The sequence below is a fragment of the Bacillus sp. 196mf genome (assembly GCF_003217275.1).
GTDB classification, from domain to species: Bacteria; Bacillota; Bacilli; order Bacillales; family Bacillaceae_G; genus Bacillus_A; species Bacillus_A thuringiensis_S.
Genome location: NZ_QJTG01000008.1, coordinates 126,804 through 184,474, shown reverse-complemented (window position 1 = coordinate 184,474; position 57,671 = coordinate 126,804). Strand labels below are relative to the sequence as shown.

Below are 57,671 nucleotides of genomic sequence, written 5' to 3'. Positions count from 1 at the left end.
GTTCAACACTATTTGTATGAGCTAAATAAAGAACTGCGCATGATAGAATATCCTGTGACGTTTGATCAGTACTTAAGAGGAGAGCGAATGATGCAGCTCTCTTACAAACGACCGTGTGATAGCAAAGCAGATACGACGCCGATAGAGTTTTATAATGGAAGTGAGCAAGTAGGCGTAGTACGGGGTTATTATAAAAATACGTTGATGAGGGTGCTGGACTTCATTCCGAAAATTGGTAGTAATATCATTTATGAAATAAAGGATAGTAAGGGCAATATTCGCGTCATTGCAAAGGATGTAAGTAGGCAGCGCCAAAGAAAGATTTTAGTAACGTACATCGATAATAATGATGCAGAGCATGAAATACTTGTATGTGACGGAAAGTTATTGGATGCAAATTTTATATTTACCTTTACATATAAGGCAGAAGAATATGTTGTTCATAAAACTTCATTTGGAATGGGAAAATTATTACGAAAAGGCTATTTAATCGCAGATTGGAACATTCGTCTTGAGGAAGATATGTATTACATCGAGATGAATGCATATGATGGAGATTACATGGAGGATCAATACTTACTATTAGGCGTATTTCATGCGGTTTTATATGGATAATCTATGAGAAATACCGTCATTCTTCTTGGAAAGAATGACGGTATTTTTTATTTATCCTCAAAAATAAAAATCTCATCAATCGTACTATGAAGTGCCTTCGCTATATCGTGAGCGAGTTGCAATGAAGGATTATACTTACCTTTTTCAAGGTGGCTAATTGTTTCACGCCGTACACCAACTTGCTTCGCTAAATCTTCTTGTGTCATGTTCAATTTTGCGCGGTATTCTTTTATCTTCGTTACGAACGCCATGGTGCATCTTCCATTTCATCAACAGGTTTATCATAAAAGAACATAGAAAAACCGAACGTAAGAATGAGTGTGCCGAAAATAAGAGCGATATCAATTTCTTGTAGCGCCGGGTTTGGAAATAACATTTCAATAAATATAATGATAGCGGTAGTTAGTAATGTAACGATAAATGCATTGCGACACGATTTATTGACAATTTGTTCAAACAGTTCATCGTGTTGAACTGTTCTATACGATGTGAAAAAGGAGAAGAAACAGAACATAGTAAACAATCCTTTTTCATAAAAAAATCCGAGGAAACCGAAGAAACCGAGAAATCCTAAATATTTTATCCAAGTTGTTTTCATGATAGGTCCTCCTTACGTTGTTAGAAATAAGTCACGTTATGTTACAAATATATCACAATTGGATAGGAATGGTAATAATAGTTTTCCAGTTTGCTTCATAATAATAGTAAAAAGAGGAAATATGCTGCGAAATAAAGAGGATAATATTGTAAAATGGTTGTAAGGAGGGGGAGGAAGAAATGCTAACTTGGATCATGATCGTTGTATTACTTGTAGTGATTACTGTCATTGCGACGGTGTTAATTGGGCGGAATGGTGATGCAAATTATAGCAAAGCGACAAAGGGGAATATTAAACGATTAACAATGATTTATATTATACTAGCTGTCGTTTTAGTTGTTGGATTAGGGGTATATATTTATTTTAAAGGTTAAATAAACTGAAAAATGTAAAAATCTTAAAATAGAAGTATGCTATAATATCAATATAGTTATTTGGTAATTAAGGAAAGGATTGGATGGAATGATTGAAATTACGAATGTGTCAAAAAGTTATAATGGGTCTACCTATGCAGTAAAAGATTTAAGTTTATCTGTACCTAGCGGCGAAATCTTTGGATTTTTAGGACCGAATGGTGCGGGTAAATCCACGACAATTAAGATGATTACTGGCATTCACGGGGTGGACAAAGGGACTATTACGATTAACGGAAAAAATATTATGGAAGAGCCGATGGAAGCAAAGAAGACGTTTGGTTATGTGCCGGATAGCCCAGATATGTTTTTACGTTTAAAAGGAATTGAATATTTAAACTTTATGGCTGATATGTATGAAGTGCCGAAAGAAGTAAGACAAGAACGAATAGAGTCTTTAGCGAAGAAGTTTGATCTTTATAATGCATTATCTGATCAAATTCAAAGTTATTCGCACGGTATGAGACAAAAAATCGTTATTATTGGTGTGCTCGTGCATGAACCAGATGTATGGATTTTAGATGAACCGTTAACAGGGCTTGATCCGAAATCTGCATATATTTTAAAAGAAATGATGAGAGAACATGCGGATAAAGGAAAGATTGTATTTTTCTCTACACACGTATTAGAAGTAGCGGAAAAAATATGTGACCGGGTTGCTATTATTAATAAGGGGAATTTGCAGTTTAAAGGAAATTTAGATGAAATGAGAGATCATTTTAAATCCAATGAATCACTTGAAAAAATGTTCTTGGAGATGACGGGCAATGAGTAAAATTTGGACGTTAACGAAGGTACTATTAAAGTTAAATTACGCAGATTTTATAGCAGATAAGAAGAAGCGATGGGCGTATTTATTTTCATTTGCAGCTATTTTATTTGTTGGATTTTTAATATTTGGTTCGATGACGCACGGAATGTATGAAGGTCTGAAACAATTAGGGCAAGGGCCGGGAATGATTATTGCAATGGGACTTGCGATTGCGAGTATATGGGTATTTTTAATGAGTATAACGAACATTTTAACTGTATTTTACTACAGCAATGATATTGAAATGTTACTGCCGTTACCATTAAAACCAGCGCAAATTATTTCGGCAAAATTTTTAACGGTATTAATTACACAATACGTAATGAGTTCATTTATTTTATTACCAATCTTCATTACGTACGGTTTAAAAAGTGGCGCATTTATTACATATTACATATATATGATTTTTATTTACTTACTCTTCCCAATCGTGCCGTTAGTATTAGCTTCGTTACTGATGACAATTATTATGAGGTATACAAATATAGCGAAAAATAAAGATCGAGGAAATATATTTATTGGAATCGTAAGTATATTATTTATTGTAGGAATTAACGTATTTATGCAGTGGAGAAATAAAAGTGCGTTTTCTGGAGATGGGGCTGCGGAATACCTTGTAAATAATCAATCTTCTCTTTTAGTACAAATGACAAATTATTTTCCAACTACATATTTTGGAGCAGTGGCATTAGTAGAAAATGCAAATTGGAAGGGACCTTTATATGTAATAATCTTTGCAGTTATTTCATTTGTCTTCTTTGTGTTGTTTTATTACATAGCAGAGCGTACATATTTAAAAGGGGTTATTGGACTTTCAACGAGTACAGCAAAGAAACAAGTTATTTCGGCGGAAGGTTTACAGAAATCAACAGTACAAAGTTCGCATTTAAAAGCGTATGTGAAAAAAGAATTTAAAACGTTATTCCGTACACCACAATTTTTCTTAAATTGCATTGTACAAACTTTCGTTATGCCAATTATGTTGTTCTTTATTTTATTTGTGCAAGATGGAAATTTAAAGTTTATTACAGAGTATATTAACAATCCAAAGACAACAGGATTTGCAATTGGTGTTGGCCTTTGTGCATCGTTATTTTTAATGGGTAGTAACGTCATTGCAACAACGTCATTTTCGCGAGATGGAAGCTCTTGGTTTGTGAATCGTTATTTACCAGTAAAGGCTTCGGATATCTTTTTTGCGAAAGCAATCACTGCTTGGTTAATTAATGTGATCATTTTAGCAGTATTCGGTATTACGATGGCAGTTGTAGCTGGGATTTCTCCAGTCTTTATGATACTGTGGTTTTTACTAAGTGCGAACGGGTTGTTATTAATTAATTTAATCGGAACACGCTGGGACGCGCAAACTGCAGATATTCATTGGGATACAGAGCAGAAATTATTTAAAAGTCGATATACAACTTTGTGGAATTTTTTAGCTAATATTTTAATAGCTTTAATTATTGTGGGGGGAGTAAGTGTATTATACTTCTTCCTTCATGTCGGACTGTGGGTTATGTTTATCGTTTTATTTGTAATGTTTACGATTGTAAATTATATCTTTATTAAAATGTTAAAATTAGGTGCTGAACGTATACTGTCAAATATTCAATAAGAAGATAGATCCTCTGTATTCATGCAGGGGATCTGTGTATAGATGGAGGAGAAAAAGGTGAAGAAAATAGCAATTGTAACAGGGGCAACTCGTCTGAATGGAATTGGTGCAGCTGTATGCAAGGTGCTTGCTCAAAAGGGGATAGACATTTTTTTCACGTACTGGCCAAAGTATGATAAAGCGATGCCATGGGGAATGAGTGATCAAGAACCTTTTTTGCTGAAAAAGGAAATTGAAAGTTACGATGTTCGATGTGAAATGGCAGAAATCAATTTATCGCAGTCTTATTCGCCAAATCGTTTGTTTTATATGGTATCAGAACGGTTAGGTGATCCATCTATTCTAGTTAATAATGCAGTATATTCTACTCATACGAGAATTGAGGAATTAGATGTAGAGCAGTTGGATAAACATTATACAGTTAATATTCGGGCTACTATGCTATTAAGTTCATTGTTTATAAAACATTATTCACTTAAAACGGGCGGGAGTATTATTAATCTTACTTCAGGACAGTCAGTAGGTCCAATGCCAGATGAACTAGCATATGCAGCAACGAAAGGGGCAATTGAAGCATTTACAAAGTCAGTAGCACCAGTTGCGATGGAGAAGGGGATTACAGTGAATGCTGTAGATCCAGGACCGACGAATACAGGATGGATTACAGAGGAGCTGAAGCATCATTTAGTATGGAAGTTCCCGCAAGGTAAAGTAGGAGAACCGGTGGATGCTGCGCGCTTAATTTCTTTCTTAGTAAGTGAAGAAGCGAAATGGGTTACTGGGCAAGTCATTCACTCGAATGGTGGTTATTCATAAAAATATTATGTTAACAAATGTTGAGAAACAAAAAACGAAAGAAAATTTTATTTTTTTGTATAAATAAAATGTCAAGAAAGATAAAAATTTGATAGAAGAGTATATCGTCATATGAAGATAGTAATTCTTAATGTGACAATATACTCTTTTTCTTTTACTTGCAAGTAGAAAAATGAAGTAGAAGAAACTCGAATATTAAAATGAGTTTATCAGTTTTTGTACGTATTATTATGAAGATTACTGTCGGAAAGATGATAATTCGTATGAAAAGGGATTTTTTAAGGGGGAATCGAATCGTAAAGGGGAGGATAAATTATGTAAAACATAGGGGGATTTATATGAAAATGAAAAAGGTCGCTATCGCATCGATAACAATTGGTACAATGCTTACTATGGCAGCTTGTAGTCCTTCAGCAGATAAAGAAACGGAAAAGAAAGAGCAAGTAACTGCGCAAAATGATGGAGAAGCAAAAACGACAAGTGCAGATGAAGCGTCAAAAACAACGAAAGATACTGAAAAAGAAACAAATACTTCTTCAAATGAAAAAACAGATAAGGATGCAAAAAATACGAAAGAATCATCAGGGACAGAAAGTAACGGCAAAACGTCAACTCAAAACGAAAATGTAAAAACAAAAGAAAAAGAGACGACAGGAAAAACGAATGATCAAACGACTAGCGGGAAAACAACAGATCAAAGCACAAGTACAAGTACAAGTACAAGCACAAACAATAACGGAAAGACAACGAAAGATCCGAAGAAAAGTGTTGCTGTGAAAACGAATGTTAAAGAAGTTGTAGCATTAATTGATAGCTTGGACAAGCAGTTAGCTGCTAATCCGAAATTGGAAACAGTGAATAAGCTTGGCAAACAAATTAATGAAAAGTGGGATGTGATTGAAAAAGAGCTAGAGGCATCACATCCGACGGATTCTAAAACAATCGGTCAAAGTATGTATCCGTTAATTGTAGGAGCGGAGAAAGAAAAAATCGATATTAATAAAATGAAATCTTTAACGACGAAAACGAAAAAAGATTTAAATCAGTTATTGACGAAACTTTCGTAGTTTCAAAAGCCTACTCGTGTCAGTAGGCTTTTTTGGTTGTTATACTGTGCATAGTATAACTTATTTATTTTCATTTTCAATTACGATGCGAAAAGAACTGAATGCTTGTTGACTGACATAATCTTCTTCGCTAACTTTAAAAGGAAATGGAAAAGCGACGAGTTGAAAATTACTTTCCTGATCCACTGAAGGCAATATGAAATTAAAGATTTGCCTCGTTTCAGGTGCAACTTTAGTATAAACGACTTTTCTATTGTTAAATATTTCAACTTGTTTCCAATCTTTAAAAGCCACGATTGCGTAAGTCATTTCATCATTCGTTTCATTACCGTTTGATAGGGTTAATTGCTTGCCTTCCTTTTCAAAGAAGACAGTTTGTAAGTTCTCTTCACGGTTCGTAACAAATAATGGTTCGTAAAGACCATCTTTTAAAATAGCATCTGGATCTATAAGGGAGAGTTTTATTTTTTCGCTTTCTTTCTGAGGAGGATGCATTGAGTATCGCATACTTAGAATGTCTTCTAAAATAGCTGCTTTATTTAAGTTATTATCTTTTAATTTGTATTCAGGTTTTTTAATTATTAAAAAGGTTAATTCACTTGCATTAGGAGAAGTGTGTAAAGAGATTTTCGTAGTCATTGAACTGTTTGGCTTCATATCAAAAAAATAGTGTGATATTTCATTAGTAGTATCTTCTATTTTAAAAGGTTTTTGTTCGTAATCTTCTAGAACAATTAATCCATATTTTCGGTTTTCGTTAATAGTATGTACGAATGATAATGATACATTAATTTTATTATCCTCACTAGTAATTGTACTACCGTTGTTAATATGTTGGCCTTGATTATCCTTCAATCCGTAAGAAATAGTATTGGTTTGTTGCTCTCTCTTATTTTCTTTAGAAGGTGGATGAGGTTGTATGATTGAAGTATTGAACAAAATATAAATTGTAAGTAATGAAATGAGTAAAACACCGATAATAATATATATTTGTTTCATAAATAGCACCTCAATATATGTAAAGTATTAGAGAAAAAAGATATGCAAGATGCATATCTTTTTTCTCTTTCTTACCAGAAGGCTTTTGTTTCGTGATTCACATCATTATAACCACTTAATTTATAGGTATGATTACCGATAGCGTAATCATCTCCATAATAAATGCTTGTGTTGGTCGCTGTAGCACTTACAAAGGATGATTTTTTTGCACTATTACTTTTCGTATTTACTAATGAGCCATCGCCATTGAAAGTTCTTGCTTTTGCATAAACATAGTCTTCGGTCGTAGTTGATTTCGATTTCGCAACTGCATATGGGTTACCAAAAAAGGGAGTATATACGCTAATGTTAGAGTCATTCTTAGGTGCAGCTGCAACAGTCAAACTAGGAACACTAGATGTTTTTGTTGATTGAATTGTATCAAAGTCAACTAAAACGGGCTGCCTGTCTACAGTATCGACCTCTGAAGCACTTGCGTTATTAGTAAAACCAAAACCTAAAACCGCTAACCCTAAAGTTGTCACCGATAAAGATTTTTTCATATTCACTAATTTTCCCACCTTTTTAAATTTTTGAGTTCGAACTCAATTCATACAATATATGAAAATTTCGAAACTCTCAATGGTTTATCCCATACTTAACTTTTCTTTTACTTTCGATTCAACATGTCTTCATTTGCAAAAAAGCGAATATATCTTCTAATGCTTAGCCAGCAAGGGATACAGGTTTAATTTTATGAAATTCATGTAAATTTAAATCTATTCATGTCAGAATCTCTGTTATTTTTAAGTTCATATGGGAAACTTATTAAAAAAAGGATGGTGACAAAAATGACAATCGATCGAATTTGTACAATTGGACCCGCAAGTAATAATAAAGAAACATTAGCGCAGTTAATAAAGAATGGTATGAAAATTGTTCGACTGAATTTATCGCATGGCACGCATGAAAGTCATAAAGACATCATTCGTTTAGTGAAATCATTAGATGACTCTATTAAATTTTTGGGTGATGTACAAGGACCTAAAATAAGATTAGGTGAAGTGAAAGGAGGGCAAATTAAACTTCAGGCAGGAGATTCTTTTATTTTACATACACAACCAGTTACAGGGAGTAATACAGAAGCGAGTGTTGATTATGAAGGAATTGCGAATGATGTGAAAGTAGGCAGTAGAATTTTAATTAATGATGGAGAAGTTGAATTAATTGTTGAAAAGATAAGTACGGACAAAATAGAAACGAAGGTAAAAACAGGTGGCAATATCTCATCTCATAAAGGAGTTAATTTACCAGATGCGGCTGTTCGTTTACCAGCTATTACAGAGAAAGATAAAAAAGATATTCAGTTTCTTTTAGAGGAGAATGTTGATTTTATCGCATGTTCTTTCGTAAGAAAACCTAGTCATATAAAAGAAATACGAGATTTTATACAACAGTATAAAGAAACGTCACCTAATTTAATTGCAAAAATAGAAACGATGGAAGCAATCGAGAATTTTCAAGATATATGTAAAGAAGCAGATGGAATTATGATTGCAAGGGGCGATTTAGGAGTAGAGTTACCGTATCAATGCATTCCGCTTTTACAGAAAATGATGATTCAGGAATGTAATCGAACGAATACATATGTCATTACAGCAACACAAATGCTTCAATCTATGGTAGATCATTCTATTCCAACAAGAGCAGAGGTGACTGATGTGTTTCAAGCTGTACTGGACGGGACGAATGCAGTTATGCTTTCAGCTGAAAGTGCATCAGGAGAACATCCAATCGAAAGTGTGAGAACATTACGTCTCGTTTCAGAATTTGCGGAGCATGTTAAAAAAGATGGACCTTTTGCGATGAAAGATGTACTGCAATTACTGCGTGAGTCTCTGGATGAGTAATAAAAAGAGGGCGGATATGCATCCGCCCTCGTGTTTTTCATTCATACTATTCTTGCTCTTGCTCATCCAAAATCTTTTCAAACGCAGCAGATACTTTATCAAACTCTTCATCATTTTCAATGTATGAAAACTCATTATCTTCTTCTACTTTTAAAAAGAAAATATCAATGTCTTCCTCAGTTTCTGTTTGGATATCTTCAACAAAGGCAACTGCAATATATTCTGCACCTTCGACATCCATCGCTCCAAGTACTTCTACTTCTTGCTCTTCGTTATTCTCATCACTAAGAGCAAACACTTCGCCAACTTCAATATCAGACATATTCATTCTCCTCCTGTTCGACTCTAAAAATAGAGCACTCAAACTGTATACATACTAACATATCTTTCCATGAAAAACCAAATTCATACGTAAGAAAACAATTCATTCTTCTTTAGTATGAGTATACAGCTATTAGGAGCATTATTTGTCTGTGCTATATTACTTAATCCATTCAACAATTGTATCCATAGTCTGTCTTGTTTTATCACGTTTTGGATCTTCTTTACGGTAACCAAAGGCAACCATAACTGATACTTCAAGATTATCGCCTTGTATAATGCCTTCTTGACGAAGTAAGGAGTCTACTTTCTCTTTATCGAATCCTTCTATCGGACAAGAATCAATGCCGATTTGAGCTGCGCTCGTCATCATATTACCTAAAGCAATATAAGTTTGTTTAGATGCCCAATCAAATACAGTACGATCGGATTGTAATAAGTTAAAATCTGTTTCCTGGAACTTTTTGAAGAATTCATATCTAATTTTTTGAGTGTCTTCAGGCAATCCAATAATATCGTTCATCATATATTTAATATACTCTGCATCATAATGCATATCTTTAATGTTTCTTGAAAGAACAATGACGAAATGGCTTGCTGTTGCAAGTTGCCCACCAGCGCCCCATGAATACGGTTGTAGTTTTTCTCTTAATTCTTTATTTTGTACGACAATAAATTTCCAAGGTTCATATCCAAAAGAAGAAGGAGATAATCTGCCTGTTTCTAAAATGAATTTAAAATCCTCTTCTGAAATTTTGTGCATAGGATCGAACTCTTTACATGCATGTCTGAAATGAAAAGCCTCCATAATTTTCTCTTTTGTAATTTCGTTTGTATTTGTCATAAAAGTTCCTCTTTTCGTTAATTTATTTTGTAAGTAAATTATATTTTTAAAGTAACATAGATACAAGTACGCACATTTATGTGTTATAGTATCAAAAAAGATACTATTGTTAAGGGAAGGGATTTATTATGGATTGTTCAAATGAAAAAAATATAAATTACCCATTTTTAAATAAATATTCTTGTCCAGTTGAAGCGATGGTAGAGGTGATTGGTGGAAAATGGAAAGGTGTTATTTTGTATCATTTATTAGATGGGAAAAAGAGGTTTAATGAATTAAAAAGATTAAAACCTAATATCACACAAAGAATGTTAACACTTCAGCTTAGAGAACTTGAAGCAGATGGCATCATACATCGTGAAGTATACCGTGAAGTGCCACCTAAAGTAGAATATTCGTTAACCGACCTTGGTGAATCACTACGTCCAGTGATTCTATTAATGATGGAATGGGCAACTCATAATATGGAGAAAGTTTTGGAGAGTAGGGATACGAAAAATAATAATTAAGAGTTGAAATTGTTTATAGAAGAAATAATTGTAGAAAAAAAAGGTGTTTTCATACGTGAAAACACCTTTTATTTTTAAATTTTTTTACTTTTTAACTTCAACTGCTGAAGTTGGAAAATTATTTAAGTTTGCAATTTGACCATACCAATCAGCGTGTTTAAAAACAACACCTTTTCCATATCCGTCCGTTGAAGTACGTTCCCATAGCGTTGTTGAATAGCTAGCAGTGGGGGATGCTGTACGTACAGAAACAATTTGATTTTGCCAACTAGCAGACAAGTTTTTATAACCGCTACTTAAAGAAAAATACTCGCTACCTTGATTTGTGTGTTTATAGAAGTCTGTACTACCAGGTCCGCTTCCACCAACACCAAGGGGAGTGATTGAATTATTCAACCTTTGTTTATCTTTTTCAATAAAAGACTCTAAACTTTCTTTGCTCGAAAATCCATAAGATAACCAGTCTCCATTTTGATTTTGTTTCGGTAGAACTAATGTTATTTTTACGTCTTCCTTTGATGGAGCACTCAATTTGTTAAACGAATCAACAGTCTTTTCATCTACAGTTACATATTCGAAAGAGGAAATCGAATAATCCTTTTCGGTACTAGCTGATACTAATCCCACTCCTCCAGTTAACGACGAAACAGTTAATAATGCACCTGCTATCAACTTTTTAAGCATGGATTCATCTCCTTAAAACTTAGATTTTTTACATAACTAAAATGTATGTTAATTTGAATGTTTTATAAATATTTAGAAATTTATAAAAATTAAACAGAATATTCTTTTATTATCCTGGAGTAAGGAAAGTAATTAAAAATGAAAAAAGGTTTACTTAAAAAGTAAATCCTTTTTGCTGACCTATTTCAAAACTCAATGGATTAAAGTTTCATTTTATCCATCTATGAATCATAAACTTCTTTTGCATTCGTAGAAGCAGCATCTAATATAAGGAAAATGGCTGCTATCATATGTAGAACGATTACTATATAAGGAAAGAAGGCAACTAGAGTAACGATAATGCCGATATAATGAGGGGACGTATTCATGTCTACTTTTTTAGCTAATAAAATAGTAGTGATATGTAACACAATCAATAGAAGTAAAGGTATCCCATATAGGTTAACAAGACTTGGAAATACATAATAACAAGGAAGTAATAAAAGATGATAGATCCCTGTAGTCCACTTTAGTGCTTGTATGTAGGTTTTCAAAGTGAATCCTCCTAAAACAATATATATCTATATATTACTAAAAATAACAGGTAATTGGATATTATATATTTTTAGTTTTAGGTAGCTTGTAATTATTTTATGTAAACTAATTGTTGATTATCTATAAAATAGAAAAGCCACCCAAACGAGGGTGGTTCGTATTATAAATAACTACTTAAAGAAGAAAGGGAGACCTTTACTTCACTACCTTCTTTCATATTTCTTAGCATAACGGTTTCTGTACTAAGTTCTTCTTCACCAATAATAAGCACATAAGGGATATTCTCTTTATTGGCATAATTAAGGGCACGTTTTAATTTGCGTCCTGCTAGTTCTAGTTCGACTTTTAAGGAAGTGGTAGAACGTAATTGCTGGGCAAGTTGTAAGCAGTGTAATTCTGTCCCGAGTGGGATGATAAATAGATCCGCGGTAGATGATATCGTTTCTTTCTGCGAAAGTGCTGTATAAATAACGTCTAAACCGAATGAAATGCCGACTGTTGGATAGTTCATATTATCACCACGGAATGCTCCGATAATGTTATCGTAACGGCCGCCACTACCTATGCTAGATGTAATTGAGCCATCTTTTAGGAAGATTTCATATACAGTCCCTGTATACATTGTGAGTCCTCTTGCTAAAAACGGATTGAATATCGTATTTTCATTTATTCCGAGAGCGATTAAATATTGCTGTAATTGTTGCAATTCGTTTACTCCATCGGCAACGAGTTGGTTATTGAAAGCTTCTTTAAAGTCAGCAATTGTAAGCTTTAGACAAGATAATACAGTATTACATATTGTATCAGCCATTTCTTCAGAAATGCCGCGCTCTAATACATCTTTTCGTACACCATCAATCCCAATCTTTTCGATTTTGTCTAATGATAAAATGACGTCACTTGTTAATTCAGTAGGGATGTTAATGGCCTGAAGAATACCATTTAACAATTTTCGGTTATTATATTGGATCGTTATCTCTAAGTTTAATGTTTGGAACAGCTCAAACGCCATGCTCATGAGTTCTGCTTCTGCCATGACTGATTCTACACCGACTATATCAACGTCGCATTGTATAAATTCACGAAATCTTCCTTGTTTAATTGGCCCATCTCGAAATACTTTCCCAATTTCATAACGTTTAAAAGGGAGGCGAATATTCGGATTCATTGCCACAACTTTTGCGAATGGAATAGTTAAATCGTATCGTAAGGCAAGCTCACGTTTTCCCTGATCCTCAAGTGTATATATTTCTTTTAAAATTTCATCGCCACCGCCGTACTTGTAAGACATAAGCTCATACATATTTAACGTCGGTGTCTCTAACGGTTTGCATCCGTATCGTTCAAACGTATCTTCACAAGCCCTTTTAATTTTATTTCGCAGCACTTGCTCCTCTGGTAAATAGTCTTTCGTTCCTTTTACATTTCTCATTTCCATCATAATCACTCCTTTTTCAAATTAAAAAAAGCTATGCAGGTATAAAAATACCCACATAGCTTTATGAACGCTTCGTGGGTCAACAGGAAAAGCCCTGTACCCACGAAGAAAAATTTTTCTTCGGATACACGGCGTTACGTTTGATGATGAAGTTGGAAAGAAGTATTAACATTTCGCATTGCAAATCTCTCCTTAACGTAAGTTTTTCCAAATTATATCAGATGATTTTTGAATTATCAATATTTTTAGTTTTGAAAAATACGTGAAGTTATGTAGGAGAAATGGAAAAGGGTGTATAATAAAGGAAAACTTAATGATATGAAATAAAGTTTTAAGGAGAACGTTATGAAAAAAGATAAAACAAATGCGATGCGAATATTAGATAAAGAAAAAATTGAATATTCGATGATGTCATATGATCCAGACGATGGGAAAATTGATGGCGTATCAGTAGCCGAGAAAATTGGACGAGAAGTGAGAGAAGTATATAAAACGTTAATCGCTCAAGGGAATAGTAAAAATTATCATGTGTTTATTATTCCGGTAGATGAGGAACTAAATTTAAAAGCTGCCGCAAAAGCAGTAAGTGAAAAGAAAATTGAAATGATTCCTGTTAAAGATATTACGAAAGTGTCAGGATACATTCGCGGCGGTTGTTCACCAGTTGGAATGAAAAAGCTATTTTCTACATGTATTGATGAAAGTGCCCAATCACTTGAAACGATGATTGTAAGTGGAGGGAAAATCGGTATACAAATTGAGCTTAAAGTAGATGACTTGGCGAAAGTGACGAGAGCGCAGTTTGGTGAGGTAACGAAGTAATGATACATAGGAAAAGAAGTTCTTGTTTTATTAAATTTAGATAAAGATTTATAGGATAATTAGTCCATTATGAGGACGGATTATCCTTTTTTCTTGCTACTGATCATGAGACGTTATGTTAACCGAGTGTTTATACAATATTCAACCGAAAACAAACAACATATCAACTCTATAAAATGGTAAAATAGGGAAAAGGGCATTCTGAATAATACCTTTAGAAACCACTATTTATCACATAGGGGTTTTCAAAAAAGTAAAGGGGGGGGATAAATGAAATATATTAATGGATTGTACATAGCACTTATATTGATGATGTTCATTAATTTACTTAATTTCACAATTTTTGATAATAAATACTCAGGGATAACAATGTATCTTTCTTCCGTTATATTCATAATTGGGAGCGCATTTTTTGGAAGTGCAAAACGGCTTAAAATGAGTGAGAAAAAATAAACCTTTTAGGAGGTTATAATCATTAATGAAACAACAAGAACAAGTTATCTTTCGTGAGGTTCAGCGATCCCCAATTTGGGTATGGATACTCATATTAGGGATCTCCATGCTGATGTGGTATGGATTTATTCAACAAATTATTCTTGATATCCCGTTTGGAGATAAACCAGCTTCTAATGGTGTCTTAATTGTTATGTGGTTGTTCGGGATTGCCTTTCCTGTATTAATGCTTGGAGTATTGAAACTGATCATTGAGGTCCGTGAAAAAGGTCTTTATGTCCGCTTTGTTCCTTTTCATTTTCAATATAAGCAGTACCTTTTCAAAGATATACATCATTATGAATGCATTACTTACAGTCCAATAAAACGATTTGGAGGATGGGGAATTCGTTTTAACCTTAAGAATGAAAAAGCCTATAACATGAATGGAAATAAAGGTATAGAGTTAAAGTTGCAATATAACACAGTAGTAATCGGCACTCAAAAATCAGATGAATTAAAAAAAGCACTGGACTCAGTACAAAAAGTATAATGAAAATTAAACTTTAACAAACGGGCACAATTCAACAATTTTTACTAGGTATACCTACTTTAAAAACAACTTAAATTTACTTCCAATATCGAAAATTATGTAAATAAGCTGTTCACTGGATTCCCATAGAAAACTGTGATGAGATGAAATGTTTGATTTTGAAGCACTTCAAAATCTTAGCTAGATGGCTATGTAGCGGTACCGACATTAAAAAGGCAGGAACATATCAAATATGTTCCTGCCTTTGATTTTAGACAGATGTTTCCTAACAGTTGATTTTGTAAATGAAAGTCGAATTTAAATCCATATTTTGTGTGAAATATAAAACATATAATAAAAGTATGAGGTGATACAGTGAGAGAGATTCATATTCATAAAATCATTGCGAATAAGAGAAAAGAAAAGGGAATTACGCAGGAAGAGTTAGCGGCGTATATCGGTATTACGAAGGCATCTGTTTCCAAATGGGAGACGGGGCAGAGTTATCCGGATATTACATTTTTACCACTATTAGCATCGTACTTTAACATAAGTATTGATGAACTAATTAGTTATACACCACAAATGGAGCAGGAAGATATTAAAAATTTATATCATCGACTAGCCGAAGCTTTTAGTGAAGAACCGTTTGATGAAGTAATAATGGAGTGCAGGGGAATAATCAAAAAATATTATTCTTGTTTTCCATTATTAATTCAAATAGGAATACTTTTTATTAATCATCACATGTTAACAGAGGACACGGATAGAGGAATTGAAATTTTAGAAGAGGCAATGAATCTCTTTAGCAGAGTGCAGGAAGAAAGTGACGATGTTTCTCTTGTGAAAGAGGCGGCATCGTTTCAAGCAACTTGCTATCTTATACTTAATAGACCAAATGAGGTGCTTCAATTACTTGGCGAAACGATACGTCCTAACTTTCCAGAGGGAGATCTAATCGCACAGGCGTATCAAATGCTTGGAAATGCTGAGAAGGCAAATGAAGTGATGCAAATTAGTATGTATCAACATTTAATACAACTCGTTGGGACAATACCGAATTATGTAGTAGTAAATGCTTCAAGCGCTGAAAAAGTAGAGGTAATTTTAAATAGAGCTTTTATATTAATAGATATATATGAATTAGAAACGTTACATCCCAATATGACTTTAAAAGTATACTATGCTGCTGCACAAGTATATTGCATGCAAGGGAATTTTGAAGGTTCATTAGAAATGCTACGGAAATATGCAGCGGTTTGTACGAATAGCTTCACAGTAAATAGCCTGCATTTACACGGCGATTCCTATTTTGATGCGATTGATGGATGGTTTGCAGAATTTCCACTTGGTGCTAAAACAGTTAGAAATGAAGAGATTATAAAGCGAAGCATGCTACAAAGCATTGCAGAGAACCCGGTTTTCGTTCCGATGAAAGATGTAAGAGAGTACAAAAATATAATAGCGAGTTTGAAATTCAAATTAGATATAACGGAATAGAAGGAGGATTAATATAATGATCTTTGATGAATATGAAGTAGCGGTAAAAAGTGAATTAACTTTGCAAGGTACGATTACAAAGCCAAAAGCTGGTGGGAAGTATGCTGCTGTTGTAATTATCGCTGGATCTGGAGAAGTTGATCGTGATGGAACGATAGTACCGCTAAAGCTTGAGTCGAACATATATAAAGATTTAGCACATGTAATGGCGCAACTTGGAGTAGTGACGCTCCGTTTCGATAAGCGCGGAGTAGGAAAGAGTAACGGAGAAATTCTGAAGACTGGAATGTGGGATTTAGTTAGTGATATAGAGGCCATGATAACGTATTTAAAAGAACAACCATTTGTTGATCCAGAAAATATCATTTTAGCTGGTCATAGTGAAGGGTGTATGTTAGCCACTGTAGTAAACGCAAGAACACCAGTTAATGGACTCATACTTATTACAGGAGCTGCAGAATCATTAGAAGAAGCTACAAAAAGACAAAGAGAAATTGCTTATAAAGAACTAAAAGAGCAGAAAGGAATAAAAGGAAAACTAATGCGTCTTCTTAATGTAGAGAAACGCGGAGAAAAACAGATGGAAAAAATAAAAGAGAAAATGATGAACACAGAAAAAGATACGATTAAAGTTGGTTTTAAACCGATGAATGCAAAGTGGTTTAGAGAGCATTTTCAGCATGACATCTATAAAGACTTACAACAAGTAACATGTCCAGTACTAGCTATTGCTGGTGATAAAGATATTCAGGCTGACCCTGAAAGAGCGAAGCGGATCGGTGAGTATGTGAAGGGTGATTCTGAAGTACGTGTAGTAAAAAATATGGATCATAGTTTAAAAAGTTTTGAAGGTGAACTTAAAGCATTAGAGTTTAAAAAGAATTATGAAGAAGGGGCAGGAAAGCCACTTCATCCAGAGTTGGAAGAAATAATTGTGAATTGGATGGAAGCACATTTTATCCCGGGCAGTAAAGCTTTTACATCAAAATTAGGTGAGGAAGTTGGGAAAGAAAGAAACTGCTTGTAAAAGATTGGTTGTTGAGTGGGAATCTAGTTTAGTATATAAAAGTTTTTAATAAAAAAATCTGTTAAGAGATAGGTTTTTTTATCTAATTTTCATTTAAAAACGAACATTTTAAGTTGTTTAATCGAAAATGTTCACTTTTTCTTGCGCATATACTAGTAGTTTGTTATATTATCCATATAATAATTTTGAATAACATCACTCGTATATACTCGGTAATATGGTCCGAGCGTTTCTACCTAGTTCCCAATGAAAGAACTGGACTACGGGTTAAAGTATTCGGGCGCTCTATGTAATGTGCGCTACCGATTTATAATTTTGCATGTGCTTAATTAACTTTGACTACCGTAGTTCTAGAAAGTAGAGAATCTTCTACAATTTCTAGAACTTTTTTGTTTGGACCAAAAGCATCGAGTATAGAAAACAACAAGAGAAAGAGGAGATTATTTATGAAGAAGAATACGTTGAAAAAATGTGCTACCCTAGTAACTACTGTTGCATTGTCATTCTCGATACTTGCGGGATGTGATGCGAGTCCGAAACAAGTTGAGGCAAAAAGCAATCAAAAACCAATCTTAATTCAAGGGCCAATGCCGATAGAAGCAGAAAAGTTTGCCAAAAGGCTAAAAAATGTGAAAGAAGAAAAGTCTGGAACTTTTGTATTTTATAAAGGAACTGTCGACAATTATCCTGTAATCGTTGCGAAAACAGGTAAAGGAATGGAGAATACAGCAGCTGCTACAGCGGTGGCTATTGAAAAATATAAACCTACAGCAATTATTAACCAAGGAACATCAGGTGGACATGATCCAAATTTAAATGTATTTGATATTGTGTTAGGAAAACAAGTTGCAAATATAGGTTCATTAAAAACAACAAATATGGATGAGAACCAAGGAATTGAGCCGACAAAATGGATATCTATGGACTTAATGGCTTCTGAAGGAAGTGCAGGAGAAGATCCAAATGCTGAGAAAATCCGATACTACGAAGGAGATAAGGAATTACTTGCAGCGGCTCATGCAGTGAAAGATAAATATACAAAAGGTAAAGTAGTTGAAGGTACGATTGGTTCAGCAGACGTTTGGAATAACGAAGTTGATAGAATTAAGTGGTTCCATACAAAATACGGTACATCTGTAGAAGAAATGGAAGGAGCTGCTGCAGCTCAAATCGCAAAAGCTTATGACGTCCCGTTTTTAGGGATTCGAGTATTATCTAATAATAAAACAAACGGTGGGAAATATAACCCAAATACAGCAGCGGCAAATCAAGAATATGTATATGAAGTAGTTAAAAAATATATAGATTCAATGCAAAGTAAATAGTAGTAGTTCTGTTCCAGCATAAACGTCAAGTAACTGTAACTGTAAATGTTTTCGAGACGGATAAACTTGTCTTAGGAATGGTAGTTGAAAAAGAAAAGCTTGTTTCTTATAGAAAATATAAGAAACAAGCTTTTTTATTTAAAATAAATTGGGTAATTAAACTATAACATCAATATATAACGTTTAATATCATAATAATATAATGGAGGTGATGTTATATGGCTCTTACTACAGGACCAATTGAAAACGTAGGAAATCAACCTGCTAATGCAAATAGAGTTAGGGTGAAGATCCTTAACCGTACTGCGGGCCCGCTTACTGGAGTAGCTAGAGTTTTTAGACTTGACGGTTCATTAGTATTAATTGAACAGGTAAACTTCAATGTGAATTCTAATGCTTCTACTTTTGCAACTCTAAGTTTAGTTCATCCTGCTCTTGGACAAGCATTTGAATATGAAGTTCAAATTGTTCCTAATCAACCTGGTGGACTATATAGTGTTTATGGACTAACAGCTGACAGTGTTATCATTACTGCACAACGTATTGTGAACTCAGAATTGACACAGTTTCTTTAATTAAAATAGATTGGTGCCTACATGGTATCCAATCTATTTTTGTACGTATTATTCAGAGAAAGAAAGGTTTTACACAAAAATAAAGACAGTTATGGAAAAAGGAAAAGTCGAGCTATCATCTTGATTTTTATCCCGCTATTTGCCGGGCAGTAAGACCACCACCTCAAAATTCAGCGGAAGCAAAGAAGTTAGGTGAGGGAGGAACGAAATCCCACTGATTAAAGTTTCACTTTATCTGTTTTGTGGCACGGTTTTCTTTGAATGCTTTTTATTCAAACTGTTTTTTAAAGTATTTATCAAATATGCATTATTGCATAAATAAATTTAAATTTATAAGTTAATATTAAACTACTTTTTAGTTGTAAAGAATATGTTAATAATCTTTATAAGAGAAGGATATTCCTTGTAAAAAGTGAAATTGTTTGGAATGTGAATAAACAAAAAGTTTAGAAGTGATACAGACTGGATAGAGTCTTGTATTAAATAAACAGAAAAGGGGTATGGGTTTCTAAAAGGTTTCGGGGGTTAGAAAGCATTTTTTAGTGAATAGCTTCAAATTATATTTTAAAGGGGAATGGGTATATGAAGTTTCGAAATACAAAGATTGCTATGGTTACACTATCTTCATTTTTTATTTTAGGTTCTGCATCTCTATCATTCACAGATACTATACACGGTGAAGTAGCTCCTGCATCAGCACAAGAGATTATTGTAAAAAGTTATGACGATACATATTATAATAATGCAATAGGAAAAACGGGGTTAGAATTAAAGAAGGAACTGCATAATATTATTGATAATCATACAAAGTTATCATACAGTGCGGTTTGGGAAGCACTAAGAGATACTGATGAAGATCCAAATAATAAAAATAATGTGATACTCTTATATACTGGTCGTTCGCAAGGGAAGCTTACGAATGGATCAGGAGTAAATAACTGGAACCGAGAGCATGTTTGGGCAAAATCTCACGGTGACTTTGGAACGACTGCAGGACCTGGAACAGATCTACATCATTTAAGAGCGACGGATGTATCTGTAAATAGTTCACGTGGAAATCTAGATTTTGATAATGGTGGTGTGAATCATTCTGAAGCGACAGAATGTAAATATGATAGTGATTCTTGGGAACCTCGTGATAGTGTAAAAGGAGATATCGCTAGAATGCTGTTTTATATGGCTGTTCGTTACGAGGGAGACAACGGCGAAATAGATTTAGAACTAAATGAAAAAGTGAATAACAATAAAGATCCATACATGGGGAAACTATCTGTCTTATTAAAATGGAATGAACAAGACCCGGTCGATGATTTAGAGCGAAAGCGTAATGAAGTGATTTTTACAAAATATCAACATAACCGCAATCCTTTTATTGATCATCCTGAATGGGTAAATAAAATCTGGAACTAAGATTTTTAAAAGGTATTATAGTTTGATAAAAGGGATTGATCATTATGATCAATCCCTTCTTATATTTTTACTAGAATAAATGATTTTAATAGGACTAGTGAGGGAAATAGAATAGATATTTATATGGAACGATAGTACTTATTTATCTAGTTAAGTATTTAGTAAGGTCCCCACTCAATATTCACCCCAACAATAAGAAAAACAAGTCCAATGATAAACCAAATGAGTGCAAGTGGAGCCATGAAACGAATCCATTTTCCATAAGAAATCCCGCTCGCTGCGAGAACGCCCATTAAAACACCAGAAGTTGGATTTAAGCAGTTTACTACACCTTCTCCAAGCATAACAGCTTGTACTGTAACTTGGCGTGTAATGTGCATGAAATCAGCTAATGGAGCTAATATCGGAATGAAAATAACCGATTCTCCTGTCCCGGATGAAATGAGGAAATGTAATGCGGCACTACTCACATACATGCCGATAACACCAAATACAGGGCTTTGTCCTTCGAGAGCTTGTGCGAGTTGGTTAACGATTGTATCAAGTAATTTGCCTTGTTCTAAAATGACTGAAATACAGCGAGCCATTCCGACGATTAAAGCACCGTAGATAAGATTTTGGCAGCCAGTTAGAAAAGTGGATGCGATATCGTTTGCTTTCATGCCACCTATTATTCCTGCTGTAATTGCAATGAAAATAAAAGTAGCGGTCATTTCTGCGTCCGTCCAATGTAGACGAAAAGCGCCTATTAAAAATGCAATTAATGATAAAGCTGAAACGAGTAAAATTAATTTATGACGTATCGTCCAAGGGACTTCTTTTTTCTCTGTTTCTTTTTCGCTTGAAAGAGCGTTACTGGGAAACCAGTTGTCGCCAAGGATGCTTCCTTTATTTGATTTTTTCAAGCGTTTTACATACCAATTTATATAAAGGATAGTGGCAAGTAAAAAAGATATATAGATTGCGGTGCGTAAACCAATCCCGGAAAACATCGGAAGTTCTGCGATCTTTTGTGAAATGCCTAAAGGTGAGGGAGATAAAATAGTAGCATTAAAACCAGCATAAGTACCTAAATAAATAATTGCTACACCGACGATAGCGTCCCATTTTAACGTGCGTGCAACGATGATGCCGATGGGGATAAAGCCGATAACTGAGTTAACGATAATACCAGTCGTTCCAAGAATAGAAAAAAGCGCAGCAACTATACAAATGAAAAGTAATTGCTGATTACGAAATTTGTTAATAACATGATAGATTAAACCGTCAAGAGCACCTGTTTTTTCAAGAATTGCAATGGCTCCACCTGTAAATAAAATTAGAAAGATAATAGGAGCAGCAAGTGTCATTCCTTTTTCAATAGCGGTAAAAAAAGAAACAAATCCTACGGGTGATTGCGGAACAGAATGGTAGCTACCTGGTATTGTCGTTGTAACGGTCCCGTTTGTAACCCTTTTAAATTCTCCAGCAGGAACGAAGTACGTAGCAATGGCGCAAAGTAAGGCAATGAAAAATAGTAGTACGTACGCATCAGGCATTTTAAACGTTGGTTTACTAGGTTGTTTTTTTGCCTCAGTTTGTATTTGCATAAAATCCCTCCTTCTTCACTTTGTTAATTTTTAATATTCTGAATTTAATCCGTGAAATAGATTATAATAAAGGTAGCTTCTTAAGGCAATAGTTTTTGTATCCTTTCCCGTACATACAAATTATTGCAATATTAGACAGGGAAACGATAATAAGCCAAGAATATGTTATGTAGAAAGAAAAAGGAAAAGAGGGAACAAGATGTGGAAAACTACTGATCTATGTGATGAATTTGAAAAGGAATTACAAATATGTCGCCAGTCTTTTCGGTCTTTTGGGAAGAAAGAACAATTCCACGGGAAAATCGCAACTGTAAAAGTGAAAGATGATAATGTACTAGTGAAGGAAGGATTGCAAACATTACCAGAAGGAACAGTATTAGTTGTTGATGGCGGAGCGTCTACGAATTGTGCTTTACTTGGTGATAATTTGGCAGCTATTGCGGAAGAAAGAAAGCTAGCAGGAATTATTGTGAATGGGTATGTTCGTGATTCTAGTGAACTAAAGAATATTAATATTGGTATTTTAGCGTTAGGAACGATGCCAAATAGAAGTGTGAAAGAAGGAAAAGGAGAACGAAATATTTCATTGCACTTTGGACAAGTAGAATGGAATCCAAATGAATATGTCTATGCGGATGAAGATGGCGTCATTATTAGTGAAAAGAGTTTACATAGTTAAGAGTTAATAAGTTATTATTCTTAGAAAATAAATCCGATAAAGCATGGACAAAATTCTTTGTCAATAGTAAAATAATACAGAAATTTAAAATTTACAGAATGTATAGGTTTATCGTTTTACGATAACTTAAATGGGAGTAAGTTGTGCCAAGAAAAGTGAATGTTATCACAATGATACGTTCATAAACAAAATTATTTTTCCTATACAAATATAGCCGCGAATGATGCGGGTAGGAGGTGTTGTACATTTTTGTTCGACACTTACAAAAAGAGAGTGTCAATCGCACGCCCTTGAAGGGCCTTTTTTTGTGTAAATGGTAGTAAGGGAGGAAATTTTGGGATGGCAATGTTGAAAAAGTGGCTGCTTACGTCGTTAATGGCAGTGACACTTGTATTTGTTTCTTTTGCGAATACAGTACATATTACGTTTGCTGAAGAAAATACAGCAAAACTTGCAATTATTGGGGAATCACAAAAAGGCATTATGTTATGTCCGAAAGAAGAGCAAATTAAAGATGGGGAAACAGCTTTAAGTTTGCTGCAAAAGGTCATGGGTGACAAGGTAGAATCTGAAACTATGTCGTTTGGAACATATGTAAAAGGCATCGATGGTTTAATGGCCGGGGCTACAAGTGCTTGGCTGTATGATGTAAATGATCAGTCTGCAGAAGTCGGAGCAGATAGTTATAAATTAAAATCTGGAGACGTTGTTGTCTTTCGTTTTGTTTCAAACTGGAGCAATATAAGCCAGGAAACATTGAAAGAAACGTTAGATAAGTTCGGAACGTGTAAAACAGAAGAACCAAAACCAGAAGGCGAAAATGGCAAACCGACAGTCGAGCCAAAACCAGAAGGTGAAAATGGTAAGCCGACAGTCGAGCCAAAACCGGAAGGTGAAAATGGCAAACCGACAGTCGAGCCAAAACCGGAAGGTGAAAATGGTAAACCGACAGTCGAGCCAAAACCAGAAAGTGAAAATGGTAAACCGACAGTCGAGCCAAAACCAGAAGGTGAAAATGGTAAAAAACCAGAACAACCAAAGCAAGAGAATGTTCAAATTCCAGCGAAGCAATTAGAGGAAGCAATCTCAAAAACATCTGACAAGATGTTACAAGATGGAATCGAAAGTGATTGGGTAGCTGTAGCGCTTTCTCGTTCTGGAAAGAATGTGCCAATTGAGGCAAAATTAAATTATGTTAAGTCAGTAACTGAAAAAGTAGAAAAGCGCATTAATCGTTTTTCAGCGACAGATTTAGCTAGAACAATTATTATGATGAATGCAATTAGTGCAGACCCTAAAAATGTAGGTGGACATAATTTAGTTCAAAAATTGTATGAGTCAGATAAAGTGAATTCTGTTACAGGTTATGCATTTGCTTTACTTGCATTTGATACGAAGAAGTATGAGATTCCAGTTGAATCAAAATGGAACAGAGTTGCTCTAGTGGAAGCACTGTTAAATAATCAGCATACAGACGGTGGATGGACTTATAATAGTTCAGGTAGTAAAGATAGTGCTAGTAGCGTTGATGTAACAGGTATGGTTTTATCAGCATTAGCTCCTTATCAGGAGCGATCAGATGTGAAACCAGCTATACAAAAAGCTGTTGCGTATTTATATAACGAACAGCTGCAAAATGGCGGTTTTTCAGCTGATGGACAAGAAAATTCAAATAGTACTGCGCAAGCAATTATTGGATTATCACTTGTTAAAGATGTAGATCAAAATCGTCTTCATAAGGCAATGCAAAACCTATTATCATATCAACTTTCAAATGGTGAATTTAAATGGTTACCAAGTGATCAAAATGGTAACGGAATGGCTACAGAACAGGCTCTTTTAGCATTACTTCAATTTAAGGAAATGGGAAAATCTATTTATGATTGGTCTAATGTAGACGCTGGTGATGTAATTAAGCCAAAACCGATTGAAGAGCCAGAAAAGGTCGTTGAACCAGAAAATAATGTAGTAGAAAAAGAAGTTATTGAAGAACCGAAAGAACAAAACCAAGTACAACAAGAAACAAAAGATGAAAATCTAAAAGTAGTTGTAGATAACGAACCGGTTAAGAATAAAAAAATCGGAAACGGTAACAGTCTACCAAAAACAGGAGCATCTTCTCATAGTGCAGCAACAGAAGTAGGTATGGGTGTATTATGTATTGCTTCTGCATATGTATTATGGAGACGTAAAGCAGCTTAACAAAAAATTAGGAGCAATTATTTGCTCCTAATTTTCGTATGAAAGGTGAGAGATAGGATGAGTAAGGTGAAATGGTTCATTTCTTTACTGCTTTCGCTTGGGCTACTTGCCGGATGTGAAGAGGCAGCTGTAAAGCCTGAGAAGAAGGTAGAACCGAAGCAAGAAGAGGTAGCGAAACAAGAAGAACAAAAAGATGAAGCGAAGCCGGAAGAAAAAACAGAAGAAAAGCAAGCTGAATCAGAGCAAAAGCAGCAAGAAGAGCAGAAAGAGAAACAAGAACAAAAAGTAGAAGAGAAGCCGAAAGAGGAAAAGCCGCAGGCACAACCAGAGGTAAAGAAAGAAGAGAAACAACAGGAACAACCGAAAGAACAGCCGGCTGTAAATAAGCAACCAGAGCAGCAGCAAGCACAAGAAGAGAAACAACAACCGAAAGCACCAGAAGTAAAAGAAGAAGCAAAGGTTGTGAATCAGCCGAAAGAAACACCGAAGCAGGAGCAAAAAGTTGATCCGAATAAAGCGGAGAAAACGATACCGACTCCGGCAGTACCAAAACCTGAACCACCAAAACCAGATCCAGTACCAGTACCGAAACCGCAAGCAAAACAAGTAACAATCTCGGTAAAAGGAAATAACGGATATATAATGGGTGCGAAAAAGATGGATGTACAAGATGGCGATACTGTGTATAAAGTATTACAACGTACAGGATTAGATGTTGATGCAAGCGGATCTAGAGATAGTATTTATGTAAAAGGTATTAATGATTTATATGAAAAAGATATTGCGGATACTAGTGGATGGAAATATCGTGTGAACGGTGCTTTTCCAAACCATAGTGCTGGTGTAGCTACGGTAAAACCAGGAGATACAATTGAGTGGGTATACGTATTACAATAAGAAAGGCATTCGGTAAAGGGCTATGAAAATAAGTTTTTCTTCTTTACATCCTTTTGTGAATTTTTTCTATTATATCGGGGTGATGATACTATGTATGATGTGTCTTCATCCTCTTTTTTTAATTGGAGCAATACTATTAATTGTTATTTTAAATGTGATGCAAGGAAATAGCGAAAAGATAAGAAAGATGCTACCGAGCACAATTGTTTTCTTTTTTATGGTAATTTTATTTAATTCGTTATTAACGCATAGAGGTCGAACTACGTTGTTTTGGTTAGGTGATAGCCGTATTAAGCTTGAGGCGATTATGTTTGGAATAGTAATGGGGTTATTACTAGTTGCAGTTATGTTTACGTTTGCGTCATACAATGATATTATTTCCAGTCATAAATTTTTATATTTGTTTTCAAGAATTTCACCGAAAGTTGCATTGTTAACGATGATTACAGTGAGATTTGTTCCTTTGTTTATAAGGCGATTAAAGAAAATCACACTCGTTCAAAAGACGAAAGGTGTGCAGGTAGATTCAGGTTCGATAATTGAACGCGTCAAAAATGGTATGCAATTGCTGCAAGTATTATTAATTTGTTCATTGGAAGATGCACTGCAAACGGCAGATTCTATGCAAGCTCGTGGATTTGGTGTAACGAAACGTACGACATATATTCGCTATAGAATGGAAAAACGAGATTGGTATACGCTCAGTTATTTAAGTATTCTATTTATAATTGCTATCATATGTAGTACGTATGGCGGAGGAAAGTTAATCATTTATCCGAAAGTCGAATCTATTTTATTTCAGCAATACGATGGGATGATGTTTATCGTATTTACGATGTTTATTAGTTTACCAATTATAATGGAAGGAAGGGAATGGTTATGGTGGCGCATGCAGAAATAAACAATTTATCATTTGTATATGCTGATGAAAACGAAAAAGCGTTACAGCATATTTCTCTTTCTGTTCAAAAAGGAGAGTTTATTGCACTTGCCGGCGGATCAGGATCCGGGAAGACGACTTTATTAAAACATTTTAAAAAAGAATTACTTCCAATTGGTAAGCGTACTGGGGATACATATTATGATGGTACTTTATTAGAAAATGTACCTGATTTGTTATCTGCTCAAGAAATTGGTATGGTATTTCAAAATCCAGAAAATCAACTCGTAATGGATACAGTTATTCAAGAATTAGCATTTTCTTTAGAAAATATTGGGTTACCATCACATATTATTCAAAAACGAATAGCAGAGCTTATTAGCTTTTTAGGATTTCAAGATTTATTGCATCAATCTGTTCACACGTTATCTGGTGGGCAAAAGCAACTTGTTAATTTAGCTGCGGTATTAGTTATGCAGCCGAAATTGCTATTATTAGATGAACCGACAGCGCAGTTAGATCCAATTGCTGCAAAAGAGTTTTTAGGATTATTAAAACGGATTAATGAAGAACTTGGAATTACGATTATTTTAAGTGAACATCGTTTAGATGAAGTTATCCCGCTTGCAACACGCGTTGTTTGTATGGATAATGGCTGTATTATGTATGATGGTAGTCCTAAAACTGTTATTACGAATATGTGGGGAGTAGAAACATTCCGTCCATTTATTCCGCAAATTCCAAGGCTATTTTTAGAGTGGAATGTGAGAGATATTCCGTTTACGGTGCGAGAGGCGCAAATGAAAATGAATAATTTTTCAGCGATATCATATGTAAATGAGCTAATAGCACAAAGTGAAAAGCAAGAGGTAATTTTAAGCGCAGAGCATATTTCGTTCCAGTACGAAAAAAATAGTCCGCTTATTTTACGTGATTTATCAGTTTCGATTGAAAAAGGAAAATGGGTAGCGCTCGTTGGAAAGAATGGGACAGGGAAGTCTACACTGTTAACGCTTTTAGCTGGTTTGCAAAAAGTGAGAAGAGGGAAAGTAAAGTGGAATGGGAAAGTGATACATAAAATTGATTCGAAAGAACGGTTTAAAAGTATTGGGTATGTATCGCAGCATCCATATTATCATTTTACATTTGATACAGTGTGGGATGAGGTGTATGAACGTGCACGTGAATTATACGGAGAACAAGGGAAAGAAATAGCAGAAGATACGCTAAAACAGTTTTGGTTGTACTCGCTTAAAGAACGCCATCCGCACGATTGTAGCGGAGGAGAGCAACAATTACTTGCGTTATGTACGACATTATTATCAAAGCCAACTTTATTATTACTTGATGAACCGACAAAGGGGTTAGATCCATGGAAGAAAGAAAGAGTAGGAGAACTATTTAGGGAGCTGCAAAAAGAAGGTACAACAATTGTAATGGCAACGCATGACATTGAGTTTGCAGCGAAATACGTGGATCAATGTATGATGTTATTTGATGGAGCAGTTATTATGAATGATGCACCGAAAGAATTTTTTAGTGGTAACTTCTTTTATACAACATCTATTAATCGATTCATTCGAAAAGAATTGCCATATGCATTAACGTGGGAGGATGTGTACGAAGCGTGTCCAAACGATATGTTGCATTCATAATAGGTATTTTTGCAGTAATAATAGGCACATTACTCTTTACTACACTTATTATGGACGGTTATTACATGTTAAGTAGTTTGTTTTTATTAGTTGTTATTATGTTACCTTTCTATATTCGTTTTGAAAGGAAGGCGTTTGTTTCACGTGAAATTGTTCTCGTCGCTGTATTAGCGGCAATTGCAGCAGTTAGCCGCGTACCATTTTCTATTTTACCGAGTGTACAACCAACTTCTTTTGTTATTATCGTTTCTGCAATTGTGTTTGGAAGTGAAGCGGGTTTTATGATCGGTGCAACAGCAGCGATTGTGTCTAACATCTTTTTAGGGCAAGGTCCGTGGACGCCGTGGCAAATGTTTTCATGGGGTATGATTGGTTTTATAGCTGGATTATTGCGTAATACATTTTTAATGAAAAAGCTATGGGGGAGACTTCTTTACGGAGTAATTGTTGGTTTTTTATTTGGTTGGATTATGAATTTCTGGGGCCTTCTCGGTTTTATACGAGAAGCAACGTGGGAAACTGTCATTTCGTATTACATCGCAAGTTTTTACTTTGATTTAAGTCATGCGATTTCGAATGTTATTTTCTTACTACTATTTAGTACGTCTTGGATTACGATTCTCACAAGATTTAAAAAGAAATACGGTATATTAGATAAGCATAACATAGCATAGAAAAGCATACTCATATAAGGTAGGGTCGCGACTTACATATTCGTTTGCCTCTTTCATGCTTCTTACATATTGTAAGGAGCATTTTTTTGTCAAAAAATAGATTCAATATGCATCCGCTATTATATAAAATTATTTGTATAATAGTACGTGAGAACTCTTTTCAAAAGGGAGGTGTATAGTTAATGAAGTTAGTTATTCCGAAGCAACATGGTGCATGGGCTATGCTTGTTATACCTTTTCTATTAAGTATCATACTTGGGAAACCTACTATTTATCATATTCCATTGTTTATAGCATGGTTCTTTATCTATTTAGCCACGTATCCATTTCTTACGTACATAAAGCAAAGAAGAAAAAAAGAATTTTTACATGCTGCTATTGTTTACTTTACTATCGCGTTCCTATTTGGGATGATTTCTTTATTATATGAGTGGCGAATTCTTTTATTCGTAATAGTAATGATTCCATTATTTATAGTGAATATGTATTACGCTCGTCAAAAAAATGAAAGAGCACTATTAAATGATATTTGTGCGATCATTGTGTTTTGTGTTGGTGGGTTAATTAGTTATTATTTTTCAATGAAACAAATCGATCATACAGCATTATTCATTGCACTTATTTCATTCTTATACTTTTTAGGTAGTACGTTTTATGTGAAAACGATGATACGTGAGAAAAATAATCCGAAGTATCGTTTTATATCTTGGGGTTATCATATTCTATTAACAATCATTGTATTTGCAATTAATCCGTGGTGCTCCCTTATTTTTATACCAAGTGTCATTCGAGCCATTATATTGTATGGCAAAAAAATTTCTATTATAAAAGTAGGGATTTTAGAAATTGTGAATTCTGTATATTTTTTAATCATAACGGCAATAATTATGAAGTATGCCATTTGAAAAAACTTCCCACCTTATGATGGGAAGTTTTTTCAATCTTGTTCTAAAATGTGAACGGTGTAATCGCAGCGTTGAATAGCTTGTTCGATCGCATAAAGGGATTGCTCAATACGAGCGCGATTAAAATCTTTTTCAACAGTCTGTAGTGCTTCTTCTAAACAATGTTTTGCTTCTTGTAATGATTGAAAAGAATCTTGTACATATCCGCGAGCATTTTGATGCATTTCATAATCCTCCTTGCATATTCATATATGTATAGTATGAACAGTAAAGAAGAAAATATTATTTGTTATATTTGTTTGACAATTAAAATGAAATTACGTATAGTAAGAATTAAGTGAATATTTTCTTATCCAGAGAGGTGGAGGGACTGGCCCGATGAAACCCAGCAACCGCGATGCAGGTGCTAATTCCAGCAGAACATATTTGTTCTGGGAGATAAGACGAAGATATATACGTAACTTCTTCTTATCGGAGAGGTTTTTTTGTTGCAAAAAAACCGATTACGAAAATTTATATTAAGAAGAAAGGGGTTGCGCATTGCTGTGACACTCGAAAAATACGTAAAACTGCGTAGTACAGTTTATGAATATATGATAGAGCAAGATAAGCCAATATCATTGTTAGATATTCAAGAACATATCGTTTCGCATCATGAAGGAAAATTCACGAAAAAGATGTTACATCAATTTTATTTATCAAGACTATTAGATGAACTGAAACTGGATGGGAAAATTACATTAGCTGATGAATATCTCTATACTGAAAAAGGGGTATTTTATAAGGCGAGAAAAGGGAGCTAAGCTCTCTTTTTTTTTTAATAACGGAGTATGTAGAGTAAAAGACTGCTTAAGCAGCCTGATACAGGGAATGGTGTTGAGTGTGTAGTGTCAAAAATTGAATGTGCCTGAAAGAGGCAATTCGTATCGGCTGCAAATGAAAAGAGACACCTTCGCCGAATAGGTGTCAGTCGTTTTGTCACGTAGACTTGCTACTTAACAGTAATTAGAATAACATGCAGGATTTTTGAAGTCAAAAGGGAATTAAAGGAAGGGGTACAATTATGTACGCTTACTTATTAAAAGATATAACGAAATGGATCCCAAAGTACATTGTAGATAAGGGATATGAATATTATGAAGATGGACATGTAGAAGATGTTGAAATACAAGATAAAAAAGTGTTTGCTTTCGTTACTGGAAATGCAGGGAATTATGAAGTAGTTATCGATCTCGAAGATTTTTCAAAAAGTAGTTGCGAATGTCCGTATGAAAATTATTGTAAACATATGGCGGCAGTTGTTTATGATATTCAAGGTGCTGGTGAGAGTGCAGTTAAAGAGAAACTGAAAGATTTAGAAAAAGAAGAGTTACTTACTGTATTAAATCGACTGTTGCAAAGTTCGAAAAACGTACAAATTGTAGAGAAGTTATTAAAGAAGGGGTAACTTTAACGATAGAGGGAGTTGTTTTGTAGTGAACGTACTGATTATATACGCTCATCCTAATCCTTCAAGTTTTAACGGGGCAATTTTAGAGCATGTGCAAAAAGGGCTACAGGAAACAAATCATTCGGTTACGTTGCTTGATTTATACAAGGAACAATTTGATCCGGTACTTGTATTCAATGAAGAGAAGAAAAGACGTGATTTAATAAATGAAGAAGAGACAGCGCGGTATAGAAAATTAGTGGAAGAAGCAGATACACTTCTCTTTATATATCCGATATGGTGGTGGGGGATGCCAGCTATTTTAAAAGGTTTTATTGACCGTATTTTCGTAGCTGGATTTGCTTATAAATATGAAGGGGCTCTGCCGAAAGGATTATTGCAAAGGAAAAAAACGTGGGTTATTAATACGTTAGACTCGCCTCTATGGTACGTCGCATTGTTATATCGATCAGCAGATTGGATTATGATGAAGAGAGGTGTTTTACGTTTTTGTGGCATTCGTGATATAAAACGGTCAGTTTTTCAATCTGTGAAAACGAGTAAAGTATCAAAGCGCGAAAAATGGTTATTACAAATAGAAGAAAAGGCTCGTACATTATGAATGAAGTCGATCGTATTATAAACTGTTGTCAGTATGATAACGAACTTTTTCGGAAGTATATTACGTGTTTACTTCAATTGAAAAAATGCAGCGATACATTTCAACAAATTCAAATAGAGTTAAGAAATGATTATTTAATAAGGGGAATTTGTGAAAGAGAAGTTGATGAGGTAGTACGGGGAAGTAAAGAATATGAAATGCATTTTCTTCCTAAAGTATTACAGTGGAATTTTTTGAGGGAACATCCACACCTGATTGGAAAAATTTGCGAAGATTTTTTTGCATTTGAGTCATTACATCTTAAGGACATAGAGTGGAATACAGTTATAAATTGCATGGGAAATAAATGATTTATTATGTAAAAAAGCTAGTATAAAACTAGCTTTTCGTTTAAATAAATAAGAAGCATAGACTAATGATAAAACCTGCATATAGTAAGTTCACAACGCAAAATCCCATAATATCACGAGCACCTAAACCAGCTATCGCTAATGCTGGTAATGCCCAGAAAGGTTGAATTAAATTCGTCCAAGCATCGCCCCACGCAATGGCCATTGCAGTTTTTGCAGCAGGTACACCAAGTTCAGCGCCAGCTGGAATCATAATTGGTGCTTGCACGGCCCATTGACCGCCACCAGATGGAACGAAAATATTAACGATGCCAGCACTTAAAAATGTAAAGAGCGGAAAAGTCGTTTCATTTGAAATGCTAATAAAGAAATTAGAAATAGCTCCTCCAAGTGAAAGTCCTTCACTATTTACTCCAATCATCATGCCCATAATTCCTGCGTAAAACGGAAATTGAAGTAAAATGCCAGAAGCACTTTTCGTAGAGTCTGAAAAAGCGCGAATATACTGAATCGGAGTACGGTGGAAAATAAGACCTGCAATTAATAACATAAAAATCACGATATCGAGAGTAAGGTTAAAACCTTTCGTATAAAAGTAATTGAAAATATAAATGAGACCTAACAATCCAACGCAAAGTGTAATAATAATGCTATTTTCCATCTTTTCAGCGAACGTATTATTTTCTACTTCTTGAGCAGCAGCTTCTTCATGGAACACGCTAGGATCTACAGTTATCGTATGTTTTTCATCTGGATGCATCGCTTTATTAATGAGAGGCATCGTAACGAGAAAAATAATAACTGGAACGAGAGCGTATGGTGAGAATAACGTTTCTGTTATCGGAATCGCCTCTTTAATACTTCCAGCAGTCGTTTTAATTAACGTTTCACCGCCTGTTGCTAACGTAAGAGGGATAGAGGCAGAAAGACCGGCATGCCAAATGAGAAATCCAGAGTAAGAAGAGGCAATTGCTAGTCTATAATCTAATCCGTCCAGTTGCCTTGCCACTTCTTTTGCGTATAAAACAGATACAATAATTCCAAAGCCCCAGTTTATGTATGCACCAAGTAAACTTACAATTGAAATGGCAATAATGCCTTGGCCATTCGTTTTTGGTAGTCTGGCAGCTTTCGTTAATCCTTTTTTAATAAGAGGAGCATTTGCTAAAGCAGATCCAGTCACGAGTACAAGTGCCATTTGCATAGAAAAGGCAAGGAGTCCCCAAATTCCATTACCCCAGTGATTAATCATTTCTACAGGTGTTTGGTGAGTCGCAAACATACCAAAGAAGATAACGAAAACAGTTAGTAAACATGATAAAATAAACGGTTCTGGCAAGAAGCGTTGCACTAAGGCGACGCAACCATTTGTAAAGGAACGAAACAAAATAGATCAACCTCCTTATGTATATGTATTAAAATTATTCGAGGTTGTTTGGGAGATAACCTTTAATGCAAAGAAAATTCAGATATTTATAGAGTGGTAATTTATTGATAGGTTGATATAGAGCCTTGTATCAGATTCTGCTTTTAATATACTAGAAGAAAACGGTTGGAAATGGGGTAGCACTTATAGGGATAGTATAGAGAAAGGTTACTAGCTTGCTTCAAAGCAACTGTTGCAAAATGGTCAAAAAATAAAGTTCATCATCCCGGAAGAAACTTTATTTTCATCTATAGAAGAAATTTTCGACCAATATGAACAGACAATCTTTGTAAGGGAAGTGTTTTAAAGGAAACGATTAATTTATTATCTTTTTAATAAAGTGATAGAAAGCTTCATTAAAAAGATGAAGCTTTCTACTTATAAAAGATAACAAAAATAATACATTCATTACTACATTTGTGTGCGAATTCAAGAAAAATTAAACCACCTAGCTCCTAAAGAGAATATAGGAAGCAGATGGTTTAGATGTTTTGAGAAGTATCCTGTTTTCAGGATTTAGTTAAGATTATTGATTTGCATTTTTATATCGATTAAATTTAAGTTTCTGGAATAATTGTAATAGCAACGGTCCGAATCGGAGCCTCTATTTCGTCATCTTTACTTTGGTTATTGTAGTATTTAATCATTAATTCGTTAAGTTCGTTTTGAAATTTTTCAAAGTGTTCCTCATCTAGCTTTAATTCTACTACAGAAAAAGTAGCCTTATCTTCTTGACTGTTTTGTTCCTCTAATTTCTTAAGGTAACTTTGATATTGTGTCATAAGTGATAACTGATAATAGGAAATGTAGTTTAACTTTTCATCATCAGATAATCCTTTCCATTCACTTCCTTCAATTTTTGCATCTTCTTCATTGATTGCGTAATATTTTTCAGAAACAGATTTTACCTTTTTTTCTTTAATTACATGAACGATACCTGAATCAACCATAGTTTGTAGCTGTCTATATAGTGTTGCTTGTGGTACATTTTTAATGATTTTTACCATTTCTAATGGTGTTAACCCATCTTCTTTATTTCTCATTAACACTTGGCAAATTTTCATTCTTACCGGATGCATTAAAATTTCAACTTTATTACTCATTATATCACCTTATGTATTGTTTTTTATTCTCATTATAAATAATGAGAATAATGATTGCAATCCATCCGTTTTTATTTTATCATTATCAATAATGATAATGAGATTTAAAAGGAGTGATGACAATGAAAATACATTATGGATTGAATGATCTTAAAGACATTGATATTATGGCTTTTCTACCCATTATATTACCAGTTATTGCAGTGGGAGCACTTTTAGTTTTAATTGCATTCATTGATTTATATCGACATAGGAAAACAAGAAAAAATGTACTTGTATGGACGTTAATTATTCTTTTCGTTAATATATTGGGACCTATCTTGTACTTTGTTATAGGGAGAAAGGACAGTGAGAAATTATGAAATTAGAGATTAAAAATGTAATAAAATCATTTAAAGGAAAAATTGCTGTGAATAATTTCTCGATGGAACTGCAAGCGGGGGAATGCGTCGGATTAATTGGACCGAACGGAGCAGGGAAATCCACATTAATAAAAGTAATTTCGGATATTATTCATCCAACTGCTGGTGAAGTTTTATTGAATGGGATAAAAATATCAAAAATGAAAAGTGAAATTGGTTATTTACCGCAATATCCTAATTTTTTTCATTGGATGACAGCGAGAGAAACACTTACCTTTATGGGCCAACTTTCGGGGTTGAAAAAAGAAGAATTGTCAAAGTCGATTCCAAAAATGTTGGAGAAAGTTGGACTAAAGGAAGAAGAAAATGCAAAGGTTAGTACATTTTCTGGTGGAATGAAACAACGACTTGGTATTGCACAAGCATTATTGCATAAACCTTCGCTTATTGTCATGGATGAACCAGTATCCGCATTAGATCCGATCGGCCGGCGGGAAGTATTGAATCTGATTAAAGAAATAAAAAAAGATACAACCATTTTATTATCAACCCACATCTTAAGCGATGCAGAAGAAATCTGTGAACGATTTGTCATTATAAAAGATGGAACAAAAATAGAAGATACAACGATTACGGAACTTTTACATCGTAATAGTGAAAATAAATTAATGATTGAAATAACAGCAAAAGATCAAAAGTGGATTGAAATTGTAAAAAAATTACCGTATGTGAAGGACGTTGAAGTGGTTGGGCTTAAAATCAAAGTGAAGGTTGAAAGTATTGAAATAAATAAAAATATGTTATTGCAAAATGCACTCGAACAGAAAGTGAACATCGTTAAATTTGAAATGAGCAACGATACTTTAGAAGAAATCTTCTTGAATTTGGTGGTGCAAAAATGAATAACTCAATTGTATTGATAAAAAAAGAATGTGTTCAAATGTTACGTGATTTCAAGATTATTTGGCTACCAATTGTTTTTATATTTTTAGGCGCAACACAACCGATAGTAATTCATTATTTGCCATCAATTTTAGAAGCGTTAGGTGGAGGACAGGGAATTACCATTGATCCGAGTATGGCAACGCAAAAAGGGGGCGAAGTATTAGCGAGTACTTTGGGATCCCAGTTTGATCAGCTTGGACTTATGATTCTAGTGATTTCTATGATGGGTGCAATTCAAACAGATAAAGCTAATGGTATGTTGGCCTTTATTTTAACAAGGCCCGTTACTGTTACTTCATATGTAGGTGGGAAAATAGTGTCAAACTATTTAATGGTAGCGTTTAGTGTAACAATTGGATACGTAGCTTCTTATCTATATGTAAATTTTCTTTTTACTGCCGTTCCATTTGCACACCTAATTACTGGATTACTATTTTATCTAATTTGGGTTCTTTTTATCGTATCTTTCACAACAATGATAAGTGCTATTTTTCACAGTCAAGGTATTATTGCATTAATTTCAATTGTATTCCTTTTAGCCTGCAGAGTAATCGTCGGTTTGAATCCAATAATGGATCAGCTTAATCCAGCCGGTATGAGTAAGTATGCAATGGAAACGTTAGTCACGGGGGTAGTAAATTCAAACGCAATAATTACTGGATTACTAACTATAGTGTGGATTTTATTGACACTCTTCGTAACGTATTATTGGATTGCTAATAAAAAGTTTCATTATGAATAACCGTGATGAGGGTAGTGGTTTCAAATAAAACAACGCAATAAGAAGAAGCTTCCACTACCGTGGAAGCTTCTCCAAATGATGTGCAATATCAATATACATATTTGAGTAAACTGAATGTATTTCATTACTTGGCGTAGCGTTAGAAGAGAAGTGGACAATTACCATATTTGCTTTCGGATCAATGTAAAGTGTTTGTCCGTAACTACCTAACACTTCAAAAGCACCCTGTTCATTGTGGGGAATCCACCATTGATTATGATAAGAAATGGAAGCTCCAGGGCCAATTGCAAGTTCACCTTCTTGGACATTTTTTATATCTTCAGTAATAGAAGAAGGGAGAATTTGTTTTCCGTTATATTCCCCGTTGTTTAATAGTAATTGCCCGAATCTCGCCATATCTCTAGCAGTTGCATTTAAGCCAGCGCTTGCTTGTTCTATTTTTGTTTCATCTGTAACGTAATACGCGTTTTCTTCCATACCAATTTGAGACCAAATTCGTTCGCTTACATTTTCAGCTAGTGATTTACCAGTAATAGTTCTAGTAATCCAAGCGAGCGTTTCTGTTGATCCGTTATTGTAAGAAAAGGAAGAACCAGGCGGTGCAGTTTCTTCGGCTTCTCGTAACATATCATAAATTTTCATCGGACCGTCGTAATTTTTGCCGCGGGGTAAAATATTGCTAGCTAAATATAATTGTGCATCTTGATTTTCTAGCCCAGGCTGCTCATATCCGTGGGTCGGGTATTCTGCTGAAACTTGCATGTCCATTAATTGCTGAAGTGTCGCTTTTCCGAACGGTGTATTTTTTAATTCTTTTATGTAAGTGTCAGCTGTTTTCTCTAAATCAATACGATTTTCTTCAGCGAGAGATTGTATAATTGCCCCGGTAAAGACTTTTGCTAATGATGCCATACCATGAGGTTCATTCTGTTTATACCCATTGAAATATCGTTCATAAACAAGTTGTCCATTATGTACAACGACAAAAGCATCTGTTTTGTTATCGTCTAAAAGTTTTTTTAGAGGAGTTGTATTTCCGAATCTACGCTCCACAGCAAAATCGTCTAAGTTTTGCAATGCGGAAGGGAAGTGAGCAGTTTGGTCAGGATTGATTTTTACGTCATTAACTAAAGTGAATTCTTTCATATGTGTATACGACCAACGTAAGTAAGGGTCATTTAACCAGTTTTCTTTTGTCACATTATGTTTTGATGGGGTCGTTTTATTTTGTTTGAAGTAAGTAAACCCAAGTCCTGTAATTACAAATATGAATGTTAGTATAAGTAAGAGTAGGGGAGATTTTTTTAGTTTCATATATGGCCCTCCTTTTTATTTCTACTATAAGTATACGCTCGTCTTGAAAGAAATACAAAATAAGGAAAGTAAACGGGGAAGTTTACTTTCCTTATTAACGTTAAGCGGAAATTTTTCCGTCTGTAGATTGTTTCTTGAATTTTTGTTTTCGTCCGTGTAATCCATAATATAAAAGTAAAGTGAAAGCAACGATAATAGCTGCGATAAAATACATATTATGATAACTAGATTTCGCTGCGACAATACCTAAAATGAAAGAACCAAAGCCAATACCACTATCAAAGAATGAGAAATACGTAGCTGTCGCAGAACCACGTCTATGGTTTGGAGCAGCAGAAATCGCAATCGTTTGGAAACTCGGAATTAATGTTCCGTAACCTAAACCGATTAGCATACCTGCGCCAAGGAACCAAAATGAAGTTTGTGCTTGGCTTAATATGAACATTCCGATTGTGAAAATAATGATAGCGGGGTAAACGAGTACATTTTCACCGAAGCGATCAAAAATCTTTCCTGTAAATGGACGAGAAATGACAACAACAAGTGCGTATACAATAAAGAAATAACTTGCAATTTCACTTAAACCGAGTTCTTTCGCATAAATAGGAATAAAGGATAAAATACCACTATAAGAAAAGGCTAAAACAAATCCTGTAAGTGCAATCGGAATAGAAGATGGTTCGATTAAGTCTTTCCATTTCATTTTTTCACGTTTTTGTTTGCTCACAGGTGCTTCATGCGGAATATCTACAAGTAGTCCTAATAAAAATGCAAGTAATGAAAATACGGAACAAACGATAAATAAAACAGTAAACGAAAAATGAGAAATAATTGTTAAACCTAAAAAAGGACCAATTACCATCGGCAGACTCATAAATACGCCGAAATATGCAAGTGCTTCGCCTCGTCGATGAGCTGGCGCAACATCAGTTACAATCGTACCGGTAGCTGTCGTTGCCATCCCGAACCCAATACCGTGCAAGAAGCGAAGGGCAAGTAATAAGAATAAACTTTGCGCACCGAAATACATAACAGTAGCGGCTAAAAATAATGAAAGTGAAATAAATAATATTTTCTTTCTTCCTAAATCATCGAGCCATTTTCCTGTGAATGGTCTACATAAAACAGAAGAAATAAGAAACACAGTTGCAACTAAACCAATTTCCTCAGGTTTTCCTTTTAGGCCGTCTATTACATAGACAGGCAGAGTAGTCATAAGCATGTAAAATGTTAAGAAGAGAAATAGACTACTAAAACAAGTTCCGAGGAAATCCTTCGTCCAAAGTTTCTCACTTTGCATCGTCATCCCTCCAATTTAATCTAAATTTTTAATAATTTGTTGTAACACTTGAAATGCTTGATGTAAATCATCTTCATTAATACCTTCTAGCGTTTTTTCTTCGAAAGTATCAACTTCTTCTTGCCATACTGGAATCATCTTTATCGCTGTTTCGGATAAAGAAATGAGCTTCTCGCGGCGATCTTTACCTTCTGTACGAATAATCCATCCCATCGTTTCCATACGTGTTAACGTACGAGTCATCGTTGGTGATTCAACATTTAAATATTGGCATAATTCTGTTTGCGTACAAGAACCAGTTTGATTAATGCGGAAAATAACAGCCCACTGCGCACTAAATAACCCAGTTGGAGATACACGTTCATTAAATTTCTTCGTAAACTTTCGAGAAGTCTGGCTGACCATATGAAAAAAATGTTGTTTTTCGTCCATGTATTTTGATCCTTTCAAATTAGTTACCTAGCTAACTATATACTTTTTTATAATAATTGTCTAGTAATAGACATGTTGATTTATGTAAAAAATTCTTATAGGTTTTATGTTGCGAACGTATATTCTACGTGCTATTCTTTAATTAAGTAAAGAATTTTCTTTCTATTAAATAGAATGGGGGAACTTGTGATGATTAAGCCTGCAACAATGGAGTTTGTTTCACTATCGAACGGAGAAACGATTGCATATCAGGAAGTTGGAAGGCGAAATACAGATATTCTTGTACTCATTCACGGGAACATGACATCGTCACAACACTGGGATTTAGTCATTGAAAAGTTGCAAGATCAATATCATATTTACGCTCTTGATTTAAGAGGATTTGGACAATCAACATATAATAAGTCGATAGATTCATTACAAGATTTTGCAGAAGATGTAAAATTATTTATCGACGAGTTAAAGCTAGAGAAATTCTCATTAATGGGCTGGTCAATGGGCGGTGGTGTTGCGATGCAATTTACAGCGAATCACCCAACTTTTGTAGAAAAGTTAATTTTAGTAGAATCAGTAGGAATGAAAGGATACCCAATCTTTAAAAAAGATACGAATGGGCAGCCAATCGTATCAAGTTTAGTAAAGACGAAAGAAGAAATTGCGCAAGATCCAGTACAAATCGCTCCAGTATTAGACGCGATAAAAAATATGAACAAACTATATTACCGTACAGTATGGAATCTATTAATATATACACATAATCAACCTGAACCGGACCGTTATGAAAAGTATTTAGATGATATGTTAACGCAACGTAATTTCGTAGATGTGAATTATGCGCTCATTACATTTAATATTTCAGATGAACATAATGGGGTTGTAGAGGGAAGTAAGCAAATTCATCATATTAAAGCTCCAACGCTTGTCATACAAGGTGATAGAGATTATGTCGTACCGCAAGTAGTCGGTGAGGAATTAGCGAAACATTTGCCAAATGCAGAGTTGAAGGTGTTAGAAGATTGCGGACACTCACCGTTTATTGATTGTTTAGATGTATTTATAAAACATGTAGAAGATTGGCTAGAATAGAAAGAATCCCCAAAATGAAAAGTTTTGCATATACTATAACATTTGTATGTATAAGGGGAGATTATCAATGCATAAACCATCCTTAATCGCTTATTCGCCATATGATCATCATATCTATACAAAAATAATGATAGATCCGATGTATATGCAAGTTTCACCAGCTGTAGTCCCTTTACAAATGCAGCAGCCACTAACAGCTCATATGCAACATTACTTATATGGATCTTCATTTTATGAAAATCCATATTTTAAACACTTTCATTACAATGTGAAAGCGCAAGTTTGGGAAGGGTAGGAAGCTAAAAGGTTCATTCTTTTAGCTTCTTTTTTATTGTGAATATTCGTACACGCATTTGAAAAAACAGTTTATAATGAAAAGTGGAAGCGTGAGAAGGAGAGGGACAAAGGATGTCAATGCGTTTTACATTTTGGATTATGGTTGGGATTGTAGCAATTTCTGGTTTATCACAAGGAATGCTCTTACCTGCCATTGCAATGATTTTTGAACAAGAAGGGGTTAGTTCAAGTATTAACGGTATTCATGCGACGGCATTGTACATCGGGATATTAGTTATTTCGCCGTTTCTTGAAAAACCGATGCAAAGGTTTGGAATGAAGCCAATTATTGTTATAGGTGGGTTTCTCGTTATTATTTCATTATTCTTTTTTACACAAACATTTTCATTTTGGGTATGGTTTATCCTTAGATTTCTAGTTGGAGTCGGAGATCATATGCTTCATGTCGGAACACAAACATGGATTACGACAACATCGGACCCAAGTAAAATAGGGAGACAAGTATCGATATACGGTGTATTCTTCGGAATTGGTTTTGCCGTTGGTCCGTATTTAGCAAGCACTGTACAGTACGGTCTTGCAACGCCATTTATTATATCTACTATACTTTGTCTAATAGGTTGGCTGTTACTATTACCAACAAAAAATGCATTCCCAGCGCAAGATGAAAGAGAAGTGAAGAGTGAATCATCATTTTCTCGTTATAAACAAGTTGTTGGATTAGGATGGATTGCGTTACTAGGACCACTTGCATACGGTGTACTTGAGGCGATGTTAAATAGTAACTTACCAGTATACGCACTTCGTAAAGGGTGGTCTGTTTCAGATGTATCCTTCTTATTACCAGCATTTGCAGTTGGGGGTATTATTACACAGATTCCGCTCGGTATATTGAGTGATAAATACGGAAGGGATCGTATATTAACCTGGACGTTTAGCATAAGTACGGGCATTTTTCTACTTGCCGCCGTATTTGATCAATATTACTGGATCGTCTTTGCCTGCATGCTTTTAGCGGGTATGGTTATTGGATCGTGTTTCTCTTTAGGGCTTGGATTTATGACTGATTTATTACCGAGACACTTACTACCGGCAGGTAATATATTATCCGGAATCGCTTTTAGTTTAGGAAGTATTATGGGGCCTGTATTAGGCGGCGTATTTATAGAAAAAATACAGTATACAAGCTTTTTTATTGCGGTTATGATTATAATGGGAATTCTAGCAATGTTATACATGGTCTACATGAAGAATCAATTCGCATCAAGAAAAATAGAAAGTAGGTTAGGGCATGACAAAACAACCTAATAAAAAGAAATTTGAAGTACTTGAAAATGAAACAATTACAGACTGCTTAGCACGTATGGAACAAGAAGGCTACGCTCCGTCTCGTCGTATGGAAGAGCCGATCTTTCATGAAGTAAAGAAAGACGGCAAAACAGTAGTTGAGCCGTGCGGTAGGAAGATTGTTTTTGAAGGGAAATTGAAGTAATCCAATAACAAATTCTCTTTATCGTATAGAGCCATCCAATAGCTGGGTGGCTTGTTTTTTTATTAATCAATGAAGGAAGGAATTAATTAAAATGAATCTCCCTTTCATTTCTCCTAATTGGCTTCATTATATGGGTCAAAAGATTGCTACTTTTTTCGTATATTGGTAAAATAAGTTCTTGGGTCTTACTTATTGTTATCGGTATAATGTTTGTCGCTTAACGTAAAGAAATTAGTTACAAAGATTCCATAATATTTAAAGGGGGTACAGCAACGATCCCCTCTTTTTGGAGCCACTCACAAACGTAAAGCAAGAGAAGAGGCTATATGAACTATTCTTCTATCTTGTTTAGATTAAACGAGTTACTGCAATTGGAACAGGTATATGAAACTAGTCGACATCCTGATGGAATTGATAGATTGCTAGAGAATGGAAAATGATTATCTGTATATTCCGAAGCAGATGTAACAGAGTGTCCTTCCATAATTAAGGGTAAAACCAAAATACGTTGTTTTAAAGAATGATTTGTTAGAACTGGTTATAAGTAATAAAACAGAAAAGAGGATCACATGTTAGATACTTTACAGAGAAGTAAAAAGTTTTTTTTATTATGCCTTATTTTTTTAGTGCTTTTAACTGCTTGTGGTAATACAGATGTTAAGACATCTAAAGCTTCATTACCACCGGCTGAATCTAATATAGATACATCATTAAAAGCACCAAATTGGGTAGAGAAGAGTCCTATCCAACAGTCTCCTAATTTTACGGAAGATAAAAAAGTAAAATCGGTTGTGAATTTAATAGCAACGGGTGATAATTTATATCATGACGCAGTAATTAAAGATGGCAAACAAAAAGACGGTTCATATGATTATAACTATATTTATGAAAATATCAAAAAAGCTGTTAAATCAAGTGATCTTGCTATCGTGAACCAGGAGACTCCAATTGCAGGAAATAATCTAAAAGTACAGGGATATCCGACTTTCAATACACCTGAAGAAGTAGGCCAATCTTTAGTGGACACTGGATTCAATATAGTGACTCAAGCGACAAATCATGCTATGGATATGGGTATTAAAGGTGTTGCGAATACAAGAGAATACTGGAAGAAATATCCGGCTGTTATCCCAGTAGGCATTAATGAGAGTCAAAACGAGCGTAATGAAATAAAAACGATTACAAAAAATGGTATTCGCTTTGCGTTACTAAATTATACATATGGTACGAATGGAATTAAAATTCCGGCTGATAAGTCTTGGGCTTTAAATTTAATTGATAAAAAAGCGATACAAAATGATGTGGAAAAGGCAAAGAATAGCTCTGATATGGTGATTGTTATGGTGCATTGGGGAGTAGAATATACATCTACACCTTCAAAGCAACAAAAAGAAGTTGCTCAATATTTAACAGATTTAGGTGTAGATGTAGTAATTGGAAATCATCCACATGTAATTCAACCAATTGAGTGGAAACAAAATAAAGATGGACATGAAACGCTAATCTATTATTCTCTTGGAAATCTTATCTCTGCGCAAGAAAAATTAGAAACATTGGTTGGAGGATTATCTTATGTACAATTTGTTAAGTATGAAGATAAAACTTTTGGTATACGACAAGCGGCAATCGTACCGACAGTAACCGACTACGCTGATGGTAAGAAACAATTTAAAATTCAATTTTTAAAAGATTATTCGGATGAAGATTCTAAAAAACATGGAATTAAAAAATTTGTCGGCCCCGTTTCTTTGAAGGATTTCAAGGAGATTCCTAGAGACGTGTTGGGAAATTGGTATAAAGACTAATAAACAAAAAGGGAATGAGATACAATTAAAAAATTTATAATTTTAGCATTGGTATTGGCAATGGGATGGAGTCTTGCTGCTTGTAGTGGAAAGCAAACATCTCAGGAAACTACTAATAATAACGATAAAAATAAAAAAGAGATACATGCGAATAAAAAAGATGTTTTACCTATCTCTGATCCTAATGATTGGAGAATTATTCTTGTAAATAGAGAGCATATGTTATCAAAGGAATTAGGAATTGAATTAACAAGTATTACCCAAAATGCTAAGCCGAATATGAAAATAGATAGTAGAATTGCAACTTCCTATCAGGATATGGTAGCAGCTGCAAAAAAAGAGGGAATCAATCTTTATTTAAGATCAGGTTATCGAGCTATAAAATTACAACAAACGTATTATGATGCTTCAGTTAAAAGCTATAAATCTCAAGGTTTGTCGGACAAAGAAGCTAGTGCTAAAGCATTGGAATATCTTCAGTATCCTGGTGCAAGTGAACATCATACTGGATTAGCGTTAGACATTATTTCAGTTGAATGGCAGAATACTGTAGAAGATTTAAATGCAAAATTTGAAACTACCGATGCATTCAAATGGTTAGATAAGAATGCTGCAGAGTATGGATTTACTCTCCGCTATCCAAAAGATAAAGAGAATATTACTGGCATTAAGTATGAGCCATGGCACTATCGTTATGTAGGAAAAGAAGTTGCTGTTTATCTAAAAGAAAAAGGGTTAACTTTAGAAGAATATAACGAAAAAATTAAGTCTGGTAAGTAAAAATACACTTTGATTCTATTAAAAAGTCAGATTTGGAGGGTGTGTTAATCTTCCTCCTAGAATTGCGAAAACAGTGTATGATAATGTAAGCACGTATGAACCAGTTATCGTGTGAAACGATGTATGTATAAAAAAGTTACATTTATAAAAGAAGCAATGAAAAAGGATCTGATATTCATATCAGATCCTTTTTCATTCACAACATAGAATACTTACTTAACTAAGCCTTAAAGACTGCCTGCTTTTCAGGTACTACAATAGTAACCTCGCTTTTTTATTTTGGATGTTCGTTTTTCTTAGCTTGATAGACATGTGGAAGTAGTTCAAACAATGCGATTAGCATTTTTTTGTTTGCATGATTTGTGCACCGGATATTCACTATTGATTTCAGTTCAGTAATAACGAATTCTACAATAGATGACAGAACGTATATTTGGTATAATGGAAATATACTACTTAAAATAATGTACATGAGTTATAAAATCTATGTAAAGAGGTAAGGACTACATAACAATAACTAAATGTAAAAGTTCTAGTACATATAGGGTTCAGTTCATGTTAAGCAAATTCGTTATGAGAAAGGAAAAGATGTAATGAATCAAATTTCATTTGAAGATTTATTTGAAGACGAAAAAGAAGATAAAAAAGAAAAGGTAGAGGTAGCCGAAATACCTGCACCTTTATCAGCATTGCAAAAAGATATATTGGAATTAATGGATTCTGAAGAAATAAGTGCATTGGAGCTATGCGAACAGTTAATACGATCTGGTAAAATATCAGACGAAAGATTTACAACGAATAAGCCAAAAGCATATGGACAAGTATGCTTAGCGTTGGAAGGCTTTGTTACAGAAGGAAAGCTTACTTTTGTTAAAAAAGATGAGAAAAGAGATAGGGTGTATAAAGTGAAAGAAGAAATTTCTAACATATAAGTTGTAAAGAGGGAAATGAATGATTTTTAGGGAGGTAGTTCATTTTCTACTTCTACATTAAAAAAAGGTGCCAATCTTTCTTGATTGACACCTTTTTTAATAATCTAACATCTAACGTATTTACGTTTGAAACCAACTCTTCCTCTATCGACTTCTTTCTGAATACTTTCGGAAGCATTTAACAAACTGCTTTTTTTATTATCACGTTTTACTTCAACTATACCAACTTCTTTTGCAGTCTCGACTGCTTTTTCGTGTAGTGGCACATATGAAATTGCTACAGTATTTATAAAATTATTCATAGCAGATTTTGTTCGTTCTGGCGCAGCATGAATTGTATTTTTTATAATTTCAAGCATATCGGAAATTTTGCTTTCGGCAAATTCATTGTCTTTGCGATTTCCTAAAAGCCAGCAGTAGCAACTCCAGCCCGCTGACATTCGTAGCTCATCCCCACTTGCAATCCATTTATCCGCAACGTCTTGGGCGATAGTTGACTCCGATAAAGTTACTGCTACCACATAATCAGATAGCATATAAAAATATGCCCCGTCCATCCAGCGATCAAAATCAGACTCATTCATAGCTTTTGGATCTGCAATAATGCCTGCAAAGTACATAGCATCGTAGTTACCTGTAGCATAAAGTTCCTCAGCTAACTCTTGATTTACTTTTATTTTCTTAGCGATTGGTTTCATAGCACCTGTAGCTACGCCAAAAACCGGCTCGTGTGCACCGTTAGAGATGTATGTTTTTTTTGTTCTTTCCTTACCAAGGGCTTCAAGCTCTTGCATGACTGTTTTAAAATCCATAGCTGTGCACTTCCTTCCTTAATATAAGTAATCATCTAGTTTATATATTTTCAATTCTAATACTAATCGTATGTGAGTAGGATGTCTACTTTCTATAATATTCCCGTATTAATTTTGAAAGCCTAGCTATTCATACTTATGAGGGTACTATATTAATGTAAAGGGAGGGACAATACGGATGTAAATAATATTTTATCTTTGGCTCTTTCTCTGTATTATCATGTTATTTTATAATAAGGAAATAAATAGCATTTTAAATTAAGTATGTGAGGTTAGTTATAAATGATAAAGAAATTTACTAGAGTAGTATTAACTATGGTTATGCCAATCAGTCTTATTACAGGTTGTGGAGCTGCTGAAAAAACTGAAGCACAAAAGCCGAAAGGGGTACAAAAGGAGAAAAAGGACTATACGGATTACTCATATGGTAGCAAAGGTATACTAGTAAGCGGAAAAGCGAAAGAACGGCAACAATACGAGATTGGATATATAGATGATAACAAGTTAATTGGGATTGATGAAAATATTGAAGACTGCATTATTTTAGATAATAAAGATGAAGTAGGTCTCATTTGGAAACAAATAGAGCGTGGATCTATTATTGAAGTGCAATACGGTAAGGATCGCAATGATATTGTAGGCGTGCAATTCGTAGGAGATCGTGAGCCATACGAAATTAGTGATAAGTTTGATCGAAATACGATAAACGAAATTGTCGGACAAGTTAAAGATAATTTGTAATAGTATATAATGTGAAAGAAATAGCATTTACTATAGCTATTAAAGTGTGGATTGTTGAAAATGCTTTTGACGGTATTGGTAATTAGTTGTAAAATAATTTTTGTTGACGGATTTTGTAAAAAGTATGTTAGATGAAATTCATTTGTAGGTATGACATATAAATATTTTCTTAACGGGCATAAAATAATATAATTTAAATATATAAATAAAAAGAAAATATATTAGAAGTACATAATAGATTCGTATTTTTAAAATTAATGTGACAACAAAAGGAGGTTGAGATATATACACGGCGAAAATGTGTGTATATCTATTTATAATAATGAATAAGACAATCAAACAACAAGTAATCGCACTATCAACAAGTCTAGTGATTTTAGGGAGTGTACCTTTATCAGCATCAGCAGAAGAGATAAACAAAGCTCAAACTGATCAACTAAATATTGCCCAAGGAGAACATGGAACGAGCGGATTAAATTATTCTAATTTCAAGTTGGAAGTTCCTGATTATGTACAAGTTAACGAAGCAGAAGTATCTGAAAATGAAAAAATGCTTTTAGAAGAATATAAGCATAAACATGATGAAACAGAAGAATTAAACAAAATGAAAGATGCAAAGAAGGGGCAAGTAGCAGAAAAGGAAGCTATTTTAAATATTGAAAAGGCATTTGAATCTGTAGATGGTCGAAATGATGGATCTGATCGTCAAATGAAACCTGTTGCAAAGCCAAGAGGTATTCAATATAGTGCACCGAGTACGAAGAAATATGGAACACTTGCAGGAGTTCCATTTGTAGAGTGGATTGTTCCAGCAGGAAACTCTGATATTCGTCCTGCAAATCCGATGAAAGCACGTTACATTACAATCCATGAGACGGCAAATACGGCCGCTGGTGCTAATGCTGAAAATCATGCGAAATATTTGTATAAACAAGCAACAGAGGGGACGTTCCGAACAGCTTCATGGCATTTTACAGTAGACGATAAACAAATTTATCAACACTTACCAACAAACGAAAACGGTTGGCATGCAGGAGATGGAGATGGATCAGGAAACAGGGAGTCTATCGGTATCGAGATCGCGGTTAACCAAGACGGTGATTACAATAAAGCTTTAGAAAATGCAAAACGACTTGCGGGTTATTTAATGAACAAAGAAGGAATTGGTGCAGATCATATTTACAAGCATCAACAATGGAGCGGGAAAAAATGTCCTGACATTTTAATTTCACGTGGTAATTGGGCTGGTTTCGTACAAGGAATTCAGTGGTATGCAAATATAAATGCGCAGATTGATACTCCTTTACAAGATAAAAATGACTCATTTAATCCAAATGAAAATAATCCAGCTGAACCTAGCATGGAACTAGTGGTAAATGGTAGTGGCATCAATGTACGTAGTGATGCGGGTATTGAACATCGTGTTGTACGTAAAGCTTCAAACGGAGATCGTTACAAAGTATTAGCGGTTAAAAATGGTTGGTATAAAGTAGGTAATGGAGAATGGATTTTCTATGACCCAAGTTGGATTAAAATTAACTACAATGTACCAAAGGAAGAGGTACAAAAGCCTAAGGAAGAAGTACAAAAACCAAAAGATGATATTACAGGTGGCTGGTTTGAAGGGCATATTCGTAAATTAAACAGTCTAGGTATTATGCAAGGCGAAGGCAATGGTGTATTTGCGCCATATCGAAATGTAACGAGAGCGGAGTTTGCGAAATTAATCTCGAATGCTCTTAAACTACCAGAGGGAAATAAGTCATTTGTAGATATTAATGAGGCACATCCATCACTTCATGACGGTATTAAACGTTGTGCAAGTGCAGGAATTATTAATGGTCGTGGTGAAGGGGTTTTTGATCCTAACTCACCAATTACTCGTGAAGAAGTATCTATTATGATTGACAAAGCATTACGATACAAAGGAATTACAGGTGAGTTAGTAGCATTACCATTTACAGATAAGCATTTAATAACATATAAAGAATCGGTTCAACGATTATACAGCTTAAAGGTAGTTAATGGTGTTGGAAATAATGAGTTTGATCCCCGAGGTACAGCGACTCGTGGTCAGGCAGCTGCTTTTATTGTGAAGATGTTAGATTCAATGCAAAAATAAAACTTTAATCAGTGGGGCCACTCGCGTTGCAATCGAGCAGTTTATTCACCGAATTTTGAAATGAGGGTTTTACTGCCTGCAAATAGCAGAATAAATTGTATGTAGAAGCTGACATTGGTAGAAGTAAAAAATAAGAAGAATTTGAAAGGAGCTATCCAAAATAATAATTTGGAATAGCTCCTATTTAGTAGGAAGAACAAATTGTATTTCATAGATTGTAATGCAGAATGCCCTTCCAAGCCCCTCATAAGCCCCTCATAAGCCCCTCATAAGCCCCTCATAAGTCCCTACCAAGTAATAAATCACTAAGAAAAAACAAAAACAACTACAAGAACAAAACAAGCACGAAAAAATGAAACCGGCGTTGTAGTAGTAAAAAAAATTGTAATTCGAATGCCAAAACCATTCCCGCATTCCTATTTTTATAATGAAGGATTAAAATCTTCCTATTTACTAGCAAAGAGTGGAGGGAAACATATGGCGGTATACCGTAATGTGCAGGTGAACTTTTGGCAAGATGAATTCATATTAGATTTAACGCCAGAGGAGCGTTATTTTTACATATATTTGTTAACTGGTACGAAAACGAAGCAATGTGGTATTTACATATTACCGAAGCGTGTGGCAGAGCTTGAAACAGGTTATAGTATGGAGACTGTTGAGAAGTTGCTAAACAGGTTTGTTGAGTATGGAAAGATTTTATATGATACGGAAACGAAAGAGGTATTGATAATAAACTGGTTACACTATAACCCTATTTCAAATACGAATGTAGAAAAGTGCGTATTACGTGAGTTAAAGACTGTAAAAAGTAATGAGTTCATACATATCTTTTTACGTAAATGCCTTGAAGAAGAATACACGATTCCATTATTATTGCAGCATTTTGGTATGCCAAAAGAAGAGGATAATAGTAGTTCACAAGTAGTTATTGAAGAGAAAGAAGAAGCGGAAGAGGTAGAAAGTATAGAAGAGAACGTTCCAAATAGTGAAGTTTATAAGTTTTATGAACAAAATATTAGTAGTTTATCCCCATATATTGTGAAAGAATTGAAGAATTGGATACAAAGATTTTCTGGAGAGAAAGTGTTAGTGGCACTTAAAATTGCGTTTGAAAATAATAAGAAAACGTTAGCTTATGTGAAGGGGATTTTGAGGAATTGGTGTAGCAAAAAGTTAAAGGATTTTAGTGGGGAGAAGTGTGTAATGGGAAGTTTAGAGAGAAGGAAATGTATGTTGAGTAGTGTATTTTAATTTAAATTAATTTAATGTAGAATGTACGTTCGTTTTTGTGGGTTTTATGCTATACTACCATTAAATAAGGGTATTTTTATAATAGATAAAAAGATGCGGGGGTACAAAGTTTGACTACTAGTACATCTGAGTTGTTTCAATATATTAATATGATAGAAGAACAGGAACAATTATCACTACGATATTTACAGACAAAAGAAGAAGAGATTTTAAAAGATATTGAACTAACGACGATTCGTGATCAAAAAAGAAGCGATTTTGCGGAGCGATTTATAAACGATTTTAGGAAAGTACATAAACAAGATCCGGGTTTCTTTCGGTTATTTTATCATATACTCGAGGAGCAATTATTAAATGTTCTTGTAGTCCGTTTTGCGCATGTCAGTTTTTCTAAAATGAAGGTTTATTTAGAAAAAAGTGCACTACCTTTGGACAAACTTGTAGCAATTGCATGTAGGTATTTATCTAGTATTTCAAGTTACGTCAATGAAGCAGATGTTTTTCTTAGAGAGTTAACAAAAGAGAAACCGAACTATATAGAGGAACAATTACATACTTTACCAACTAAGCAGCAATTAACATTACTTCTCGTAATGTTTGATGTAGAGTATGAAAAGTTTCGTACATATAGTTCTTTATTGAATGAGAGGTTAGAAGAACATACAGAATTTATATTGAAACTGCTAGGGGAAAAGGAAAAGGAAAAGGTTGAAGCAGTTAAACGGTATTTAAAAGGTGAAGATGATAGTGAAGTATTTATAGGTGGGAATTTACCGGAACATATTTGGCGGCTATTATTTTGTGTTCATAAACATTCGAATGTTGCGAGGCGATATATTGAGATATTGGCGAAGAAAAATGTTTGGGGTTTTATAAACTATGCAACACGTTATATGTGTCACACTCTCGTTCAGTCTCAAAACCACAAAAAAACTGGTAGTGTAAATAGAGAAACGTATGAAGAAATTCAAAGTTTTTGTACACAGTTTTGGATTTCTAAGGAAAGATTTTTTGCGCATCGTCTAAGGCAACATGATTTGAATAGTGAGGATTTTTGTAAGACGTATGAATATGAATTGCTATGCTTTATGTTGGAGGAAAACCCTGAATTTATTCAACAAACTTTGCAATATGTAAGTAAAATGAATTATCTCATCATCGTACGAACGCTAGCCGAAAAAGGATATGAGCTAAATAGAGGGAAAATGCGAGAAGAATTTTTTGTTGCTGCTTTGCAAATTAAATTGTCTACAGTGCGGGATACATATTGTGATTATTTACTAGGGAAGTTGTCACTTGAGGATATGGAGCAAATACTTAAAAATCCGAAATATAGAAGTATGTATTGGGGTATGCCGGTGTTAGAGGTTGCGCTTCTTTGGGATATAGATGATGTAGCGAAAAGGGAAGCTGTACTTACACTACAGTTTGGAGATGATGATAGTGTTAATTTATACGAACTTCTTTACGAATGTTCTGTCAGAGGAGTAGAGCCGAAACAAGTATTAGAAGATCTGCTTTCGTATGGGTTAAGTAAGGAAAAACTTATCGCTTATGCAGTTGAAGAAGCTGCATGCTACAGTGAAGAGAGAAATAAGGCGAAGGAAGCGCTTGTTTGTGTAATTGTAAAAGAACAAGCATATATAATTGAACGGTTTGATGAGTATTCTGCTATGGCAAAAGCATATATTTTAGAAGAGTTAGCAAAGGATAACATGGTTAAAATGCGTCCGATTTTAATTAAAAGCTTAGGAGATTCATCTAAAAAAATGCGTGAGTCTGTAGTTAAACTGCTTTCAAAAGATATAGAAGCTGCAGCAGATGTAGCAGTTGAACTTCATAATAAAAAGAAGATTGTTCGTGAAAATGTGATGAAAATACTAATAGAGTATAAGCTTGAAAAATATACGAAACTTGTACAGGAAGCTTTGCAAGAAAGTAAAAATGCATCTTTCGCAGGAAAATTGTCGTTTTTATTTCAAACGGAGGAAGAAAAGATCGAAGAACTATGTGCACGTATTTTAACGGAACAAACAAGAAATTCACTTCTGCAATTGATTGGGGATGAGCCACAAATCCGTTTACGTGACTCTAATGAAATTGCTGATGCTGCAATTCCGTTAGCCTATTTACAACAGTATATTTCAGATGCTGTTATTGAGAAGAAAGAAACGGCAGAAGTAATTGGTAGAGCTTTAAATGAAGAGGACTTAAAAGAATATGTGCAAACAATATATCAAATATGGATTTCTCAAGACGCAGATGTGAAGAAGCGTGGAATTCTTTCGTTATACGGAATGTATAGTGACGACAAAATGGTCGACATACTTATAAAGCAAATTGATGAATGGGTGCTTCAAATGAGAGGAAAGATAGCAGCGGATGCCGTTCGTGCTTTAGGTTTGTCTTCATCTAAGCTTGCACTTATGTCTATTCATGCAATAGCATTTAAATATAAACATAAGCAAGTACGTAATGCAGCAAAAGAAGCCCTAAGTCTTGCTGCGAAAACACGTGGTATAACAGAGGAAGAGCTGGAAGATCAATTGGTGCCGGACCTTGGCTTTACTATACATGGTGAAAAGATAATTGATTTCGGGAATCGAAGTTTTACTGCCATTTTAACTACAGAGTCAAAAATTGAATTAGAGACAGAGGAAGGAAAACGTATGAAGTCACTTCCAAAGCCGAATGCAAAAGATGATGTAGAAAAGGCTGAAGAGGCTAAAAAAGAATTAGCCTCTTTAAAGAAGGAGCTCCGAACTACTCTTTCAATGCAAAAACAACGATTAGAAGCGGCACTTTCGTTAAAGCGTTATTGGTCACATAATGCATGGAAGTCTGTATTTATGGATAATTCAATTATGAAGCAATTTTCTATTTCACTCATTTGGGGTGAGTATAAGGAAGGGAAGTTGCTGAACGCATTCAGTTATGCAGAAGGTGGCGTGTTCTGTACAATTGAAGGGAAGAGTTATGAACTTTCATTTGGCACTGTTATTGGTTTCGTTCATCCGTTAGAATTGTCTGGGGCGGAGAAGGAATTATGGAAAGAGCAATTAGAAAGTGCGGGAATTGTTCAGCCGTTCCTACAAATTGAGCGTCCAGTGTTTGTAGTAGAAGAGAATGATGAGAGTGCTATTGAGAGATTTGGTGGTATTTTACTAAATGGTCGTTCGTTATTCGGTAAGATGACGAAGCTTGGATGGATCCGTGGATCTGTTCAAGATGGCGGTGTGTATTATACATTTTACAAAGAAGATACTTGTAACGGATTAGGAGTGCAATTGTCATTTAGCGGAGCGCCGATTGGTTATGAAGATGAAGAAGATGTATGTGTATTTGACATTCAATTTTATAAAGCAGGTACAGTGAATCGTGGTTCATATGAATACGATGAAATTGATGATGAAAGACGCATTGTACCAAAAGAAGTAGATAAACGCTTCTTTAGTGAAATGTTATATGATGTGCAAGTAGCGACAGGTGCAAATCTTGGGCATAATGAAAGTTGGCGTAGCAAACGATAAGAAAGACCCCCTTCATTGGTAGGAAAATGAAGGGGGTTTTTTAATGTTTTTAAAAGGTTCATTCTCAAAAAGAAGCGAATAGTGTGAGAAAGGGGTGGTTATATGGAGGTAGTTATAAAGAAGAAACGAAAAAGGGGAAGAAGAATTTTTATTTGGGCTAGTAGTATCGTTCTCTTGTTAGTTATTTCCGCTGCGATTTTTTTGAATATATATACGCTGAAATCTATGCCAAAGATAGATGGAACGATAAAGCTAGAGGATTTACAACACGCTGTTACGGTGAAGCGGGATAGTAAAGGTGTCCCGCATATTAAATCGGAAAATGCACATGATTTATATTTTTCACAAGGGTATGTACAAGCGCAAGATCGGTTGTTTCAAATGGATTTAAGTAGAAGACAAGCTTCTGGTATGTTAAGTGAAGTTGTTGGGGAAGCAGCTGTTGACCGAGATAAATTGTTTCGAACACTCGGTTTACGGCGAGCGGCAGAAGCTTCAGTTAGTCAATATGATGGAGAAGCAAAATATGCCCTGCAGTCATTTGCTGATGGGGTGAACGCTTTTATACGTGAGGCGAAAAAGGAAAAGAAATTACCAGTTGAGTTTACTATATTAGGTTATGAACCTGCTGAGTGGTCAATTGTTGATACTTTAACGATCGGGAAGTATATGGCGTTTGACTTAGGAGGACATTGGCATGGACAGGCGTTTCGATATTGGGCGCTGAAAAACCTTCCGAAAGAGCAAGCAAATGAGCTATTTCCTAAATATCCGAAAGATGCTCCTAGATTGCTAGCTGAACTGAAAAATACAAATGTGGACGTAGCGCAAAGTTTTTCAAAAACGATAATTCCGCCGGAGTTTAACGGTAGTAATAACTGGGTTGTGAGCGGTGAGAAGAGTGCATCAGGTAAGCCAATTTTAGCAGATGATCCTCATTTATCTCTTGCGACGCCTTCTATTTGTTATCAAACGAGACTTGAAATGCAAGGTTTAAATGTGAGTGGCGTTATTTTCGCTGGAGTACCAGGTGTTATATTAGGACACAATGACAAAATAGCGTGGGGCGTTACGAATACAGGGCCTGATGTGCAAGATTTATATATTGAGAAGAGAAATCCTAATAATGAAAATGAATTTCTGTATAACGATAAATGGGAGAAAGCTACCGTTGTAGACGAGTCTATTAAAGTAAAAGGCGGGAAGACAATTCCTTATAACGTTACAATTACGAGGCATGGACCAGTAATTTCAGAGTTTGCGAATAAGGGGAAGGAGAAAACGAAAACCGTATTCTCTTTAAAGTGGACAGCTTTAGAACCGTCAGCTGAGTTAAAAGCTGTATTAAATATGAACAAAGCAAAAGACTGGACGGAGTTTGAAACCGCTCTTCAAGATTTCCATACACCAACGCAAAACTTTGTGTTTGCATCAAACGATGGCACGATTGCTTATAAAGCGAATGGAAATATACCAGTGCGTAAAAAAGGCGATGGTAGCTTGCCTGTTCCAGGATGGACAGATGAATATGAATGGGAAGGATATATTCCATTTGATCAGCTGCCGAAAGTTATAAATCCGAAAGAAGGTTTTATTTCAACTGCGAATAATAAAATTGTTGATGATGATTATCCGTACCATATTAGCAATACGTGGGCACAGCCATATAGGCAAATGCGTATTCAAGAATTTTTGCAAGAGAAGGAAAAGTATACGGTGAAAGATTTAGAAGAGTTACAGATGGATCAAAAGAATTTATACGGGAAAGAGTTTACTCCTATATTTTTAAAAGAGTTAAATAAAGCATCTTTAAATGAGGTAGAGAAAGAAGGTGTAAACCAATTAACAAAGTGGAATTTTTACGATAGTAAAGATGAAGCGGCACCATTAATATTCCATTTATTAATGAAAGAGATTTCAAATACGTTATTTTCAAAAGAAATACCGAAAGATGTAATGGAGTTATTTAAAGGGAAGTCACAAGTTGTGGATGAATTAATCCGGAAACAAGTAGCAGGAGAAAATAGTGCATGGTTTTCTAAGTACGGAGGTTTCACAAAAGTTGTGCATACATCGTACGAGAATGTAATGAAGAAATTGCAGAAGGAATATGGACCCGATGTTGGGGCCTGGAAGTGGGGCGATTATCATCAACTCGCTTTTACACATCCAATTTCGAAATCATCTAGTATGTTAGCGTTACTCGCTTTTAATCGTGAGAAACCAGTTCCAATTGGCGGAAGTCAAGTTACCGTTCAAGCAGCGAGTTACGTCGATAACGGCATTGTAAATCACGGGGCTTCTTGGCGATTTGTTATTGATACGAAAGATATGTCAAACGGTTATCATATCGTAGGGCCAGGACAATCGGGACATTTTAGAAGCGATTGGTATCATGATCAAATAGATGATTGGGTAAGTGGAACGTATCATACGACTACATTGAATACGGAGGGAATAGAGGGGAAGGTGCTAAATTTAGAACCGAAGTGATAGGGTGTTTTTGTTTGTGGAGGGACTAGTAATAATCTTTTTGAT

The 57,671-nt window shown here is 34.7% G+C and carries 59 protein-coding genes and 2 riboswitches (1 of these 61 only partly in view); of the genes, 42 read left to right on the top strand and 17 right to left on the bottom strand.

Annotated elements, in window-relative coordinates:
• Nucleotides 1-615, top strand: the 3' portion of a protein-coding gene (locus tag ATL10_RS14355) for a tubby C-terminal domain-like protein (RefSeq protein ID WP_072939108.1). It extends 351 nt beyond the left edge of the window; only the last 615 of its 966 coding nucleotides appear in the window; its start codon lies off the left edge, out of view; the stop codon is at nt 613-615.
• 47 nt (nt 616-662) lie between these two features.
• Here the strand turns inward: ATL10_RS14355 and ATL10_RS14350 are convergent, their stop codons facing one another.
• Together ATL10_RS14350 and ATL10_RS14345 are read right to left on the bottom strand one after the other, a co-directional pair.
• The gene (locus tag ATL10_RS14350; RefSeq protein ID WP_000896294.1) at nt 663-866 is read right to left on the bottom strand and encodes a helix-turn-helix transcriptional regulator; all 204 of its coding nucleotides are present in this window, start codon (nt 864-866) and stop codon (nt 663-665) included.
• The gene (locus ATL10_RS14345; RefSeq protein WP_000859208.1) at nt 854-1,213 is read right to left on the bottom strand and encodes a DUF3796 domain-containing protein; all 360 of its coding nucleotides are present in this window, start codon (nt 1,211-1,213) and stop codon (nt 854-856) included. Before ATL10_RS14345 ends, ATL10_RS14350 begins: the two co-directional genes overlap by 13 nt.
• Before the next feature lie 179 nt (nt 1,214-1,392).
• Here ATL10_RS14345 and ATL10_RS14340 point away from each other — a divergent pair, with 179 nt between their 5' ends.
• From ATL10_RS14340 to ATL10_RS14320, 5 genes are all read left to right on the top strand, one after another.
• Nucleotides 1,393-1,587 carry a hypothetical protein gene (locus tag ATL10_RS14340; RefSeq protein WP_000958863.1) on the top strand — a complete coding sequence of 65 codons (195 nt, stop codon included), beginning with the start codon at nt 1,393-1,395 and terminating at the stop codon, nt 1,585-1,587.
• An 88-nt stretch (nt 1,588-1,675) separates the two neighbouring features.
• On the top strand, nt 1,676-2,401 hold the full coding sequence (locus tag ATL10_RS14335) for an ABC transporter ATP-binding protein (protein ID WP_000570204.1): 726 nt from the start codon (nt 1,676-1,678) through the stop codon (nt 2,399-2,401).
• Complete coding sequence (locus ATL10_RS14330; RefSeq protein WP_000036853.1) at nt 2,394-4,052, top strand: putative ABC transporter permease subunit; 1,659 nt, start codon at nt 2,394-2,396, stop codon at nt 4,050-4,052. The genes ATL10_RS14335 and ATL10_RS14330 overlap by 8 nt, the downstream gene beginning before the upstream one ends.
• A 57-nt stretch (nt 4,053-4,109) precedes the next feature.
• The gene (locus tag ATL10_RS14325) at nt 4,110-4,868 is read left to right on the top strand and encodes an SDR family oxidoreductase (RefSeq protein WP_002094093.1); all 759 of its coding nucleotides are present in this window, start codon (nt 4,110-4,112) and stop codon (nt 4,866-4,868) included.
• A gap of 338 nt (nt 4,869-5,206) precedes the next feature.
• A complete protein-coding gene (locus tag ATL10_RS14320) occupies nt 5,207-5,935 on the top strand; it encodes a hypothetical protein (protein WP_090977565.1) in 729 nt (242 codons plus the stop codon).
• A 60-nt stretch (nt 5,936-5,995) separates the two neighbouring features.
• Here ATL10_RS14320 and ATL10_RS14315 read toward each other — a convergent pair whose 3' ends face one another.
• Nucleotides 5,996-6,934, bottom strand: coding sequence for a hypothetical protein (locus tag ATL10_RS14315; protein WP_000810149.1), 939 nt, complete (start codon nt 6,932-6,934; stop codon nt 5,996-5,998).
• 71 nt (nt 6,935-7,005) lie between these two features.
• Nucleotides 7,006-7,482, bottom strand: coding sequence for a hypothetical protein (locus tag ATL10_RS14310; RefSeq protein ID WP_001056360.1), 477 nt, complete (start codon nt 7,480-7,482; stop codon nt 7,006-7,008).
• A gap of 282 nt (nt 7,483-7,764) precedes the next feature.
• Between ATL10_RS14310 and ATL10_RS14305 the strand changes: the two genes are divergently transcribed.
• Nucleotides 7,765-8,823 carry a pyruvate kinase gene (locus ATL10_RS14305; protein ID WP_142669961.1) on the top strand — a complete coding sequence of 353 codons (1,059 nt, stop codon included), beginning with the start codon at nt 7,765-7,767 and terminating at the stop codon, nt 8,821-8,823.
• A gap of 46 nt (nt 8,824-8,869) precedes the next feature.
• Here the strand turns inward: ATL10_RS14305 and ATL10_RS14300 are convergent, their stop codons facing one another.
• Together ATL10_RS14300 and ATL10_RS14295 are read right to left on the bottom strand one after the other, a co-directional pair.
• On the bottom strand, nt 8,870-9,151 hold the full coding sequence (locus tag ATL10_RS14300; RefSeq protein WP_142669960.1) for a DUF1292 domain-containing protein: 282 nt from the start codon (nt 9,149-9,151) through the stop codon (nt 8,870-8,872).
• A gap of 153 nt (nt 9,152-9,304) precedes the next feature.
• The gene (locus tag ATL10_RS14295) at nt 9,305-9,988 is read right to left on the bottom strand and encodes an NAD(P)H-dependent oxidoreductase (protein WP_000185718.1); all 684 of its coding nucleotides are present in this window, start codon (nt 9,986-9,988) and stop codon (nt 9,305-9,307) included.
• 128 nt (nt 9,989-10,116) lie between these two features.
• On the opposite strand from ATL10_RS14295, the gene ATL10_RS14290 reads away from it, so the two are divergent.
• On the top strand, nt 10,117-10,497 hold the full coding sequence (locus ATL10_RS14290; protein WP_000340642.1) for a winged helix-turn-helix transcriptional regulator: 381 nt from the start codon (nt 10,117-10,119) through the stop codon (nt 10,495-10,497).
• A gap of 84 nt (nt 10,498-10,581) precedes the next feature.
• On the opposite strand, the gene ATL10_RS14285 is transcribed toward ATL10_RS14290, so the two are convergent.
• From ATL10_RS14285 to ATL10_RS14275, 3 genes are all read right to left on the bottom strand, one after another.
• Nucleotides 10,582-11,181, bottom strand: coding sequence for a hypothetical protein (locus ATL10_RS14285; protein ID WP_086410529.1), 600 nt, complete (start codon nt 11,179-11,181; stop codon nt 10,582-10,584).
• A gap of 221 nt (nt 11,182-11,402) precedes the next feature.
• Entirely contained in the window at nt 11,403-11,714 is a 312-nt protein-coding gene (locus ATL10_RS14280) for a hypothetical protein (protein WP_110497057.1), read from the bottom strand.
• Between the two features lie 161 nt (nt 11,715-11,875).
• Nucleotides 11,876-13,153 carry a histidine--tRNA ligase gene (locus tag ATL10_RS14275; protein WP_110497055.1) on the bottom strand — a complete coding sequence of 426 codons (1,278 nt, stop codon included), beginning with the start codon at nt 13,151-13,153 and terminating at the stop codon, nt 11,876-11,878.
• A 345-nt stretch (nt 13,154-13,498) separates the two neighbouring features.
• Here ATL10_RS14275 and ybaK point away from each other — a divergent pair, with 345 nt between their 5' ends.
• The 8 genes from ybaK to ATL10_RS14235 all read left to right on the top strand — a co-directional run bounded on the left by ybaK (nt 13,499) and on the right by ATL10_RS14235 (nt 20,776).
• The gene (ybaK, locus tag ATL10_RS14270) at nt 13,499-13,975 is read left to right on the top strand and encodes a Cys-tRNA(Pro) deacylase (protein ID WP_000710860.1); all 477 of its coding nucleotides are present in this window, start codon (nt 13,499-13,501) and stop codon (nt 13,973-13,975) included.
• Nucleotides 13,976-14,245: 270 nt separating this feature from the next.
• Complete coding sequence (locus ATL10_RS14265; protein ID WP_000875160.1) at nt 14,246-14,428, top strand: hypothetical protein; 183 nt, start codon at nt 14,246-14,248, stop codon at nt 14,426-14,428.
• Nucleotides 14,429-14,453: 25 nt separating this feature from the next.
• Nucleotides 14,454-14,960: a DUF6141 family protein gene (locus ATL10_RS14260; protein ID WP_072939095.1), complete on the top strand. Its 507-nt coding sequence runs from the start codon at nt 14,454-14,456 to the stop codon at nt 14,958-14,960.
• Nucleotides 14,961-15,314: 354 nt separating this feature from the next.
• Nucleotides 15,315-16,439, top strand: a complete 1,125-nt coding sequence (locus ATL10_RS14255; RefSeq protein WP_097822602.1) for a helix-turn-helix domain-containing protein — start codon at nt 15,315-15,317, stop codon at nt 16,437-16,439.
• 16 nt (nt 16,440-16,455) lie between these two features.
• The gene (locus ATL10_RS14250; protein WP_072939088.1) at nt 16,456-17,466 is read left to right on the top strand and encodes an alpha/beta hydrolase; all 1,011 of its coding nucleotides are present in this window, start codon (nt 16,456-16,458) and stop codon (nt 17,464-17,466) included.
• Between the two features lie 179 nt (nt 17,467-17,645).
• Nucleotides 17,646-17,749: riboswitch (purine riboswitch) on the top strand.
• Between the two features lie 163 nt (nt 17,750-17,912).
• Complete coding sequence (locus tag ATL10_RS14245) at nt 17,913-18,791, top strand: 5'-methylthioadenosine/S-adenosylhomocysteine nucleosidase (protein ID WP_072939085.1); 879 nt, start codon at nt 17,913-17,915, stop codon at nt 18,789-18,791.
• A 218-nt stretch (nt 18,792-19,009) separates the two neighbouring features.
• The gene (locus tag ATL10_RS14240; RefSeq protein WP_001229424.1) at nt 19,010-19,366 is read left to right on the top strand and encodes a hypothetical protein; all 357 of its coding nucleotides are present in this window, start codon (nt 19,010-19,012) and stop codon (nt 19,364-19,366) included.
• A 582-nt stretch (nt 19,367-19,948) separates the two neighbouring features.
• Nucleotides 19,949-20,776, top strand: coding sequence for an endonuclease I family protein (locus ATL10_RS14235; protein ID WP_016512554.1), 828 nt, complete (start codon nt 19,949-19,951; stop codon nt 20,774-20,776).
• A gap of 158 nt (nt 20,777-20,934) precedes the next feature.
• On the opposite strand, the gene ATL10_RS14230 is transcribed toward ATL10_RS14235, so the two are convergent.
• Nucleotides 20,935-22,365, bottom strand: a complete 1,431-nt coding sequence (locus ATL10_RS14230) for a YfcC family protein (protein ID WP_100910115.1) — start codon at nt 22,363-22,365, stop codon at nt 20,935-20,937.
• Nucleotides 22,366-22,564: 199 nt separating this feature from the next.
• On the opposite strand from ATL10_RS14230, the gene rraA reads away from it, so the two are divergent.
• The 7 genes from rraA (at nt 22,565) to ATL10_RS14195 (ending at nt 30,257) form a co-directional block, all read left to right on the top strand.
• Entirely contained in the window at nt 22,565-23,044 is a 480-nt protein-coding gene (gene rraA / locus ATL10_RS14225) for a ribonuclease E activity regulator RraA (RefSeq protein ID WP_029442832.1), read from the top strand.
• A 339-nt stretch (nt 23,045-23,383) separates the two neighbouring features.
• Entirely contained in the window at nt 23,384-25,246 is a 1,863-nt protein-coding gene (locus ATL10_RS14220) for a DUF4430 domain-containing protein (RefSeq protein ID WP_110497053.1), read from the top strand.
• 57 nt (nt 25,247-25,303) lie between these two features.
• The gene (locus ATL10_RS14215) at nt 25,304-26,143 is read left to right on the top strand and encodes a DUF4430 domain-containing protein (protein WP_090977577.1); all 840 of its coding nucleotides are present in this window, start codon (nt 25,304-25,306) and stop codon (nt 26,141-26,143) included.
• Between the two features lie 22 nt (nt 26,144-26,165).
• Nucleotides 26,166-27,044 carry an energy-coupling factor transporter transmembrane component T gene (locus tag ATL10_RS14210; RefSeq protein ID WP_002152639.1) on the top strand — a complete coding sequence of 293 codons (879 nt, stop codon included), beginning with the start codon at nt 26,166-26,168 and terminating at the stop codon, nt 27,042-27,044.
• A complete protein-coding gene (locus ATL10_RS14205; RefSeq protein WP_016512560.1) occupies nt 27,017-28,678 on the top strand; it encodes an ABC transporter ATP-binding protein in 1,662 nt (553 codons plus the stop codon). The genes ATL10_RS14210 and ATL10_RS14205 overlap by 28 nt, the downstream gene beginning before the upstream one ends.
• Nucleotides 28,651-29,352 carry an ECF transporter S component gene (locus ATL10_RS14200; RefSeq protein WP_071714306.1) on the top strand — a complete coding sequence of 234 codons (702 nt, stop codon included), beginning with the start codon at nt 28,651-28,653 and terminating at the stop codon, nt 29,350-29,352. Before ATL10_RS14205 ends, ATL10_RS14200 begins: the two co-directional genes overlap by 28 nt.
• Before the next feature lie 182 nt (nt 29,353-29,534).
• Complete coding sequence (locus ATL10_RS14195; protein WP_072939075.1) at nt 29,535-30,257, top strand: YwiC-like family protein; 723 nt, start codon at nt 29,535-29,537, stop codon at nt 30,255-30,257.
• A 32-nt stretch (nt 30,258-30,289) separates the two neighbouring features.
• On the opposite strand, the gene ATL10_RS14190 is transcribed toward ATL10_RS14195, so the two are convergent.
• Entirely contained in the window at nt 30,290-30,481 is a 192-nt protein-coding gene (locus tag ATL10_RS14190; RefSeq protein WP_000554029.1) for a hypothetical protein, read from the bottom strand.
• Nucleotides 30,482-30,603: 122 nt separating this feature from the next.
• Nucleotides 30,604-30,702, top strand: a riboswitch (SAM riboswitch).
• Between the two features lie 40 nt (nt 30,703-30,742).
• Here ATL10_RS14190 and ATL10_RS14185 point away from each other — a divergent pair.
• From ATL10_RS14185 to ATL10_RS14170, 4 genes are all read left to right on the top strand, one after another.
• Nucleotides 30,743-31,060 carry a hypothetical protein gene (locus ATL10_RS14185; RefSeq protein ID WP_002094089.1) on the top strand — a complete coding sequence of 106 codons (318 nt, stop codon included), beginning with the start codon at nt 30,743-30,745 and terminating at the stop codon, nt 31,058-31,060.
• A 260-nt stretch (nt 31,061-31,320) separates the two neighbouring features.
• Complete coding sequence (locus tag ATL10_RS14180; protein WP_000271532.1) at nt 31,321-31,704, top strand: SWIM zinc finger family protein; 384 nt, start codon at nt 31,321-31,323, stop codon at nt 31,702-31,704.
• 28 nt (nt 31,705-31,732) lie between these two features.
• Nucleotides 31,733-32,308 carry an NAD(P)H-dependent oxidoreductase gene (locus ATL10_RS14175; RefSeq protein WP_072939069.1) on the top strand — a complete coding sequence of 192 codons (576 nt, stop codon included), beginning with the start codon at nt 31,733-31,735 and terminating at the stop codon, nt 32,306-32,308.
• Entirely contained in the window at nt 32,305-32,658 is a 354-nt protein-coding gene (locus ATL10_RS14170) for a hypothetical protein (RefSeq protein ID WP_001006466.1), read from the top strand. The genes ATL10_RS14175 and ATL10_RS14170 overlap by 4 nt, the downstream gene beginning before the upstream one ends.
• Before the next feature lie 40 nt (nt 32,659-32,698).
• On the opposite strand, the gene ATL10_RS14165 is transcribed toward ATL10_RS14170, so the two are convergent.
• Complete coding sequence (locus ATL10_RS14165) at nt 32,699-34,045, bottom strand: short-chain fatty acid transporter (protein ID WP_000490008.1); 1,347 nt, start codon at nt 34,043-34,045, stop codon at nt 32,699-32,701.
• A gap of 596 nt (nt 34,046-34,641) precedes the next feature.
• The gene (locus ATL10_RS14160; RefSeq protein WP_000066851.1) at nt 34,642-35,187 is read right to left on the bottom strand and encodes a transcriptional regulator; all 546 of its coding nucleotides are present in this window, start codon (nt 35,185-35,187) and stop codon (nt 34,642-34,644) included.
• Nucleotides 35,188-35,309: 122 nt separating this feature from the next.
• On the opposite strand from ATL10_RS14160, the gene ATL10_RS14155 reads away from it, so the two are divergent.
• Genes ATL10_RS14155 through ATL10_RS14145 form a run of 3 tightly spaced genes read left to right on the top strand, consistent with a single transcriptional unit; the run spans nt 35,310 to nt 37,236 of the window.
• Nucleotides 35,310-35,549 (top strand): PLD nuclease N-terminal domain-containing protein, encoded by a 240-nt coding sequence (locus tag ATL10_RS14155; protein WP_000690914.1) that lies wholly within the window; start codon nt 35,310-35,312, stop codon nt 35,547-35,549.
• The gene (locus ATL10_RS14150) at nt 35,546-36,451 is read left to right on the top strand and encodes an ABC transporter ATP-binding protein (RefSeq protein WP_000763099.1); all 906 of its coding nucleotides are present in this window, start codon (nt 35,546-35,548) and stop codon (nt 36,449-36,451) included. Before ATL10_RS14155 ends, ATL10_RS14150 begins: the two co-directional genes overlap by 4 nt.
• Nucleotides 36,448-37,236, top strand: a complete 789-nt coding sequence (locus tag ATL10_RS14145) for an ABC transporter permease subunit (protein WP_061660432.1) — start codon at nt 36,448-36,450, stop codon at nt 37,234-37,236. The genes ATL10_RS14150 and ATL10_RS14145 overlap by 4 nt, the downstream gene beginning before the upstream one ends.
• 54 nt (nt 37,237-37,290) lie before the next feature.
• Here the strand turns inward: ATL10_RS14145 and ATL10_RS14140 are convergent, their stop codons facing one another.
• The 3 genes from ATL10_RS14140 to ATL10_RS14130 form a co-directional block, all read right to left on the bottom strand.
• Complete coding sequence (locus ATL10_RS14140; protein WP_110497051.1) at nt 37,291-38,550, bottom strand: serine hydrolase domain-containing protein; 1,260 nt, start codon at nt 38,548-38,550, stop codon at nt 37,291-37,293.
• A gap of 100 nt (nt 38,551-38,650) precedes the next feature.
• Nucleotides 38,651-39,850, bottom strand: coding sequence for an MFS transporter (locus ATL10_RS14135; RefSeq protein WP_001190321.1), 1,200 nt, complete (start codon nt 39,848-39,850; stop codon nt 38,651-38,653).
• 15 nt (nt 39,851-39,865) lie between these two features.
• A complete protein-coding gene (locus tag ATL10_RS14130; RefSeq protein ID WP_142669959.1) occupies nt 39,866-40,282 on the bottom strand; it encodes a MarR family winged helix-turn-helix transcriptional regulator in 417 nt (138 codons plus the stop codon).
• 189 nt (nt 40,283-40,471) lie between these two features.
• Here ATL10_RS14130 and phaZ point away from each other — a divergent pair, with 189 nt between their 5' ends.
• From phaZ to ATL10_RS14095, 7 genes are all read left to right on the top strand, one after another.
• A complete protein-coding gene (phaZ, locus tag ATL10_RS14125) occupies nt 40,472-41,368 on the top strand; it encodes an intracellular short-chain-length polyhydroxyalkanoate depolymerase (RefSeq protein WP_000594875.1) in 897 nt (298 codons plus the stop codon).
• 67 nt (nt 41,369-41,435) lie between these two features.
• Complete coding sequence (locus tag ATL10_RS14120; protein WP_000549497.1) at nt 41,436-41,663, top strand: hypothetical protein; 228 nt, start codon at nt 41,436-41,438, stop codon at nt 41,661-41,663.
• Nucleotides 41,664-41,776: 113 nt separating this feature from the next.
• On the top strand, nt 41,777-42,973 hold the full coding sequence (locus ATL10_RS14115) for an MFS transporter (RefSeq protein ID WP_000062798.1): 1,197 nt from the start codon (nt 41,777-41,779) through the stop codon (nt 42,971-42,973).
• Nucleotides 42,957-43,157 carry an NETI motif-containing protein gene (locus ATL10_RS14110; RefSeq protein WP_000166303.1) on the top strand — a complete coding sequence of 67 codons (201 nt, stop codon included), beginning with the start codon at nt 42,957-42,959 and terminating at the stop codon, nt 43,155-43,157. The genes ATL10_RS14115 and ATL10_RS14110 overlap by 17 nt, the downstream gene beginning before the upstream one ends.
• Before the next feature lie 569 nt (nt 43,158-43,726).
• Nucleotides 43,727-44,962 carry a CapA family protein gene (locus ATL10_RS14105; RefSeq protein ID WP_110497047.1) on the top strand — a complete coding sequence of 412 codons (1,236 nt, stop codon included), beginning with the start codon at nt 43,727-43,729 and terminating at the stop codon, nt 44,960-44,962.
• Between the two features lie 48 nt (nt 44,963-45,010).
• On the top strand, nt 45,011-45,742 hold the full coding sequence (locus ATL10_RS14100; RefSeq protein ID WP_000241993.1) for a M15 family metallopeptidase: 732 nt from the start codon (nt 45,011-45,013) through the stop codon (nt 45,740-45,742).
• A 593-nt stretch (nt 45,743-46,335) separates the two neighbouring features.
• Nucleotides 46,336-46,674, top strand: a complete 339-nt coding sequence (locus ATL10_RS14095; RefSeq protein ID WP_110497045.1) for a DUF3895 domain-containing protein — start codon at nt 46,336-46,338, stop codon at nt 46,672-46,674.
• 104 nt (nt 46,675-46,778) lie between these two features.
• On the opposite strand, the gene ATL10_RS14090 is transcribed toward ATL10_RS14095, so the two are convergent.
• Nucleotides 46,779-47,486 (bottom strand): DNA alkylation repair protein, encoded by a 708-nt coding sequence (locus ATL10_RS14090; protein WP_098015227.1) that lies wholly within the window; start codon nt 47,484-47,486, stop codon nt 46,779-46,781.
• Nucleotides 47,487-47,768: 282 nt separating this feature from the next.
• On the opposite strand from ATL10_RS14090, the gene ATL10_RS14085 reads away from it, so the two are divergent.
• From ATL10_RS14085 to ATL10_RS14060, 5 genes are all read left to right on the top strand, one after another.
• Nucleotides 47,769-48,227, top strand: a complete 459-nt coding sequence (locus ATL10_RS14085) for a hypothetical protein (RefSeq protein WP_090977585.1) — start codon at nt 47,769-47,771, stop codon at nt 48,225-48,227.
• 322 nt (nt 48,228-48,549) lie between these two features.
• Nucleotides 48,550-50,349, top strand: coding sequence for an S-layer homology domain-containing protein (locus ATL10_RS14080; protein WP_025117791.1), 1,800 nt, complete (start codon nt 48,550-48,552; stop codon nt 50,347-50,349).
• A 477-nt stretch (nt 50,350-50,826) separates the two neighbouring features.
• Entirely contained in the window at nt 50,827-51,603 is a 777-nt protein-coding gene (locus ATL10_RS14070; RefSeq protein WP_110497078.1) for a DnaD domain-containing protein, read from the top strand.
• Nucleotides 51,604-51,713: 110 nt separating this feature from the next.
• Entirely contained in the window at nt 51,714-55,133 is a 3,420-nt protein-coding gene (locus ATL10_RS14065) for a DUF4132 domain-containing protein (RefSeq protein ID WP_110497043.1), read from the top strand.
• Nucleotides 55,134-55,235: 102 nt separating this feature from the next.
• Entirely contained in the window at nt 55,236-57,626 is a 2,391-nt protein-coding gene (locus ATL10_RS14060) for a penicillin acylase family protein (RefSeq protein WP_110497041.1), read from the top strand.
• Nucleotides 57,627-57,671: the final 45 nt, after the last annotated feature.

What these genes read in the sequence shown, in the direction of transcription:
- ATL10_RS14350 (WP_000896294.1), bottom strand. Translation starts at nt 866, where the DNA reads ATGGCGTTCGTAACGAAGATAAAAGAATACCGCGCAAAATTGAACATG.
- ATL10_RS14345 (WP_000859208.1), bottom strand. Translation starts at nt 1,213, where the DNA reads ATGAAAACAACTTGGATAAAATATTTAGGATTTCTCGGTTTCTTCGGT.
- ATL10_RS14340 (WP_000958863.1), top strand. Translation starts at nt 1,393, where the DNA reads ATGCTAACTTGGATCATGATCGTTGTATTACTTGTAGTGATTACTGTC.
- ATL10_RS14335 (WP_000570204.1), top strand. Translation starts at nt 1,676, where the DNA reads ATGATTGAAATTACGAATGTGTCAAAAAGTTATAATGGGTCTACCTAT.
- ATL10_RS14330 (WP_000036853.1), top strand. Translation starts at nt 2,394, where the DNA reads ATGAGTAAAATTTGGACGTTAACGAAGGTACTATTAAAGTTAAATTAC.
- ATL10_RS14320 (WP_090977565.1), top strand. Translation starts at nt 5,207, where the DNA reads ATGAAAATGAAAAAGGTCGCTATCGCATCGATAACAATTGGTACAATG.
- ATL10_RS14315 (WP_000810149.1), bottom strand. Translation starts at nt 6,934, where the DNA reads ATGAAACAAATATATATTATTATCGGTGTTTTACTCATTTCATTACTT.
- ATL10_RS14305 (WP_142669961.1), top strand. Translation starts at nt 7,765, where the DNA reads ATGACAATCGATCGAATTTGTACAATTGGACCCGCAAGTAATAATAAA.
- ATL10_RS14300 (WP_142669960.1), bottom strand. Translation starts at nt 9,151, where the DNA reads ATGAATATGTCTGATATTGAAGTTGGCGAAGTGTTTGCTCTTAGTGAT.
- ATL10_RS14295 (WP_000185718.1), bottom strand. Translation starts at nt 9,988, where the DNA reads ATGACAAATACAAACGAAATTACAAAAGAGAAAATTATGGAGGCTTTT.
- ATL10_RS14290 (WP_000340642.1), top strand. Translation starts at nt 10,117, where the DNA reads ATGGATTGTTCAAATGAAAAAAATATAAATTACCCATTTTTAAATAAA.
- ATL10_RS14285 (WP_086410529.1), bottom strand. Translation starts at nt 11,181, where the DNA reads ATGCTTAAAAAGTTGATAGCAGGTGCATTATTAACTGTTTCGTCGTTA.
- ATL10_RS14275 (WP_110497055.1), bottom strand. Translation starts at nt 13,153, where the DNA reads ATGGAAATGAGAAATGTAAAAGGAACGAAAGACTATTTACCAGAGGAG.
- ybaK (WP_000710860.1), top strand. Translation starts at nt 13,499, where the DNA reads ATGAAAAAAGATAAAACAAATGCGATGCGAATATTAGATAAAGAAAAA.
- ATL10_RS14265 (WP_000875160.1), top strand. Translation starts at nt 14,246, where the DNA reads ATGAAATATATTAATGGATTGTACATAGCACTTATATTGATGATGTTC.
- ATL10_RS14260 (WP_072939095.1), top strand. Translation starts at nt 14,454, where the DNA reads ATGAAACAACAAGAACAAGTTATCTTTCGTGAGGTTCAGCGATCCCCA.
- ATL10_RS14250 (WP_072939088.1), top strand. Translation starts at nt 16,456, where the DNA reads ATGATCTTTGATGAATATGAAGTAGCGGTAAAAAGTGAATTAACTTTG.
- ATL10_RS14245 (WP_072939085.1), top strand. Translation starts at nt 17,913, where the DNA reads ATGAAGAAGAATACGTTGAAAAAATGTGCTACCCTAGTAACTACTGTT.
- ATL10_RS14240 (WP_001229424.1), top strand. Translation starts at nt 19,010, where the DNA reads ATGGCTCTTACTACAGGACCAATTGAAAACGTAGGAAATCAACCTGCT.
- ATL10_RS14235 (WP_016512554.1), top strand. Translation starts at nt 19,949, where the DNA reads ATGAAGTTTCGAAATACAAAGATTGCTATGGTTACACTATCTTCATTT.
- ATL10_RS14230 (WP_100910115.1), bottom strand. Translation starts at nt 22,365, where the DNA reads ATGCAAATACAAACTGAGGCAAAAAAACAACCTAGTAAACCAACGTTT.
- rraA (WP_029442832.1), top strand. Translation starts at nt 22,565, where the DNA reads ATGTGGAAAACTACTGATCTATGTGATGAATTTGAAAAGGAATTACAA.
- ATL10_RS14220 (WP_110497053.1), top strand. Translation starts at nt 23,384, where the DNA reads ATGGCAATGTTGAAAAAGTGGCTGCTTACGTCGTTAATGGCAGTGACA.
- ATL10_RS14215 (WP_090977577.1), top strand. Translation starts at nt 25,304, where the DNA reads ATGAGTAAGGTGAAATGGTTCATTTCTTTACTGCTTTCGCTTGGGCTA.
- ATL10_RS14210 (WP_002152639.1), top strand. Translation starts at nt 26,166, where the DNA reads ATGAAAATAAGTTTTTCTTCTTTACATCCTTTTGTGAATTTTTTCTAT.
- ATL10_RS14205 (WP_016512560.1), top strand. Translation starts at nt 27,017, where the DNA reads ATGGTTATGGTGGCGCATGCAGAAATAAACAATTTATCATTTGTATAT.
- ATL10_RS14195 (WP_072939075.1), top strand. Translation starts at nt 29,535, where the DNA reads ATGAAGTTAGTTATTCCGAAGCAACATGGTGCATGGGCTATGCTTGTT.
- ATL10_RS14190 (WP_000554029.1), bottom strand. Translation starts at nt 30,481, where the DNA reads ATGCATCAAAATGCTCGCGGATATGTACAAGATTCTTTTCAATCATTA.
- ATL10_RS14180 (WP_000271532.1), top strand. Translation starts at nt 31,321, where the DNA reads ATGTACGCTTACTTATTAAAAGATATAACGAAATGGATCCCAAAGTAC.
- ATL10_RS14170 (WP_001006466.1), top strand. Translation starts at nt 32,305, where the DNA reads ATGAATGAAGTCGATCGTATTATAAACTGTTGTCAGTATGATAACGAA.
- ATL10_RS14160 (WP_000066851.1), bottom strand. Translation starts at nt 35,187, where the DNA reads ATGAGTAATAAAGTTGAAATTTTAATGCATCCGGTAAGAATGAAAATT.
- ATL10_RS14155 (WP_000690914.1), top strand. Translation starts at nt 35,310, where the DNA reads ATGAAAATACATTATGGATTGAATGATCTTAAAGACATTGATATTATG.
- ATL10_RS14150 (WP_000763099.1), top strand. Translation starts at nt 35,546, where the DNA reads ATGAAATTAGAGATTAAAAATGTAATAAAATCATTTAAAGGAAAAATT.
- ATL10_RS14145 (WP_061660432.1), top strand. Translation starts at nt 36,448, where the DNA reads ATGAATAACTCAATTGTATTGATAAAAAAAGAATGTGTTCAAATGTTA.
- ATL10_RS14140 (WP_110497051.1), bottom strand. Translation starts at nt 38,550, where the DNA reads ATGAAACTAAAAAAATCTCCCCTACTCTTACTTATACTAACATTCATA.
- ATL10_RS14135 (WP_001190321.1), bottom strand. Translation starts at nt 39,850, where the DNA reads ATGCAAAGTGAGAAACTTTGGACGAAGGATTTCCTCGGAACTTGTTTT.
- ATL10_RS14130 (WP_142669959.1), bottom strand. Translation starts at nt 40,282, where the DNA reads ATGGACGAAAAACAACATTTTTTTCATATGGTCAGCCAGACTTCTCGA.
- phaZ (WP_000594875.1), top strand. Translation starts at nt 40,472, where the DNA reads ATGATTAAGCCTGCAACAATGGAGTTTGTTTCACTATCGAACGGAGAA.
- ATL10_RS14120 (WP_000549497.1), top strand. Translation starts at nt 41,436, where the DNA reads ATGCATAAACCATCCTTAATCGCTTATTCGCCATATGATCATCATATC.
- ATL10_RS14115 (WP_000062798.1), top strand. Translation starts at nt 41,777, where the DNA reads ATGTCAATGCGTTTTACATTTTGGATTATGGTTGGGATTGTAGCAATT.
- ATL10_RS14110 (WP_000166303.1), top strand. Translation starts at nt 42,957, where the DNA reads ATGACAAAACAACCTAATAAAAAGAAATTTGAAGTACTTGAAAATGAA.
- ATL10_RS14105 (WP_110497047.1), top strand. Translation starts at nt 43,727, where the DNA reads ATGTTAGATACTTTACAGAGAAGTAAAAAGTTTTTTTTATTATGCCTT.
- ATL10_RS14095 (WP_110497045.1), top strand. Translation starts at nt 46,336, where the DNA reads ATGAATCAAATTTCATTTGAAGATTTATTTGAAGACGAAAAAGAAGAT.
- ATL10_RS14090 (WP_098015227.1), bottom strand. Translation starts at nt 47,486, where the DNA reads ATGGATTTTAAAACAGTCATGCAAGAGCTTGAAGCCCTTGGTAAGGAA.
- ATL10_RS14085 (WP_090977585.1), top strand. Translation starts at nt 47,769, where the DNA reads ATGATAAAGAAATTTACTAGAGTAGTATTAACTATGGTTATGCCAATC.
- ATL10_RS14080 (WP_025117791.1), top strand. Translation starts at nt 48,550, where the DNA reads ATGAATAAGACAATCAAACAACAAGTAATCGCACTATCAACAAGTCTA.
- ATL10_RS14070 (WP_110497078.1), top strand. Translation starts at nt 50,827, where the DNA reads ATGGCGGTATACCGTAATGTGCAGGTGAACTTTTGGCAAGATGAATTC.
- ATL10_RS14060 (WP_110497041.1), top strand. Translation starts at nt 55,236, where the DNA reads ATGGAGGTAGTTATAAAGAAGAAACGAAAAAGGGGAAGAAGAATTTTT.